The sequence below is a fragment of the Paraliomyxa miuraensis genome (genome assembly GCF_026337845.1).
GTDB classification, from domain to species: domain Bacteria; phylum Myxococcota_A; class Polyangia; order Nannocystales; family Nannocystaceae; genus Paraliomyxa; species Paraliomyxa miuraensis.
Genome location: NZ_JAOVZF010000140.1, coordinates 115,343 through 158,769, shown reverse-complemented (window position 1 = coordinate 158,769; position 43,427 = coordinate 115,343). Strand labels below are relative to the sequence as shown.

At 69.6% G+C, this 43,427-nt stretch carries 35 protein-coding genes, 2 tRNA genes and 1 other RNA gene (1 of these 38 cut by a window edge); 18 read left to right on the top strand and 20 right to left on the bottom strand.

The window, feature by feature from the left end; all coding sequences use genetic code 11:
* The first annotated feature begins 83 nt into the window (after nt 1–83).
* Both OEB96_RS08745 and OEB96_RS08740 read left to right on the top strand, forming a co-directional pair.
* A complete protein-coding gene (locus tag OEB96_RS08745; protein ID WP_266215039.1) occupies nt 84–1,730 on the top strand; it encodes an FG-GAP repeat domain-containing protein in 1,647 nt (548 codons plus the stop codon).
* Nucleotides 1,731–1,863: 133 nt separating this feature from the next.
* Nucleotides 1,864–5,175: a hypothetical protein gene (locus OEB96_RS08740; protein ID WP_266215038.1), complete on the top strand. Its 3,312-nt coding sequence runs from the start codon at nt 1,864–1,866 to the stop codon at nt 5,173–5,175.
* A gap of 3 nt (nt 5,176–5,178) precedes the next feature.
* Here the strand turns inward: OEB96_RS08740 and OEB96_RS08735 are convergent, their stop codons facing one another.
* Nucleotides 5,179–6,579, bottom strand: coding sequence for a hypothetical protein (locus tag OEB96_RS08735; protein ID WP_266215037.1), 1,401 nt, complete (start codon nt 6,577–6,579; stop codon nt 5,179–5,181).
* A 97-nt stretch (nt 6,580–6,676) separates the two neighbouring features.
* Between OEB96_RS08735 and OEB96_RS08730 the strand changes: the two genes are divergently transcribed.
* On the top strand, nt 6,677–7,387 hold the full coding sequence (locus tag OEB96_RS08730) for a glutathione peroxidase (RefSeq protein WP_266215036.1): 711 nt from the start codon (nt 6,677–6,679) through the stop codon (nt 7,385–7,387).
* 216 nt (nt 7,388–7,603) lie between these two features.
* Here OEB96_RS08730 and OEB96_RS08725 read toward each other — a convergent pair whose 3' ends face one another.
* Entirely contained in the window at nt 7,604–7,795 is a 192-nt protein-coding gene (locus tag OEB96_RS08725; RefSeq protein ID WP_266215035.1) for a hypothetical protein, read from the bottom strand.
* Here OEB96_RS08725 and OEB96_RS08720 point away from each other — a divergent pair.
* Complete coding sequence (locus tag OEB96_RS08720) at nt 7,794–8,552, top strand: response regulator (RefSeq protein ID WP_266215034.1); 759 nt, start codon at nt 7,794–7,796, stop codon at nt 8,550–8,552. The genes OEB96_RS08725 and OEB96_RS08720 overlap by 2 nt on opposite strands.
* A 162-nt stretch (nt 8,553–8,714) precedes the next feature.
* Nucleotides 8,715–9,488, top strand: a complete 774-nt coding sequence (locus OEB96_RS08715; RefSeq protein ID WP_266215033.1) for a lysophospholipid acyltransferase family protein — start codon at nt 8,715–8,717, stop codon at nt 9,486–9,488.
* A 99-nt stretch (nt 9,489–9,587) separates the two neighbouring features.
* Here OEB96_RS08715 and OEB96_RS08710 read toward each other — a convergent pair whose 3' ends face one another.
* Nucleotides 9,588–10,568 carry a beta-ketoacyl-ACP synthase III gene (locus OEB96_RS08710; protein ID WP_266215032.1) on the bottom strand — a complete coding sequence of 327 codons (981 nt, stop codon included), beginning with the start codon at nt 10,566–10,568 and terminating at the stop codon, nt 9,588–9,590.
* A 289-nt stretch (nt 10,569–10,857) separates the two neighbouring features.
* Here OEB96_RS08710 and OEB96_RS08705 point away from each other — a divergent pair, with 289 nt between their 5' ends.
* The 3 genes from OEB96_RS08705 (at nt 10,858) to OEB96_RS08695 (ending at nt 13,116) form a co-directional block, all read left to right on the top strand.
* Nucleotides 10,858–11,169, top strand: coding sequence for a hypothetical protein (locus OEB96_RS08705; protein WP_266215031.1), 312 nt, complete (start codon nt 10,858–10,860; stop codon nt 11,167–11,169).
* A complete protein-coding gene (locus tag OEB96_RS08700; RefSeq protein ID WP_266215030.1) occupies nt 11,166–12,749 on the top strand; it encodes a hypothetical protein in 1,584 nt (527 codons plus the stop codon). The genes OEB96_RS08705 and OEB96_RS08700 overlap by 4 nt, the downstream gene beginning before the upstream one ends.
* Nucleotides 12,750–12,864: 115 nt before the next feature.
* Nucleotides 12,865–13,116 carry a hypothetical protein gene (locus tag OEB96_RS08695; protein ID WP_266215029.1) on the top strand — a complete coding sequence of 84 codons (252 nt, stop codon included), beginning with the start codon at nt 12,865–12,867 and terminating at the stop codon, nt 13,114–13,116.
* A 7-nt stretch (nt 13,117–13,123) separates the two neighbouring features.
* Here OEB96_RS08695 and OEB96_RS08690 read toward each other — a convergent pair whose 3' ends face one another.
* Nucleotides 13,124–13,522, bottom strand: a complete 399-nt coding sequence (locus OEB96_RS08690; protein WP_266215028.1) for a VOC family protein — start codon at nt 13,520–13,522, stop codon at nt 13,124–13,126.
* A gap of 138 nt (nt 13,523–13,660) precedes the next feature.
* Here OEB96_RS08690 and OEB96_RS08685 point away from each other — a divergent pair, with 138 nt between their 5' ends.
* Nucleotides 13,661–14,170, top strand: a complete 510-nt coding sequence (locus OEB96_RS08685) for an HAD hydrolase family protein (protein ID WP_266215027.1) — start codon at nt 13,661–13,663, stop codon at nt 14,168–14,170.
* A complete protein-coding gene (locus OEB96_RS08680) occupies nt 14,167–15,297 on the top strand; it encodes an anhydro-N-acetylmuramic acid kinase (protein WP_266215026.1) in 1,131 nt (376 codons plus the stop codon). The genes OEB96_RS08685 and OEB96_RS08680 overlap by 4 nt, the downstream gene beginning before the upstream one ends.
* Here the strand turns inward: OEB96_RS08680 and OEB96_RS08675 are convergent.
* Complete coding sequence (locus tag OEB96_RS08675) at nt 15,294–16,655, bottom strand: hypothetical protein (protein WP_266215025.1); 1,362 nt, start codon at nt 16,653–16,655, stop codon at nt 15,294–15,296. The genes OEB96_RS08680 and OEB96_RS08675 overlap by 4 nt on opposite strands.
* A 123-nt stretch (nt 16,656–16,778) precedes the next feature.
* On the opposite strand from OEB96_RS08675, the gene OEB96_RS08670 reads away from it, so the two are divergent.
* A complete protein-coding gene (locus OEB96_RS08670) occupies nt 16,779–17,543 on the top strand; it encodes a hypothetical protein (protein ID WP_266215024.1) in 765 nt (254 codons plus the stop codon).
* 35 nt (nt 17,544–17,578) lie between these two features.
* On the opposite strand, the gene OEB96_RS08665 is transcribed toward OEB96_RS08670, so the two are convergent.
* Nucleotides 17,579–19,840, bottom strand: coding sequence for a hybrid sensor histidine kinase/response regulator (locus OEB96_RS08665; RefSeq protein WP_266215022.1), 2,262 nt, complete (start codon nt 19,838–19,840; stop codon nt 17,579–17,581).
* Between the two features lie 642 nt (nt 19,841–20,482).
* Here OEB96_RS08665 and OEB96_RS08660 point away from each other — a divergent pair.
* The 3 genes from OEB96_RS08660 to OEB96_RS08650 are packed head-to-tail and all read left to right on the top strand — an operon-like array spanning nt 20,483 to nt 26,997.
* Nucleotides 20,483–20,977, top strand: a complete 495-nt coding sequence (locus OEB96_RS08660) for a hotdog fold domain-containing protein (protein WP_266215021.1) — start codon at nt 20,483–20,485, stop codon at nt 20,975–20,977.
* 20 nt (nt 20,978–20,997) lie between these two features.
* On the top strand, nt 20,998–21,759 hold the full coding sequence (locus tag OEB96_RS08655; protein ID WP_266215020.1) for an inositol monophosphatase family protein: 762 nt from the start codon (nt 20,998–21,000) through the stop codon (nt 21,757–21,759).
* Between the two features lie 54 nt (nt 21,760–21,813).
* Nucleotides 21,814–26,997 carry a protein kinase domain-containing protein gene (locus OEB96_RS08650; protein WP_266215019.1) on the top strand — a complete coding sequence of 1,728 codons (5,184 nt, stop codon included), beginning with the start codon at nt 21,814–21,816 and terminating at the stop codon, nt 26,995–26,997.
* Between the two features lie 50 nt (nt 26,998–27,047).
* Here the strand turns inward: OEB96_RS08650 and OEB96_RS08645 are convergent, their stop codons facing one another.
* The 8 genes from OEB96_RS08645 to OEB96_RS08610 form a co-directional block, all read right to left on the bottom strand.
* Nucleotides 27,048–27,641 carry a hypothetical protein gene (locus OEB96_RS08645; protein ID WP_266215018.1) on the bottom strand — a complete coding sequence of 198 codons (594 nt, stop codon included), beginning with the start codon at nt 27,639–27,641 and terminating at the stop codon, nt 27,048–27,050.
* 128 nt (nt 27,642–27,769) lie between these two features.
* Nucleotides 27,770–28,777, bottom strand: coding sequence for an NAD(P)H-dependent flavin oxidoreductase (locus OEB96_RS08640; RefSeq protein ID WP_266215017.1), 1,008 nt, complete (start codon nt 28,775–28,777; stop codon nt 27,770–27,772).
* Nucleotides 28,774–28,995 carry a hypothetical protein gene (locus tag OEB96_RS08635; RefSeq protein WP_266215016.1) on the bottom strand — a complete coding sequence of 74 codons (222 nt, stop codon included), beginning with the start codon at nt 28,993–28,995 and terminating at the stop codon, nt 28,774–28,776. Before OEB96_RS08635 ends, OEB96_RS08640 begins: the two co-directional genes overlap by 4 nt.
* Before the next feature lie 45 nt (nt 28,996–29,040).
* Nucleotides 29,041–29,475, bottom strand: a complete 435-nt coding sequence (locus tag OEB96_RS08630; RefSeq protein WP_266215015.1) for a hypothetical protein — start codon at nt 29,473–29,475, stop codon at nt 29,041–29,043.
* A 34-nt stretch (nt 29,476–29,509) separates the two neighbouring features.
* Nucleotides 29,510–29,749, bottom strand: coding sequence for a hypothetical protein (locus OEB96_RS08625; protein ID WP_266215014.1), 240 nt, complete (start codon nt 29,747–29,749; stop codon nt 29,510–29,512).
* Nucleotides 29,750–29,890: 141 nt separating this feature from the next.
* Nucleotides 29,891–30,046 carry a hypothetical protein gene (locus OEB96_RS08620; protein WP_266215013.1) on the bottom strand — a complete coding sequence of 52 codons (156 nt, stop codon included), beginning with the start codon at nt 30,044–30,046 and terminating at the stop codon, nt 29,891–29,893.
* Nucleotides 30,031–31,644, bottom strand: a complete 1,614-nt coding sequence (locus tag OEB96_RS08615) for an AIPR family protein (RefSeq protein WP_266215012.1) — start codon at nt 31,642–31,644, stop codon at nt 30,031–30,033. Before OEB96_RS08615 ends, OEB96_RS08620 begins: the two co-directional genes overlap by 16 nt.
* A gap of 61 nt (nt 31,645–31,705) precedes the next feature.
* Nucleotides 31,706–33,670: a RecQ family ATP-dependent DNA helicase gene (locus tag OEB96_RS08610; protein ID WP_266215010.1), complete on the bottom strand. Its 1,965-nt coding sequence runs from the start codon at nt 33,668–33,670 to the stop codon at nt 31,706–31,708.
* 181 nt (nt 33,671–33,851) lie between these two features.
* Here OEB96_RS08610 and OEB96_RS08605 point away from each other — a divergent pair.
* From OEB96_RS08605 to ffs, 3 genes are all read left to right on the top strand, one after another.
* Nucleotides 33,852–33,940, top strand: a tRNA-Ser gene (locus tag OEB96_RS08605).
* A 93-nt stretch (nt 33,941–34,033) separates the two neighbouring features.
* Nucleotides 34,034–34,121, top strand: a tRNA-Ser gene (locus OEB96_RS08600).
* 61 nt (nt 34,122–34,182) lie between these two features.
* An RNA gene (gene ffs / locus OEB96_RS08595) (signal recognition particle sRNA small type) lies at nt 34,183–34,271 on the top strand.
* Nucleotides 34,272–34,279: 8 nt separating this feature from the next.
* Here ffs and OEB96_RS08590 read toward each other — a convergent pair.
* Together OEB96_RS08590 and OEB96_RS08585 are read right to left on the bottom strand one after the other, a co-directional pair.
* The gene (locus tag OEB96_RS08590) at nt 34,280–34,645 is read right to left on the bottom strand and encodes a c-type cytochrome (RefSeq protein ID WP_266215009.1); all 366 of its coding nucleotides are present in this window, start codon (nt 34,643–34,645) and stop codon (nt 34,280–34,282) included.
* A gap of 236 nt (nt 34,646–34,881) precedes the next feature.
* Nucleotides 34,882–35,499 carry an AgmX/PglI C-terminal domain-containing protein gene (locus tag OEB96_RS08585; protein ID WP_266215008.1) on the bottom strand — a complete coding sequence of 206 codons (618 nt, stop codon included), beginning with the start codon at nt 35,497–35,499 and terminating at the stop codon, nt 34,882–34,884.
* Between the two features lie 279 nt (nt 35,500–35,778).
* Here OEB96_RS08585 and OEB96_RS08580 point away from each other — a divergent pair, with 279 nt between their 5' ends.
* Nucleotides 35,779–36,450, top strand: a complete 672-nt coding sequence (locus tag OEB96_RS08580) for a hypothetical protein (protein WP_266215007.1) — start codon at nt 35,779–35,781, stop codon at nt 36,448–36,450.
* Between the two features lie 66 nt (nt 36,451–36,516).
* Here the strand turns inward: OEB96_RS08580 and OEB96_RS08575 are convergent, their stop codons facing one another.
* The 4 genes from OEB96_RS08575 to OEB96_RS08560 all read right to left on the bottom strand — a co-directional run.
* A complete protein-coding gene (locus tag OEB96_RS08575) occupies nt 36,517–38,100 on the bottom strand; it encodes a peptide MFS transporter (protein WP_266215006.1) in 1,584 nt (527 codons plus the stop codon).
* Nucleotides 38,101–38,178: 78 nt separating this feature from the next.
* Nucleotides 38,179–38,646 (bottom strand): hypothetical protein, encoded by a 468-nt coding sequence (locus OEB96_RS08570; RefSeq protein WP_266215005.1) that lies wholly within the window; start codon nt 38,644–38,646, stop codon nt 38,179–38,181.
* Between the two features lie 104 nt (nt 38,647–38,750).
* A complete protein-coding gene (locus tag OEB96_RS08565) occupies nt 38,751–39,689 on the bottom strand; it encodes an SMP-30/gluconolactonase/LRE family protein (protein ID WP_266215004.1) in 939 nt (312 codons plus the stop codon).
* Between the two features lie 577 nt (nt 39,690–40,266).
* Nucleotides 40,267–43,427: the 3' portion of an NAD(P)-binding protein gene (locus tag OEB96_RS08560; RefSeq protein ID WP_266215003.1), read on the bottom strand. The gene runs 79 nt beyond the window's last position; the window shows 3,161 of its 3,240 coding nt (coding positions 80–3,240); its start codon lies beyond the right edge, outside the window; it ends in the stop codon at nt 40,267–40,269.

The following is a 43,427-nucleotide window of genomic DNA, read 5'->3' as shown; positions in this document are numbered from 1 at the left end:
GGGCGACGGGTCGGCGAGGTGGGGGCGGCGGGTGGCGGAGGCGGGGGCGGCGGGTCGTGGAGGTGGGGGCAAGGGGTCGCGAGGTGGGGGCGGGGGTGGTCGGAGCGAGAAAATTCGCTGATGGAGCGGAAATTTGGGCGCTGGGAGGCGAATTGCGGGCGGGCGGAGCGGGAGAGGTGACGGGTAGAGGGGCTGTCCGGCCGGATCGGGGTGGTCCGCGGAAGGTGGATCTTCGAGCGGGAGGTTCGACCTGCGGCAGGACGGTGTACCGAACGGCTTGCTCGGTGACGGTAGGATTTTCGTGCGTGCCGGGTTTGCCATGCTCGATTCGTTGGAAAGAATGGGGATCGATGGACGCGCCGGGCAGCCGCGGAGCTACGATGCGCAGCGAGGTGGCGCTCGCGGCGTTGGTAGTGGCGCTCGCGGCGAGCGCGTGCGGGGCCGATGATGAGGTGGCGCTCGGATCCTCGGTGCTGCCACCGCCCTCGCCGAGCTCGACCTCGGCGAGTGACAGCGAGGATGTGCCACCGGACGTCGGTGAGCCGCTGCCCGAGGGGTGCGGGGATGGGATCGTCGATCCAGAGCAGCTCTGCTACGCGAAGCAGCGTGTGGTGTGGGCCGATCTCGACATCGGGGTGCTGTCGGCATCGAAGATCTTGACGACCGACCTCGATCAAGACGGTCGCGACGAGCTGCTCGCGCTCGCCAATCCGATCGATGAACCGTTTCCCGATATGATGTCGATCGTGTATGAGGACGGGCGCTTCGTGAAGCGCTGGCAGACCGAGCCGGGGGTCGGCAGCTTCGGGGTGGCCAGCACCGATCGGGACCTCGATGGCGATGGCGACCCGGACGTCCTCTTCCAGTACGGCCCTGGGATCGTCTCGTACCACGAGAACCTCGGCGGCACGCTCGCCCCGGTCACGCACCTCGCGAACACGTGGTACGGAGATGACGACTGGCTGGCCAGCGGGCTGCCCGTGCCGATCGATGGCGACGGAGACGGCGAGCTCGAGAAGATCGTGGCGACGATGTGGATGCCCGGAGAGGTCCGCGGCGGGTGGATCTTCGAGCGGGAGGGGGAGACCTGGCAAGGAATCGAGGGGCCGATCGAACTCTCCGGGTGCCAGAGCTTCGGAGAGTCGCTCTTCGGCGACTTCGACGGAGACGGCGTCGACGACTTCGTCGTTCGAGAGTTCGGAGACGTCTGCGACCCGTACGTTGCGGACTACGACCCACAGTGGTGGCGCTTCTACGTGTTCCTGACGCGGCCGAGCCTGCAGACGGTCGAGTACGTGGGCTCGTTCCCGGCCGGAGGGACGCACGCCATTGGCATGTACCGGGTCGACTTCGATGAGGACGGGAACCTCGATCTGATCTTCGACGTCTATCGCGGGGTCTCGTTCATTCGCGGGCGTGGGGACGGTTCGTTCGACGAGCCCGTGGTGTACGAGGCGCCCGATGACACGGGCTATTTTCTGATCGATGTTGCCGATTTCGATGGAGACGGCCGGCCGGACATGCTCATGTGGAATGAACGCTCATGTGTCGTCGCGCCACTCGAGCCCGAGTTGGATTCTGCACGAGTTCGTGTCGTTGCCGAAACGTGTGATGCGGGCACATATGGCATTGGTGACTTCAATGGAGATGGCCTGACGGACATACTGCTGGAAGATCCCGAGAGCGATGCGAAGCCTCGGGATGGGATCGCCTTGCTCTCTGCTCCCTAGATCGTAGATCGCCCACCATGAGGCGGACATGTGCGCGCGTCGTGGTGACGTTCGTGAGGTGATGCGCCCGGAGTGGGAGACTGGAACGATGAAGCGCAGCACGAGAAACGGAGGACGCGTCCGGCCTTTCCTGATGGTCGCGCTCGGAATGGTGTGCGCGTGCAGTGGTGGTGATCCCGGTGCACCGGGCAACCACTCGACCTCGGTGGCCGACGGTGGTGGTTCTACGAGTGTCTTCGAGGATTCGGGCGCGCTCGATGGGACTGCCGACGAAACAGGAGGGTTTCCGCAGGCCGAGACACCGTGCCAGATGGCCGGGATGTACGACGTCTACGACGCTCACTTCGAGGGTGAGAGGTATCAGGTGGACGTGGATCAGGATTGCGGACCGGAAGGTGTATTGTGGCAAGCATTGGTGGGCCCCAAACTCAATGGAGTCATCGACGCCGACGACTTCGACATCGTCGTCCATCACCCCGCGCCGCTGGTCGGCGCCCCGCCCGATGAGTGCAACCCGCAGAACACCCACGACAACCCGCCCGACACGTGGCCTCCGAGCGACGTCGGGTTCCCCAGTGCGTTCCTGGGGCCCGGGAATGGCTTGAATTCCGTCTTTCCGGAGGCCATGCCGCCGCTGTCTCCTGGTCAGCATCTCTATGACGTTCTGGCCGAGGAGCTGGCTCGCCGGGGCATGGTGGTGTTCAGCGTTCAGCCTCCTCCGAACTCGAACTGGAGCTCGGAGAAGCGAGAGAAGGCATTGGCGTGTGCGATGCACTGGGCGCGGAACCCCAACGCGACCAGTCCCTGGTCGGGGGTCGACGATGATCCTCCACGGCTCGCGCACAGCACGTTCGTGGTCGGCCACAGTCGCAGCGGCTCGGGCGCGTACCTGCTGCCCGCGTCGCTCGACACGTACGCGACGTCGATGTCGACCACCATCGGTGAGTACGAGCTGTGCAGCCATGCCGCGATCGCGCAGCGGTACGGCGACGGCATCATGGCTGGCGCTGGCGATCCCACCGACGTCGGGCCCATCACGGACGTGAGATCTCCGCCGTTCCTCGGCCTGCTCGGATCGATCGACGACGACACGCTCGGGGATCAAGTCGCTGCGTACGACAACCGCCTCTCCGACGATGCATTCAGCTCTCCCCAGGATCCCGCGGCCGCAGCGGAGAACGACGCGGTGCTGGCCAACGTGTTCGGCGTCACCCACACCGACTGGGGTGGTGTGGTCCGCACAGTCGGCTCGCACTATGGACGGGCGATCGGCGACGTCCTCGGCCCGTTCTTCGTGGGGCGGTTCGCGGCGTGGACGATCTTCGAGGACGCCACCGCGCGGGAGGAGATCCTCCGCTCCGCCGATCTGCCTCCCGAGGGTGGCAACCCTGCGGATGGATTCCACTGCGCACTGACGGGCGTCGACTGGCAGGGCCACCTCGTCGACTTCCACGACGTCGTGCAGCAACGACCTCTGACGTTCATCGACTATACGCAAGGCCATGCGCCGCCAGGTGCGGACCGGTTCATGATCGACAACCTCCATCGCCCGATCTTCGGGTGCGGCCCCAACCTGGGAGCCTCGACCCTGGGCGGAGCGGTGACCGTGTCCGGCTCGGGGGGCAACGCGTGTACCAACTTCGGCCCTGCGCTCTACGACGATCTCTCGGACAGCAGCTACTTCTCGCACGACACCGCGGCGCTGCGCGTCGACTACGGCGGCAACCCCATGGATGAGCTCGTCGTCGAGTGGTCGCTCGAGGACGACGGCACACCGCTTGCGGGAATCGGCGGCTTCACGCACCTGAGCCTGCGAGCGGGCCGGATCTACGAGAACCTCGACCCGGAGGAGTGCAAGTCCGAACATGCCGCGCTCTCGTTCGAGATCGATCTCGTGGACCAGAGCGGCGTGGCGCAGGCGAGCACGGTGGTCACGGAGCCGATCCTCGAGCCGCACGACGAGCTGACGACCTACCAGGGAAACACCAACTGTCGTGCGCACCACTTCATGCAGACGATCCGCATTCCGTTGACCCGCTTCGCGCCGATCGCCATCGAGGATCTCGGTGCCATCCGCCTGAGGTTCTCGTCGGACCAGGCGCAGCACGTACTGGTCGACACGATCGAATTCACCCGGGATCCCTCGAGCATGGGCCTCGTTGCGCCTGGCTACCAGGACACGGCGTGGAACTGCCCCGCGACGGCCGGGCTCGCTCCCGTCGAGAAGTCGTGCCTGGTCGAGCCCGACAAAGGGAGCTGCGGCTCGACCTCCATCTCTCCCGTCGCGGTGCCCACCGTCCACGGGCCTCCCGGTGATGCGTACGAGGGCTGGGTCGTCCACGCACCCAAGGGCTGGGTGCTCGACCCGAAGCACCCGACCGCCGAAGAGCTCGATCTCATCACGCAGGCCTGTGTCGCAGCATGCGAGATCGAGTGGTCGGACGATCACGACGTGCATGCGAACTGCACCGCACCGGGCGCCTTCGCGACCCCATCCCTACGCCTCACTTCGGCCATCGGTCCAACCCAGCAGATCCCCGACTCGCTGGCCGACGGCCACGGCATCTTCCCCGGCCAAGCGCTCGCATGCGATCTCGAAGGCGACTGCTGCAAGGTCTTCGACGAAGCAGTCTGCGCGGCAAGGGCCAAGCGCACCACCGAAGCGCGCCAACCTCTGCACCGTGGCGAGGAGCACCTGCTCGAGCTCGGCGGAGGCGAAGACGGGAGCCGAGTCGAGTTCATCACGCCCAACGCGATCACCTCGATGAGCCTGAGCGGCGAGCTCGGCTACTCCGTGTGCCCCGACGGCGAGACCGGCACTACCTGTCCGTTCTATATGGGCTCGCTGTTCCTCACGAGCACGAACCCGGCAACGATCGCCGACACGTGCCCGGATGGCTCCCCGCTGTCGCTGGACGTCGGCGACCTCGACATCCAGCTGCTACAGCCCGCGATGGGCATCGCCGACGCGAGTTCCTACACCAAGGCATTCCCGGCGGGCGCACTGCTGCTGCAGGCCGATCTCACCGTCGATGGCGTCCCGTACACCATCCGTGGAGTCAACGAGTATCTCGTCACGCTCACCGCGGGCCACGCCGGCCTGTTCGCCGCCACCATCGACATGGCCGTCCCCATACCCTGCGGCGACGACGTGCTCCCGCTGACGATCCGCTTCGAGCTCGCCACGAAGTCGGTGCTCGGCGAGCCGCCCATCGCCGCGATCACCACCCCTACCTCGGTCCCGTGCCCAACGGTGCTCCCGTTGATCTCGAGCGTGGTCGACCCGGATGGCGACCTCGATCACCTGCGCTGGTACGTCGACGACGTCCTCGTGCACCCGGAAGTCACCGCTCTACCGATGACCCGGGACCACGAGCTGAGGCTGGTCGCCCGCGACGCACGAGGGGCGACCACCACGGTGACCAGGACCATCGCATGTCAATGATCTCTACTCACTACACTTGCGAGCTCGAGCTCGAGCTCGACGCCGGACGAGCGCACCAACCACCACCAACCACCACCCCCCAGCACCGCGCCTCCCTCCCCGCGACGTGCACAGGCACCCGTGCGGCACCAACCCGCCGTCATCGGCCTCGGGCTCGCCCGTGCCCGAGTCGTCGCTGGGCCCCGGGCCCACGTCGGCGCCCGAGTCGAGCGGTGGCGGCGGGCCGCTGGCGCCGGTCGTCATCCCCGGGCCGCCGCTGCTGTCGACGCTCCCGGTGTCCCATTCACCGGTGTCCTCGCCCGTATCCGACCCCGGCGGGGGATCGCCAACGTACACCACGATCGTGGGCGACGTGGCCACGTTGCCGTGGAAGTCGGAGACCTCGAACGTCAGCTCGTAGGTGCCCTCGGGAATCCCGGAGAGCACCAGGCTCCAGTCGCTGTTGGTGGCCTTGAGCGGCGTGCCGTCGTCCCAGCCGGCGTCGCACACGTCGTTGGTGCAGAAGGTGAGGATCCCGTCTGGAAAGTCGAAGTCCTCGAGCACGGGCGAGTAGACGGTCCAGCGCCCCCCCAGCACCGGATCGGCATCGGCGATGTCCACGTCCATCACCAGGTCGTCGCCGAACTCGATCACGGCACCATCGCCCGGCTGCAGGTTGGTCAGCAGCGGCGGATCCTCGTCGATCGTGCGAGGACCATAGTACGCCAGCAGATCCGCGTGGCCGTTCTGTTCGTCGGAGCCGCAGCCATTGTGATCGAGCGACGTACACTCGAACGGCAGCTCGGTCCCCACCCCCATCTCGTCGAAGCTGATCTGCTGCACCCGCGGCGAGCAGCCGTCCACGAAGGTCCCGCTCTGCGTGGCGAAGTTGGGGATGTAGCGCATCGCATCGAGCGGGTCGGCCACGCCCTCGAGCCCCGAGATCCGCCCGAATGCGTAGGTCGAAGCCAGCGGCACGTCGAGCACCGAGCAATTGGGGGTGGGCCCGAAGATCTGCACGATGCCGTTGCGCTTGCGGGCCCCACAGTTGATCCCGCCCCGGCTGCAGGTGACGCTCGTGCTGGCGGGATCGGGCGTCTCGCTGGCCAGCAGCATCGTGTACGCGAGGTACTGCGGCGGTCGCTCGGTGGCGATGTGCACGTCATACGGCGCGAGCGCCAGCTCGAGCGCATCTCGTAGTGCCATCGCCCCCGCGTACGGCGGCACCACCTGCATCATGTCGAGACCCGCGGTGCACCCGGTCGCCGAGTTCACCTGGCTCGTGCACCCGGGGGTGCTCGTGGGGGTGAGCACCACGTCCTCGGTGGGCACGTAGAGCACGGCGGGCTCGGCCCGGGCGGAGGTGGCCGCCAGGCCCACGAGCGTGGCCGCGGCGAGGGAGCATCGCAGTCCGAGCGGGGTCATGGTCCGAGCCTACGACGTGAGCCGGCCATTGGCCGGCACTTTGGGGCGGATCGATCCTACCGCTTGCCCCCCGCGCGCATTCGGGTAACCAAGCGTCATGCGCCCCACCCTGCTCGTGCTCGCCATCGCCCTGCTCGCCTGCTCCCAGGACACCAGCGCCCCCAAGGCCGCGAAGGCCGACGGACCCGCTCCGGGGGCCGCGACCAAGCCCACCCAGGTCGGGGCCGAGGCCAAGGCCAAGACCGAGACCCCAGCCGCGCCAACGGACGAGCCCTCGCCGAAGACCGCCGCCGAGCCGACCGCTCCCGCCGAGCCCTCCGGGCCGATCGTCGAGCACACCGTCAAGCTGATCGACGGAGCCGACAAGAGCCTGGCCGACTACCGCGGCAGGGCGCTGCTGGTGGTCAACACCGCCTCGGAGTGCGGCTACACCCCGCAGTACGCCGACCTGCAGGAGCTCTACGCCAAGTACAAGGAGCGCGGCCTCGAGGTGCTCGCGTTCCCCAGCAACGACTTCGGTGGCCAGGAGCCGGGCACGCCCGATGAGATCCGCCAGTTCGTCGACTCCAAGTACCACGTGGAGTTCGAGATGTTCGACAAGGTCGCCATCAAGGGGTCGGACAAGGCCCCGCTCTACAAGACGCTCACCGAGGAGACGGCCGAGGGCATCCGCGGCGAGGTGGAGTGGAACTTCACCAAGTTCCTCGTCGACCCCGAAGGACGTGTGGTCGGGCGCTTCGAGTCCGGGGTCAGCCCCACGAGCCCCGAGGTGGTCGCGGCGGTCGAGGCCGTGCTTCCCAAGGCCTGACCACGACGAACGCAACCGCCATCGTCCGGCCGGCCACTCGCGACGTACATCGGCGCACACGGCCGGAAGGGCCCTCGTTGGCCAACGACCGCGCTCTCGGGCGCCTTGACCCGTTCGATCCTCTCTTGCCGAGGACGCCATCGCATGGGCTCCTGGGCGCCCGCCTGCCGCCTCGACCACCCGCGTCGTGCAGCAGCGTCGCGAAAAATATGCACATCAGGGATGCTCCTCATCCCACTCATATCGAAACACTTCAGGGGTCACCAGAACGGATGTCACCGTTACACTGGCATCGGCGGGTGGAAGGCACTGCACGATCCCGCCGGAGCGCTCCATGTCCGCCTCATCCGATGTTGCGACCCCCTGCGTGTTGATCGTCGAGGATACTCCCCAGCTGGCTTCGGCCATGGCCCGCACCCTCACGGCCAAGGGGTGCTCGGTATCCACGGCCAAGAGCCATGCCGAGGCGCGCGCCCTCATCGACGACCAGCGGCTGCGCTTCGACGCGGCCGTGCTCGACCACCGGCTGCCCGATGGTGACGCGCGCGAGCTCGTCTCGGCCCTCGCCAATCGCGACCCGAGCTGCAGCTCGCTGGTCCTCACCGCGTTCGACGAGCAGAAGCTCGCGCTCGACTATCGCAGCCGGGGCGCGTTCCACTACGCCACCAAGCCCATCAACGGCTCGCTGCTCGTCGCATTGGTGAACGCGACGATCCACAACTCGCATCACTGGCGACGGATGATCGAAGGAGGCTCGCCCGACGACGAGGCTCCTCCGGTCGTGGTCGTCGACTTCGAGCTGGCCTCCGAGCGCTTGCGCCACGTGGCCGGGCTGTCGTCGATGGAGACCAAAGTCGCCTATTGGATCCTGCAGGGCCTGCGCGACGCCGAGATCGCCACCGAGATCAAACGTACCGAGCGCACGGCCAAGCGCTACGTCAGCCGCGTGCTGACCAAGGTCGGCGTCAAGAACCGGACCAGCCTGTGGCTGGTGCTCAGCCAGGACGGCGACGCTTCCTCGGTCCACGACGACCGGGGTGACGACGACGACTCGGGCGACGAGGCCCCCGACCATGACGACGGTGCCGCGGCGAGCTCCCACGGGGGCGCTGGTCGCGGGAAGACCTGGTCATCCCGAGGCCGCGCCTCGGCCGAGCCTTCGTGAGGAACGCCTCGATTGCGATCACGGACCGGATCCGCCTCACCAAAAGTGCCGAGGCTGACGTCTGACATGTGAGCTGGCCCGGTCCCCCGGGGGCGCTGAACCTTGGCGCGTCGTGATCGGGCGCGAAGACGACCCCCGCGGTGGGCTGTATGCTCCGCGGTCGTGCTGGCTCGCCTGGGAACCACACTCTTCTCCTTGGTCTACTGGCCCCTCGCGTTCGCCCTGATGCTCGTTGGGGCCCTGCTGACGCTGGCGTTGCTCGTGGTGCGCTTCCCCTATCAGCGCGTCCACGTGTGGGTCACCGCGCCATTGTTCGTGGGTTGCGTGCCGCTCTCGTTCACCCGCATGCGGGTGCACTACCACCCCGACTTCGATCCCGAGACCCGCTCGGTCTACATCCAGAACCACATCAACCTGCTCGACGGGATGGTGGCCTCGGCCGTCATTCCGCACGCGTTCTCGGGCCTGATGAACGCGTGGCAGTTCAAGATCCCCATCTACGGCTGGCTGATGTCGATGTCCAAGGGCATCCCCGTGCACCGGGGGCGCCGCGACCTGACGCTCGAGTCGATCAGCAAGGCCGCGCGCGAGCGCAAGCGCATTGGCATGTCGGTGCTGACCTTCCCCGAGGGACACCGCTCTCCCGACGGCAAGGTCCGCCCGTTTCGGCGCGGCGTGTTCATGATGGCACGCAACGCCGAGATGCCGGTCGTGCCGATCACCGTACGCGGGATGCACGAGGTCAATCGCAAGGGCTCGATGCTGTTCCACCCCGGGCGCACGGTCGACGTGTTCGTGGGCCCGCAGCACGATCCGAGCGGCCTGTCCGATCAGGATCTGCTCGGGTTCGCCGAGCGCCTACGCGGCTTCATGTCGCACTGCCTCGAGCACGGGCGGTGGCCCGAGACCAGCGGGCAGAGCCGGGCGGCCGAATAGGGTCCCGCAGGGACCCGGAAGGCCCCGCGGCGCCGTCAGGCGACGCCCCCCAAGGGGCCGCCAAGAACAGTCACCATCGCCGGCATCACCTCGACCCGCTCACCACCGCAGCACGGACGCTCCCCAGGTGAACCCGGTCCCGAACGCCGTCAGCACCAGCGTGCTGCCGTCCTGGACCCGTCCTTCCCGTCGCGCCTCGTGCAGCGCCACGGGGATGGTGGCGGCCGACATGTTGCCGTACTTGTGCAGCACCACCATCATCTTCTCGCGCGGCACGCCCACCCGCTCGCGAGCGACCTCCATGATCCGCATGTTGGCCTGGTGCGGAATGAACAGGTCGACGTCGTCGGCCGTGATCGCGGCCCTCTCCATCGCCGAGATGGCCGCCGTGGACATGGCCACCACCGCGTGCTTGAACACGGTGTTGCCCTCCATGTGCACGGTGTGGGCGTGCTCGTCGATCGTCTGGTGAGTGGCGGGGCGCTTGGTGCCGCCGGCGGGCTGGTAGAGGATCGACGCCAGCGTGCCATCGGCACCCCAGTTGGAGGCGAGCACCCCCGAGCCGCCGACCCCGGCCGTCACCACCGCCGCGCCGGCTCCATCACCGAACAGCACGCAGGTCGACCGATCCTCCCAGTTGACGACCTTGCTCATCACCTCGCCGCCCACCACGCCCACTCGCTGGGCGCTACCGCTCGTGATGAGGGCCCCGGCGAGCTCGAGACCGTAGAGGAAGCCCGAGCAGCCCGCGCTCACGTCGAAGGCGGCGGGCCCGTGCAGGCCGAGCTTGCCCTGGACCCAGCAGGCGGTGGAGGGAAACAGCGTATCGGTGGTCGAGGTGCCGACGATGATCGCATCGAGATCGCCCGGCGACAGGCCCGCGTCGTCGCAGGCGCTTCGCAGCGCGTCGGCGCACAGGTCGGAAGTGGACACGCCCTCGTCGGCGATGCGCCGCTCCTTGATGCCCGTGCGCTCGGTGATCCACCGGTCGGAGGTATCGACCATGCGCTCGAGGTCGGCGTTGGTGAGTACCCGGCTGGGCAGCGATACCCCGGTCCCGACGATCTTTAGGCTCTTCAAGGCAATCGTGCGCCGCTTACGCGACGCCCCTCGACGGCAAGTACCGCACCGATCCTCCCTGGGTCAAGCAGCAGAACGCCGCACGGGCGTGCACGACGGTGCGCGCACGGAAGGCACGAACCGATCCGCCATCGCGGTACGGCGACCCCGTATGCAGATCTCATCGAGATCTGCCATCGCACGAGTCCACGGGAACATTCAGCCAACCTCGGGCGTCCTGTGGGCCGCTGCCGTGGGACACTCCGTTGGTTCATCCATTTCGAACGCCTCGGGCCGTGCCGCCGGGCGCGTGGTCGACAATGCATTCCACGTGCTGGGCTTGACCCCGCGCGCGCGATGGCCCGAGGTGGCGCGCACGGCCGATGCGCTGCTCGCCGCGCTCGAAGCCGGCGACCCGAACGCGGAATTCTACGACACCCCGCTGGGTCCCAAGGAGCGCACGGCGGGGGCGGTGCGGGTGGCTCGGGCCCTGCTGCGCGACCCCGATGCGCGGATCCAGCAGGAGATCTGGTGGGAGGCACCCTCGCGCGGACCGGCGCCCGCGCCCGAGCGCACCGCTCGACCGGATGCTGGCGCGGCCTGGGGATGGAGGGATCGATGACGCTCGCAATGTTGATGGGCCTGTGCGTGCTGGGTTGCTTGGCCGTGGTGGCGGCACCCTTGCCGTCATCGGACATGCTCGACCCCGAGAGCAGCCGAGCGCGCTCGACCCGGCGCGCCGAGGCTCGTCTGGGTGCAACGGTTTTCACACTGGCAGTGCTCGCGTTCGGGATCCTGCATGGCCTCGAGCGCGGCTCGACCGGGCTCGTGCTGCCGCTGGTGGCGATCACCATGGTGGGCCTGGTGGCCCTGCACCCGTGGCTGCTGGTGCGGCTGTGCATCCCCCTGGGTCTGCCGCGGCTGGCGGTGAGCCTCAGCCGCCTCGGAGGTCACCCCTGGGTGCGAGACCCGGAGGGCGGAGCGGTGCTCGCGGGGGCCCTGGCGCAGCTGCGGCGGCCCGTCGATCCCCAGATGCACGCATGGCTGCGGGGCCAGCTGCGCCGCGGGCCGCTGCGGGGCGCGGGTCTGGTGGCGGCGGGGTTGTTGGCCGCCGAGGGCGGCGATCGTGACACCGCCCGCGCGCTGCTCCACAGCCTCGACGACCTCGATCCCGACCTGTGCCCGCCGCTGGCTCGCACGATCGCGCTCGACTGGCTCGTTGCCGATGCCGTGCGCGACGGTGACTGGCCGCGGGTGCTGTCGCTCACCGAGGATCACCCCGGCCCGTCACGCACGCTGCGGCTGATGACGGTGCTCGCACGGCGACACTGCGGGGTGACGAGCGACCAGCCCGAGCGAGCAACGGCGCATGGCACCAGCCGCGCGACGGTATGGCGGGCCTGGTGGCGAGCCCCGCGTCGCCGCCACACGCTGTCGCTGGTGCGCGAGGCCCTGGCTCGACCTGCACACGCCCGCCCGCTGACGCTCGCGCCGGTCGAGCTCGCCGACGATCCCCGCCTGGCGGCCAACGACGGCGGTCCCGTCCCCAGCGAGGCGCTCGCCCTCCACGTCGAGGCGCTGATCGACGGCGACGGCCCCGGGGCGGCGACTCGGCTGGCGCGCCTGTGCGAGGCCTGGGACCAGGCGCTCGACGACTTCGGCTTCCGCGGCCACGTGCGGCGACGGGCCGAGGCGCTGCGCTGTACCACCAGCAGCGAGAAGGTGATGGCCCAGCTCCACCGCGACGTGTGCGAGGACGTCGCGACCATGATGGTCGAAGCCGGGGTCTGGCCCGAGCACGACGGCCTCACCCTTCTCCGCGCCCGCGAACACATGCACGAGCGCAGCCTCGACGAGCTGCGCCACGTGTCCGAGCTCGTCGATGGGCCTCGACCTGCCCTTGCGACGGTGGACCATGTGGTGGAGCAGTGGCTGGCGTGGTTGAAGGTGCGACGTCGCTACGAGGCGGTGGCACGGGTGTCTTCGCCGGCGGGTGCACTGGGGGCCGTGTCCGAGCTGCGCCGCGAGGCCTACGAGATCATCGAGCTCCACCTGCGCCAGCTGATGGCCTGGCTGTGGAACGACCTGGGTGAGCGCGGCCTGGCCAACGCGATCTCCACCTGGCTGCTGCTCGAGGCCGAGCGGGTGCACGACGAGGCCTCGGCCGCCTACCATCGGCACAACGTCGCGCTGGTCATCTAGGCCCGCGAGCAGCGTTTACGAGGCTTTCTTCGCCCGTAGGCCAGCCAACGCCCAGGGGAACCGGAAAAGGTGGTCGCGGTGGTGTCCAATCGATCGCGACGGGTCGACGATGCAGGTGTACGTCCTTACCGCCGCGCAGAGGCGCATGCTGCTCGAGCTGCTGACCAGCGAGCGAGCGGGAGAGGACGCGTTGTTCGTGGGTCACACCATGGGTCGCGACCGCACGGCCAGCGGCCTGTGCCGACTGCGGCTGACCGACTGGGTCGACGAGCAGAACATCATCTTCACCGACTATGGCCGACATGTCGCAGAGGCCATGGTCACGCGCATGGTCGATCGGCAGGCGTACTCCGAGATGGTGTGTTAGCGGCGCCCTACCACTCCCCCACGTTCGGCATCGAGCGCCATGGCTCGCGAGGAGGCAGCGCCTCGCCCGATTGCAGCAGCTCCACCGAGACCAGGTCGGGCGAGCGCACGAACGCCATGCGGCCGTCGCGGGGAGGCCGGTTGATGGTGATGCCCGCCTGCTGCAGGCGCTCGCAGGCGGCATAGATGTCGTCGACCTCGTAGGCGAGGTGGCCGAAGTTGCGGCCGACCGTGTAGGGCTCCTGCTGATCCCAGTTGTGGGTGAGCTCGACCTCGGGCTCGCCGTCGGCGGTGGCCAGGAACACCAGGGTGAAGCGCCCGGCGGGCACGTCGTGACGTCGGTGCTCTCGCAGGCCGAGCACCTCGAAGAACGAGAGGGCGGCGTCGAGATCGCGAACGCGGATCATGGTGTGGAGGTATCTCATCGCTCGCATGATGGCAGGGTCCATCGCCGAGCGGCAGGCGATGACGCACGCCGTCGGTCGTGGGGCCGATGCGGGTGAATTTGGAAGCGCACCGGGCTCGGCAGTACCATCGCGGCGCCGATGGCCACCGCCTCCGTCTCGATTCGCCTGCTGGCCTTCGACATCGATGGCACGCTGACGGACGCCACGACCTGGTGGGGGGGCGAGCCGCGCGGCTGGCTGCAGCGCTACAGCGTGCGCGATGGCGAGGCCCTGCTGCGCATGAAGGCGGCCGGCCTCCACGTGCTGCCGCTGTCGCGCAACCGCACCGCGTCGGCGGCCGAGCGCATGGGGGGCCTCGGCCTCGATGCGCGCTGGTTGGGCGTGCGGGACAAGGGCGCGTCGCTGCGACAGATCCAGGGCGAGTACCAGGTGGATGCCGCAGCGATCGCGTTCGTGGGGGATGGTCCCGACGACGCCGAGGTGTTTGGCAAGGTGGGGCTGGGGATGGCCGTGGCCGACGCCCACCCCGAGGCGCTGGCGGCCGCGCACGTGGTGCTCGCCGCCCGCGGGGGCGAGCGGGTGATCGAGGAGGTCGAGCTGCGTCTGTCGGACCGCTGGCCTCCCGTCGTGAAGGGAGCGCGAGCGTGACCCTGCGTGCGATCGGATTGATGAGCGGTACCTCGTGCGACGGGGTGGATGCGCTGATGCTGGAGCTGCAGCACCCCGACCGCCGCCACGTGCCCCGCGTGCTCGGTCACGTGCACCATGCGTTCGACGACGCACTGCAAGACCGGCTGCGAGCGCCCGAGCGGCTGGGGATCGCCGACGTGTCGGCGCTGGGCTACCTGCTGGCGCAGCGCTACGCCGATGCGGTGCGCGAGCTGCCGCAGTGGGAGTCGGCGCAGGTCGTGGGCATGCATGGCCAGACGGTGTGGCACTGCCCGCCCTCGCGGGCCGGGGGCGGGGTCTCGCACACGCTTCAGCTCGGCAGCAGCGGCGCGCTCGCCCAGGCGCTGCGGCTGCCGGTGGTGGGCGACTTGCGAGCGGCCGACGTCGCGCTGGGTGGCGAGGGAGCTCCGATCGCGCCCATCGCCCACTGGATGTTCACGCCGCCCGATCACGCGGGGCGGCTGGTGATCAACGTGGGGGGGATCGCCAACGTGACCCTGGTGACCGAGTCGTGCGACGACGTGCTGGCGGGCGACGTGGGGCCCGGGATGATGATCACCGACGCGCTGGCTCGCCACGTGACCGGGGGCTCGCACGCCTACGATCGCGACGGCACGCTGAGCACGGGTGGCCAGCCGATCCCGGCGGTGGTCGAGGAGATCCTCGCGCATCCGTTCTTCTCGCGGCCGCTGCCGCGCTCGACGGGGCGCGAGGACTTCGGGGCCGATACCGTGGCGGGCCTGCTGCAGCGCCATGGGCACGAGGCCGGGGCCGATCTGATCGCCAGCAGCCTCGAGGCCACCGCGCGGGCGATCGTGCGGGCCGCGACCGAAGAGCTGCCAGGGGTGACCGAGCTGGTGCTGACCGGGGGCGGGGCGCTGCACCCGGGCCTGCGCGCGCGGGTGCAGGCGATGGCGGCACCGCGCCCGGTGGTCGTGCACCACGACGGCCCGCTCGCGCCGCAGCACCACGAGCCGGCCGCGATGGCGTTGATCGCCGCGCGCACGCTCCATCGCCTGCCCAGCTCGCTGCCCCGGGTCACCGGCGCCCGCGGCCCGGCCGTGCTCGGCCACGTGTGCTGGCCCGGCGGCCAACCCGGGGGCTAACGCACCAAGCCACGCGCCTCGATGGCGGCGGTCGAGGTTGCGTCGGAGGGCTGGGCGGCGGGCTCGTTGGTGACGGCGGAGAGCGTGGCGTGCAGGCGATTGGCCAGCTCGGGGCCGTCGGTCGAAACCGCGTCGACCACCCGGCCGTGGCGCTCCACCCGAAACGCGCGCGGCTCGATGCCCTTGGGGGCGATGGCGGCGGCGAACTGCTCGGCATCGAGCTCGCGATCCCACACGCTGCGCCACAAGACCACGCGCTGCCCGGACTCGTGCTGGTAGATCCGCACGCGGTCGCCGTCCCAGCCGACCGCGGCCAGGAACGCCACCTCGGGCTCGGTGCCGCGCTCGAGCAGCATGCGGTGGATCGTCTGCTCGCCCAGCACGTCCTCGTAGACCAGCGTGGCCTTGCCGATCGGATCGGGCGCCTCGAACTCGTCCTGCGGCCACCCGGGGAGCGCCACGTTGACGGGGAAGTCCTGGTCGACCTTGGACGGGTGCATCAGCTGCTCGGTCGACGGCAGCGGAGTGCGGACCGCCTTGAGCACGGCGGGCCAGCCCCCCTGGCGATGGCGGGCGTAGAGGTGGACCGCACCGGCTCCGCACGGGGTCTCGGTGAGCGTTGCGTGCAGGTGCTGCGGGGCGGGGTCGAGCTCGGCACGCGCCGCGTCGTCGAGACCGAGCGAGCCATGGCGCACGAGCAGCTCGGCCAGGCGCGCGTGGCCCTCGAGCAGGCACTTGCGCACGCGGATCCCATCGAGCAGCCCCTGCGGCTCGTAGAGCAGCTCGGAGAGCCCGCCGGGGGCCTGGTCGTAGAACACGTGCACGAGCTGACCGGCCAGCGCCTGCTCGAGGCTCGCGGCGTCTTGCTGCTGCGCATCCACGAACACCATCGCGCGGCGATTGGCCGCGTAGTACACCCGCACGTCGGGCAGCCGGGCGGCCACCGCTTGCTCGCGCAGGGAATCCACGCTGCGAAACGGAGGGGTGGCCTCGAGGATCGTGCGGAGTTGCAAGAGCACCTCCATGTGCTCCGGTCGCAAGCCCAGCTCGAGCTGGGTGCCGAGATCGGGCACCGTGTCCTCGCGACGCTTGGCCTCCACGGCGATCTGGCTGGCGTCGACTCCGGTCCCGGTCGGACGGAGCGTGCGGTTGACCTCCTGGATCGCGCGCTCCTCATAGGTGTCGGCGTCCGGTTCGTCGGGCGGAGTGGAGGGGGTCGAGCACTCGGCTCCGACCATGGCTCCGACCATGGCCCCGCCGAGCGCCAGGCGGGCCAGGCCCCGTGCGAGGCGCTCGGGCCAGGACGAGCGCCGCGGGTGGTGGGTCGACCAGGCGGGGACGGGTGACGGCGAGCGCATGGGGGCCGTCGGATGGTCGCACACTCGGCCGGTGGGGCTCGGACCCTCGACGTTTACGCCGGGTTTACTCGGCGCCGCTTGGGGCGGAGGGCCTTTCGGGCGACGCTCGCGGCTGGAGCACCCATGAGAGCACTGGCAGTTGCGGCGGCACTCCTCCTCACCGGTGGCGTTGGTTGGTACCTCGTGGCTCGTGACTCGCCCGACGAGGACGAGGCCTCGGCCAAGTCGGGCGACGAGCCTCGCTCTCGACGCGACCGGGCAGCCCGCTCCGGGCCCGATCGCGGGGGCTCGCCGAGCGACGAGCCTCGCCGCGACGGTACGCTCGAGCAGCGCGTGGCCCGGCTCGAGGACGAGGTGGCCATGCTCCGGCGTCAGCTCGCGCTGCGGGGGCGGGTGCCGATGAGCGGCGGGGCCGATGCGCGCGAGCTGGCCGAGGATCCCGTGCTGGGCGAGCAGGTGCGGGAGATCTTCGAGGAGGAGCGTCAGCGCGAGCGCGAGCACGAGGACGAGGTCCGTCGCGAGCGCTTCGAGGAGATGCGCACCGCCGCCCTCGACGAGCTGGTGAGCGTGGCCGGGCTGACCGAGCAGCAGCGCGAGACCATCGACGGGCTGTGGAACGGCGAGGCGGACCGGGTGATGCCGCTGATTCAGTCGGCGCGCTCGGGCGACCGCAGCTTCGGGGAGATCCGCGAGGAGCTCGAGGCCATCCGCAAGGAGACCGACGATGCCGCGAAGGCGGCGATGTCGGAAGATCAGTACGAGCACTACGACGAGCTGCGGCCGCGTGGGCCCGGACGCCGCGGGGGTCGAGGCGATCGAGGCGGCCGGGGCGAGCGCGGTGGTCGTGGTGATCGAGGCGACCGAGGCGGACCGCCCGGGCCCGGATGAGTCGAGCCTCGCGCTCGGAGCCCCGCTCGCACGCTCTACGCGGTCGCCCCCTTCGCCGCGTCCGTGCTCCCGCCCCCTTGCGGGTGATCGCCCGAGGGCCGGTGTCCATCCAGCCCGTGCTCCAGCATCCTCCGTACCGCCACCCGCAGATCATTGGGCGTGAACGGCTTGATCAGCACCGGGTTGGGCACCGACTCGAGGAAGTGCTGGGCGCTCGCCGTGAACGCGCCGCCGGTCATGAAGATCATCCGCGCCGCCAGGTCGGGCGCATGCTCGCGCAGGTGCTCGTAGACCCCCTCGCCGCTGATCGCGGGCATCATCAGGTCGCAGACGATCGCGTCGTAGTCGTTTTGGCTGCACAGCTCGATCGCATGCGCGGGATCCTCGGTGAAGGTCACGTCGTGCTCCTTCAGGGCCCGGCGCAGGCTCTTGCCCAGCAGCGGCTCGTCGTCGATCAGCAGCACCCGTACCCGGGGATCGGCTGGCCCCATGACGGGGGCGGCGGAGGCAATGCTCGCGGTCGGGACCCTGGCGACGAGCGGCTGGGGCACGTCCTCGAGCACGACCCGGCGATCGCTCGCGCTGCTGTCGGAGCCGTCGACCGTCAGCATGCCCACGGAGCCGACGGGTCGCTCCACGCGCTCGGCCACCGGCAGCCGCAGGATGAAGGTGGCCCCCTCGCCCTCGCGGCTCTCCACCTCGATCGTGCCACCCATCCCGGCGATCACGCTGCGGGTGATCGACAGCCCCAGCCCGGTGCCGTCGTCCTTGGACTTGGTGGTGTAGAACGGATCGAAGATGTGCGGCAGCACGCTGGCGGGGATGCCCTTGCCGGTGTCGCGCACGATCACCTCGACCGTGTCGTCGCGCTGGCGAGTGCGCAGGGTGACGCGATGGACCTCGCGCTGCCCCTCGGGGATCGCCTGGACCGCGTTGGTGAGCAGGTTCAGGAACACCTGCCCCAGTCGCCCCGCCGAGCCCCTCACCGAGGGCACGTGGCCGTAGTCTCGCACCAGGCGGGCGCGTGCCTCGATCTGCCGGCTGGCGATGCGGCACGCCAGATCGAGCGCCGCATGTACGTCGGCGACCCCGTGGTCGCCGCCCTCGCGCGACATGGTCTTGAGGTCGCGAACGATCGCCATCACCCGCCGCCCGCCCTGGAGCGCGTCGTCGAGGGTGTGCAGCAGCCCCTCCTGCTCGGGGGTGCGACGGCCCCCCATCGCCCCGCGGCGCAGCTCGTCCTGCGCCATCTGGAGGTTGGTCATCATCCACGACAGCGGGTTGTTGATCTCGTGGGCGATGCCGGCCGACAGCGTGCCCAGGGCCACCGCCCGGTGGGCGATGGACAGCTGGAGGGCGGCCTGGCGGTTGGTGGTGATGTCACGAACGGCGACGTACTCGACGGGCCCGCGCTGGGTGAGCTGGATTCGACTGACCAGCTCCACGTAGAACACCTCGCCGTTGGCACGACGGCCCGAGGCCTCGTGGGTGCCCGCGCGCTGGGGCACGAGCGACAGCGTGCTGCTGCTGGCGCGGCGGTCGGCGACCTCCACGGAGTCCTCGAGGGCGAGCACGGCCGACAGCTCGCGCCCGAGCAGCTCCGACTCGGGGCGGCCCACGATCTCCACGAACCCGGGATTGAGCGCCACGATGCAGCCGTCGCGCAGCTCGACGAGGCCCTCGAACGCGACCTCGAGCAGGCCCTGGAAGCGGGTCTGGCTCTTGGCGAGCGCCTCGAGGCGCTCGCGCTCGGTCGCCTCGCGTACGCCGAGCCCGATGCCGAGCACCAGGCCGAGGGTCGAGTAGGCGCACACGATGAGCAACACATCGGCTCGGGGGAAGCTGGTCCCGCCCCACCACGGAGTGGTGAGGAACCACGCCAGCGCCACGCCCACCAGGAGCAACGCGTCGCGCTTGCGCAGGACCATGGCCCCGAGGGTGATCACCAGGCCCACGAACACGGCGAGGAGGGGCCGTTGCGTCATCTCGATCGATGCGATGCCGATCCCCACCAAGGTCATCAGCCACGCGCCCCACTGCCAGTGGCGGGTTCGGGCCAGCAGGTAGGTGATCGAGTCGGCCACCGGCGCCACCGCCAGCGTCCACCAGGCCACCAGGCCCGACGCGGCGAGGGCCACCGAGAGCAGCGCACTCACGGGAGTGATGGCCAGGGCCAGGGACGCCAGCAACCGAGCGCGCCACTGCGAAGAGGGATCGGTGACCTCGGGTGACGGCTCGGTGAGCGCACGCCAGACATCGACGGCGCGAGCACGCCCTGCTGATCGGCGGGCGACCACCTGGGTATTTCAACACTGCGCGGACGAGGCCGGCAACGGTGAATCAGCCCGCCGAACGCGGATCCGGGCGGATTCAGGCCGGACGCGGTGCGCGAAACCCCGTGGTGCGAAACGCGTTGCTCGCTGTCGCGAGCCCTCGTTCGGATGCGGGAGATCCACAAAAGGCGGACGCACCGACGCGCGCCCCCAAAATTGCGCGCCGGTGCGTCCTGGTACCCCCGCCGGGGGCGAGGGTCTCGATCGAGGGTCGAGGATCATCGACCCCTGCGTGGGTCATCTTCGCTCCATGCTCTCGCGCTCACCCCCGCCGTCTCGCAGACCACCCCCGCAGCCCGCGCTGACGACGGTCGCGACGACACGGTCGCGAATCGATGTCACGATCGGATCCGCGACTGGCTCCCGCCTCCCCAGGCGAGATCATCACATGAACCCGACGTGCTTTCTCCCACACGATTTTCTCTTTACCCGAGAAGTGACTCCACTGCCAACAGGAAAAGCGCCAGGATCTCGAAGGAATCGTGCATGTGTGTGAAAACGCCCGGCTCGCGTGATGGGCGCGGGTACGCGCGCCGGCCTCGGTGGCAGCGGCATGCATGAGGGGCTCGTCGCGGTTTCGTGCCACCCTCTGGGGCCACGATGTCGATGGCCTCCCGATTGGTCCCGTCGCTCGACGGTCCCCGCAACGTGGTGCGCGAGCTCTGGGATCGCCTGGGCCCCCTGCCCGGGGGCAAGCAGGTGTTCAGCCTCCTGGTCGGCCGCATGGCGCCCTACACGGGGAGCATCGACGGTCGGGTGGTCGAGCTGCGGCGAGGCTTTGCCCGGGTGGAGCTCGATGATCGCCGCAAGGTTCGCAACCACCTCCGCTCGGTGCATGCGATCGCGCTGGTGAACTTGGCCGAGCTGTGCGGCAACCTGGCCCTCTCGTACTCGCTGCCCGACGACGCGCGCTTCATCGTGGCGGGGCTGTCGATCGACTACGTCAAGAAGGCCCGCGGCACGATCACCGCCACCAGCGAGTGCCCGGTGCCCGCGAGCAACGAGCGCCACGAGTACGCGGTGCCGGTGGTGATGACCGATCGCCACGGCGAGGCGGTGGCCCGCGCGACGCTGCGCACGCTCGTGGGTCCCAAGCGCTGACCCTCCCAAAGGACGACTCCATGCCCCACGACTGGCTCCCCTTGCTCCACGAGCTCGCCGATCGAGCGGACGAGATCAGCACTCGGTACTTTCGCAGCAGCGAGCTCCCGGTCGAGCGCAAGCCCGATCGCAGCCTGGTGACCAAGGCGGACCTCGAGGTCGAGTCGGCGGTGCGTGACCTGCTGGCCAAGCGCCACCCCGAGCTGGGGGTGTTCGGAGAGGAGCACGGCGAGCACCAGGGCCAGAGCGGCACGCGGCTCATCGTCGATCCCATCGACGCCACCGCCAATTTCGCCCGGGGGCTGCCGATCTACGCCACGCTGCTCGCGATCGAAGAGGACGGCGAGATCGTCGCCGGTCTGGTCGCGGCGCCGGCCCTGCACCAGCGCTGGCATGCGGCGCGAGGCGAGGGGGCGTTTTGCGGCACGCGGCGGCTGCGGGTCTCGAGGGTCACGGCGATCGAGGACGCACAGGTGTTCCACGGCAGCCTGGCCGGGACCGAGGCGGTGCCGGCCACCGCGCGCATTCCCGGCCTGCTGGCCCAGAGCTGGCGCCAGCGAGGCGTGGGTGACTTCTATCAGCACATGCTGGTGGCCGAGGGCTGCGGCGAGCTCGGGGTCGACCCGATCGTCCAGCCGTGGGACATCGCGCCGCTCTTGGTGATCGTGGAGGAAGCCGGCGGCCTGGCGACCACGGTGGAGGGTGAACGCTCGATCTACGGCGGGAGCTTGCTGACGAGCAACGGGGCCCTGCACGCGGCGGGCTTGTCCGTGTTTGCCTGAGTGTCCCGCTTTCGATCCTTGGGTCGAACATCGGATCCGATACCATCCCGCGCGGTGGGTGAGCCCTACTCCATCGTCGAGGTCCTGCACCGGGGGGCGGTCCACGTCCTGCTGCGGGCTCGCGATCCGCGGGAGCGTCCGGTGGTGCTCAAGCGCCTCGAGGCCGAGCGGCGCACGCCGACGGCGGAGGCTCGGCTTCGTCGCGAGCACGCGACCCTTCGTGCCCTCGAGGGCACGGGAGTCGCGCGCGTGGTCGGGCTCGAGGAGCGCGATGGTGCGCTGACCCTGGTGCTCGAGGACATCGGCGGCTCGACCCTGGCCGAGGTGCTCGCGAAGCGACGCCTGGCCCCGGCCGAGGTCGTACGGCTCGGCCGTCGGCTGGTGACCACGCTCGCGGCGATCCACGACGCGGGCGTGATCCACAAGGACATCAACCCACGCAACATCGTCGTCGACGCCGATGGGCACCCGCGGCTCATCGATTTCGGGCTCGCATCACGGATTCGCCGCCAGTACGTCGATGCTCGTCCCACGCTCGAAGGAACGCTCGCGTATCTCGCCCCCGAGCAGAGCGGCAGGATCAGTCGACCGGTCGATGCGCGTGCCGATCTCTATGCGCTGGGGGTGACCCTCTACGAGATGCTGTGCGGGCGTCCGCCCTTCGTCGCCGGTGATCCGATGGAGCTGGTGCACGCGCACATCGCCCGCGAGCCACCGCCGCCATCCGAGCTCGTCCCCGATGTGCCAGCGTCGCTGTCACGGCTGCTGCTCGTGCTGCTGGCCAAGGACCCCAACGATCGCTACCAGAGCGCGCTGGGCCTGAGCGCGGATCTCGAGCGCATCGCGGCGGCGATCGAGGCCGGGCGCGCCGACGAAGCGCTCGAGCTGCGCATCGACGACGTTCCCCTTCACTTTCGCCCGCCGAGCCGCCTTTATGGCCGCGACCACGAGCTGGACGCGCTGCGGCAGGCCCATGCCCGTGTTGCCGGCGGTGGCGTCGAGCTGGTCACGATCCGCGGCGACGCCGGGATCGGCAAGTCGTCGGTGGTCCACGAGCTGCGCTCCAGCCTCGGGCGCGGCGCTCGCTTCGTGAGCGGCAAATTCGAGGCGCTCGGGCGTGACCAGCCCTACTTCGCGCTGCGGCAGGCCCTCGACGGGCTCGCGCGCGAGCTGCTGACCACCTCCGAGGAGGAGCTCGCCGGGCTCCGCGCGACCATCCGCGGCTCCGTGGGCGACCAGCTGCCGCTGTTGCTCGAGCTGGTGCCAACGCTGGCGGGTGCATTCGATGCCGAGGCACCGGCCGCGGTGTCCGTGCTCAACGCCGTGGCGACGCGCATGCGCATGCGGCGGGCGGTCGCGGGGCTGCTGCGCGCGGTGGCGAGGCCGCAGGCGCCGCTCGTGTTGTTCCTCGACGACCTGCAGTGGGGCGACGGTGCGTCGCTCGAGCTGCTCGGCGCAATCATGGCCGAGCGCGACCTCGAGGGCCTGCTGATGGTCGGCTCGTACCGCGGCGACGAGGTCGGTGTCGGCCACCCGCTCGTCGCCGCGATCGCCAGCGCGAAGCGAGGAGGGTGCCCGGTCACCGAGCTCGACGTGGGGCCGATCGGCCCCGCCGACGTGGCGTCGCTGGTGCGCGACACCTTCGTGGGGGCCGAGGACGACGAGGTGACGGCGCTCGCCGAGCTGGTGCACGCCCGAACCGAGGGCAATCCCCTGTTCGTGGGAGAGCTGCTGCGCGAGCTTTGCACCCACGGGCTGATCCACTACGACCGGCAGGGACGGCGCTGGCGGTGGGCGCTCGAGGACGTCCGTGCGGCCGCCCTGGGCGACGACGTCATCGGGCTGATGGCCGCGCGCGTGGGCAACGTGTCGGCAGGCGCCCGGCGCTTCCTCGAGGCGGCCGCATGTGCGGGAAACCGCTTCGATCTGGAGCTGCTCGCGGCGGTCCTGGGCGAGGACGCCGACGTGGTCGAGGAAGGCCTGCGCGAGGCGGCCGAGGTCGGCCTCGTCATCCGCGTGGGCGAGGGCTACCGCTTCTTCCACGACCGGGTCCTGCAGGCGGTGCATCAGGCGATCGACGCGGCCGAGCAGCGTCGCCTGCACCGCGAGCTCGGGCGCGTGCTCCTGGCCCGGGATGCGGTCGAGGACGAGCGCATCTTCTCCGTCGTGGAGCACCTGGTCGCCGCTGGCGACGAGGCGGCCGACGGCATCGACGAGCGCATGCGCGTGGCCGAGATCGCCCTGCGGGCGGCCCGTCGTGCGCGAGAGACCGCAGCCTTCGGAGCCAGCGCCCGCTATGCGGCGTTCGGGGTGGAGCAGCTGGGCGAGGAGGGCTGGGCACGCGAGCGTCCGCTGGCCTATGCGCTGCATCGCATCGCCGCCGAGGCGGCGATGATCACCGGCGAGCTCGAGCTCGCCGAGCGTCGCTTCGAGGTGCTGCTGCGCCGCTCCGAGACCGCGCTCGAGCGCGTCGAGGTGTTCCAGCTGCGGGTCACGCTGCTCAACAACCGCGACCAGCTGCGAGAGGCGATCGCGGTCGCGCGCGAGGGGCTCGCATGCCTCGGGGTGAGCGTGCCCGAGCGTCCGGGGCTCGCCAGGATGCTGCTCGAGTTCGTGCGCACGCGCATGGTCATCGGCCGTCGAGAGCCCGAGGCGCTGCTCGAGCTGCCCGTCCTCGACGACGAGCACGCCAAGGCCGAGATGACGCTGATGGCCGCCATGAGCACGGCCGCGTTCCAGGTCGACTCGCAGCTGATGACGGTGCTGGCGATGCGGCTGACCCGGCTGTCGCTGCGCCGCGGGATCTCGCCGCTCTTCGCCGTCCAGGTCATCAGCTACGGGCTCATGGTGGGCGCGGTCACCCGCGACCAGCCGCTGATGGACCGGTACGGACGACTGGCGCTCGACGTCCTCGAGCGCCACCCCGATCGCGAGGTCGAGGGCATCGTTCGCTTCCTCTACGCCGCCCTCATCCAGGGATGGTGTCACCCGCTGCGCGACACCTTCGCCCATCTCAAGATCGGCCACGAGTGCGCGGTCGAGACCGGCCAGCTCCTGTTCGGTGCGATCACGCTCGCGAGCCTGGCGAGCCAGATGTGGCAGAGCGGATGCCCGCTCGACCAGGTGCAGGAGGTCGCGATGCGGGCGCTGCGGTTCAGCCGAGACGCCAAGCTCGGGGCGACCTCCGGGACCGGGGGGCTGGCGCTGTCCCGGACGGTGGCGGCCATGACCGGCGAGGTGGCCGACGTCGATGAGACCGAGGCGTCGCCTCCCGACGACATGACGCCGGAGGCGAAGACGCAGCGGGAGGCCCTCGAGCGCTTCTACGAGCTCGATCGAGCGATGATCCTCGGCGACATCGCAGCGGCACGCCGCCTCGCAGCGCTCCCCGCTGCGAGCGTCGAGCAGGCGCTCGCATTCTCACCGATGCTGGTGATCCATCAGGCCCACGTGGCCCTCGCCTTCACGGTCTCGGCCCCACAGCGACGGCCAAGCCGCCGCGAGCGGCGACGGATCGCGCGTTCCGAGCGGTGCCTTCGCGGGTGGGCCGCGCAGAACCCCGCGAGCTTTCGCCACCTCCACCAGCTGGTCGCGGCCGAGCGCGCGCGCATCGAGGGCGACGGGGTCGCGGCCATCCGCGGCTACGAGGCCGCGCTCGGGGCGGCCGAGGCCGGCGGCTTCCTCCAGCACGAGGGCCTCGCCGCAGAGCTCGCCGCGCGCTTCTACGACGCCGCCGGAGCCTCGGCGATCGCTCGGCAGCAGCTCGCCCGTGCGCGCCGTGCCTACGCCCGCTGGGGCGCGAAGGTCAAGCTCGCGGCCCTCGACGCCGCCAACCCCGGGCTCGAGCGGGTCTCGGTCGCGTCGGGGCCCATGTCGACGACCGTGCTCGAGACCACCGGCTCCGGCTCCGGCTCGCTGCGCCCGAGCATCGTTCTCGACGCGTCCAGCCTGGTCAAGGCCACGCAGGCGTTCTCCGCCGAGCACGACCTCGAGCGCCTGCTCGATCGCATCATGCACGTCGTCGTCGAGAACGCCGGGGCCCAGCGCGGGGTGCTCTTGCTCGACCGCAACGGCCGGCTCGCCGCGGTGCGGGCCTTCGAGGTCGCGGGCGATCGTCACCAGCGGCTCGACGACGTCCCGGTCGATCGATGCGAGCTCGTTCCGGCCCGGCTGATCAACCTCGCCCATCGCAGCGGCGAGGCGATCGCCGTCGACGATCTCTCGCTCGACGAGCGCTACGCCGACGACGAATTCGTGCGCGCACGACGGCCTCGGGCCGCGCTCGTGGTCGCGATTCGTCAGGGCAGCGAGCGCCTCGGCGTGCTCTACCTCGAGAACAACCTCGTGGCGGCCGCGTTCACCCCCGAGCGGGTCGAGACCGCGCGCTTGCTCGGGGTCCAGGCCGCGATCGCGGTCGAGCATGCGATGTACTTCGCGCGCCTCGAGCGAGCGCGACGGGAGGCCGAGGCCGCGAGCCTCGCCAAGAGCCGCTTCCTGGCCAACATGAGCCACGAGCTACGGACCCCGCTCAACGGGATCATGGGGTTTGCCGAGCTGCTCGCCAGCGACGCCGCCGAGCAGGGGCTCGACCAGTTCACCGAGGGCCTCGACCAGATTCGACAGAGCGGCGAGCAACTCGTGGGCATCATCGGCGACATCCTCGAGCTGACGAGCCTCGAGTCCGAGCGCTTCGATGCGACCCCGGAGACGATCGAGCTGCCCGCGCTCGTCGGCGAGCTCGGGCAGCGCGCGGGGCCGTCGCTCCGAGCCCGGGCCAATCGCCTCGTGCTCGAGCTGGCCCCCGACCTCGGGGCGATCGTCAGCGATCGTCGGCGCTTGCGTCAGATCCTCGGGGCGATCGTCGACAACGCGATCAAGTTCACCGAGGGCGGAGTGGTGACGGTGACGGGAAGGCGCCTGCCTCGGGGAGTCGAGCTCGAGGTTCGAGACACCGGCATCGGGATCCCGGCCGACGTGCTCTCCTCGGTGCTCGAGCCGTTCGTGCAGGCCGACGCCTCCAGCACTCGCGCCCACGGTGGCGCCGGGCTCGGGCTGACGATCGCGCGGCTCGTGTGCGAGCGACTCGGCGGCTCGCTGTCGGTCCGCAGCGAGCTCGGGAAGGGGACGACGGTGACGATCCGACTGCCCCCCACGCTCCCCGGGTCCGGGCTCGGGCCCGGGCACGGACTCGAGATGGTCGAGCCCGACGACGAGCGGGCGTCACCTCGCTCGCCGTAGCCGGCGCTCGACCCCGGCGGGACGCTGGGCCGGCTCGCCAGGATGGTCGGTCACGCCGTGCAGTGCTCGATGCACTCCACCCAGGCCTTGGCGCACGCCGCCTCGTCGCCGTCGTGGCCGATGTCGTGGCACATCATGCCGACCGCGTCGGCCACGTCGTGGCAGGTGGAGGCCAGCTCGTCGCAGTTGGCCTGGCTCGAGTCGTCGGCCCCCGTCGAGGAGCCGTGCGAGGTCGAGCCGTGCGAGTCGGTTCCGTGCGAGTCGGTTCCGTGCGAGGTCGAGCCATCGGCGCCCGTGGTGCCGTGATCGCCCGAGCCGTGGTCGCCCGAGCCGTGATCGCCCGTGCCGTGGTCGCCCGAGTCGTGATCGCCCGAGTCGTGATCGCCCGTGCCCACGTCGGGCGCCGCGTTGCAGACGTCGAGGCACATCTGGAGGTCGTTGGTGCAGGCCTCGTCGTTGCCGTCGTGCGCGCTGGAGTGGCAGCCGTTGATCACGGGATCGCTGCCGTCGTCCTTGGCGTGGCACGCGTCGGTGATCATCCCGCATGCATCGGGGTTCACCTCGGGATCGTTGGTGCACGCGTTGCCGGCCATGCCGAGCAGGAGGCCAAGGCCGAGACTGAAGAGCAGCGAAGGGCGAGCCATGGCGGAACGGTAGTCTCGGGCGCTGACGCCGACAATGCGAATGCGAGGCACGGGCGTGGAGCGGTCGCAGGATCCACGACCGCTCCACGGGCCCAGACCGCTCCAAAGGGGCGGCTGCGGGCCGAAATTCACGCGTCGGCGGACCGAGCGCTGGGCCGCAGAGCTGCGGCAAAGCGTCGCACCACCTCGCCCGCCGGGAGGACCTCGTCGATCCCCTCGACGCTCTGGCCGGCCTGGAAGTAGTCGCGATAGTTCATGCCCTGTAGCGAGGCGCGCTTGAGCTGCCACAGCGACTGCACCGAGTAGAACATGCGCGCGTAGTGCTTGAGCTTGGGGTGTCGAAGCATGCGGCGCATCACGGGGCCGGCCTTGGTGCCCACCTTGCGGATGTGCTCGGTCTCGATCACCGCCACCGGCACCCCGGAGATCTTCTCGGTGAGCACGATGTCCTCGGCCTTGGCCCGCACGATCGCCGCCTTGTAGTCGGGGTGGGCCTTGCACTCGGTGGTGGCAATGAAGCGGGTGCCCAGCTGCACCCCCGCGTAGCCCATGCGCAGGGCCTCGACGAACGCGCTCGGATCGCCGATGCCACCGGCGCAGACCAGCGGCACGCCGAGGTCGCGCAGCTCGTCGTGGAGCGCTCGGGGCTCGGTGGTGCCCGCGTGTCCGCCTGCGCGGCGGTTGACGCAGATGAGCCCGTCGACTCCGCCATCGAGCGCCTTTTGGGCGTGGGTGCGGGTGGTGACGTCGTGGTAGACGATCCCGCCGACTGCATGCACGCGCTCCACCACCCAGCGCGGATTGCCCAGCGCGGTGATGAAGAAGCGCACCCCTTCCTCGAGCGCCACGTCGATCCACCCGCGCATGCGATCGAGGTAGAGCTTGGCCGACTGCTCGACGATCGCGTTGAAGCCGATCGGCTTGGGGGTGATCCCGCGGATCAACCGGATGCCCTCGCGCAGGTCGTGGCCATGCACGTAGGTCATGGAGATCGGCTGGATGATCCCCATGCCGCCCGCGTCCGAGGCCGCGGCGACCAGCTCGGGGTTGCTGCACGGGTACATCGCGCCGCACAGGAGCGGCACCTCGATGCCCGCGTCGCGGGTGAGCGCGGTGTCGGCCAGCCCCTCGCTCACTTCCACTCCGCCGTCTCGGACTCCGCCGGCTTGGTGGCCGTGCGCCCGGCCAGTCCGATCACGATGAGCCCCAGGCCGCCGAACGACAGGTAGCGCGGCATCTCGGGCGGCAGGTTGGCGTTGGCGATCGCAGGGTGGTCGCTGACCCGGGGGTAGACGAACCCGGAGATCCCCGCCACGACCCCGAGGTACAGCAGGAGCTTGAAGAATGCGTACATGGCGTGCGCCGATGCTGGCACGGCGAGCAACGACGGGACAAGGGGTCAGGTTCCGTCGCTCGTCTCGAGCAGCCGAACATCCACGAGGTCCTTGTCTCGACCCGATGCGCGCTTGTTCACGAGCAGCGGGCCACGCCCGATGATGGGGATCTCGAGGTCACCAACCCTCGTCACGATCCGAGAGGCCCAAGCATCCTCGAAGCCCACACCGCTGATTCGTGTGAGGAGATCGATCCGGTTGGGCGGAAGTCCGAGTTGATATACGGTGCCTGGGTGCTCGAAGTCCTCGGTGGTCACGTCATGGGTGTTGAGCGGCGCTCCAAAGGCACGTAGGGCTGCAATCACCCGCGGTGCGTTCTCGGCCGACGCTCGTACGTAGATGTCGAGGTCCACGGTGGCTCGGGCGACGCCGTGAGCGGCCATTGCGTGGGCACCCACGATGAGGAATTCGGCACCGGACTCGACCAGAGCGCGGAGCATGTGATGTAGTCGTCGGTCCGGCCGGCCGGGGTGGTCACGAGGCCTCGCTGGCCGGAGGTCGGATGATGCGGCCCGGCATCTCGGAGCGGGCGTAGCGCGGGATCTCGCGACCCGCCAGCGTCCACGCGCGCACGGCCAGCGGCCACATCATCGCAAGGCGTTGCTCCACCGTCGTCGTCGCGCTGAGATCGTCGCTGGGCTCGGCGCCCAGCTCGAACCTGCGAATGGGCCAGCTGCTTCGCGCCCTGCGGCGTGCCTCCGCATCGTCGTCCATCGGGTGGAGATTATAGTACTCGGCGCCTCTCACACCATCTCGGCGAGGGTCCATCGGGGATCCGTGTCAGGCGTGGGCAACGCGGCCACGCCTGGATCAGGTCCTCATGCCGCGGCTAGGTCGTGGTGGCCCGGCGTCTCGCTAGGCTCGGGAGTCGGGAGCGCGCTGCGCGAGCCGCTCCCGAATGGACTGGAGAATGGCATCGAGAAGGTCGGCTCGTCGGAACTGCGCGGCCACGCGCTGGAGGCTCGAAGACTCGCCGACTCCGAGCTTGGCCAGGGTCAGCTCGACGAGCACGATCGTACTTCCGACCAGGAGCGCCTTCTGGCTCGACCCGCCTCGAGCAACGACGGAAGGCTGCGATGATCGATGATGTCCGGGTTCTCCGCGAGCGGGTTTCCCGTGTGCCCCATGAGCAGCTGGACGCCGCAGGCCATCGCCACGTAGTGAGTTGCGTAGGGCACGAATGGCTTGGGCTCGGACGACCTCTCGAGCATCTGCTCCACGTCGGCGAAGATCCTCGTTGCGAGCACTACCTGCGCTCCGTTGAGCTTCTTGGTGAAGATCCGCGGGTAGTAGTGATCGAACAGCCGGCTCTCGGCGAAGCGCGCCAGATGGGGCTGGCGCCGCCAGATCGTCAGCACGGCGATGGCTGCCTGCTTGGACGTGATCGTCGTCTCGCTGGCCGGGTGGTTGTCGCGCTTGGTCTTGTAGGTGTAGCCGAGCTCGGCGAGATCGAGGGCCAGGCGCTGCTGGAGCTCGTCGTTGGCGCGGAGATCCTGGAGCTCGACGGGAGTTTGGTTGTTCGTGGCGTAGGTGATCGCGTGCCCGAGGTGCCCATCGTCCTCGCCGAGCTGGTAGAGGCGCACCATCACGAACGTGTCGTCGAAAGACACCCGATTGGGCGCCTCGCTCGGCTCCTGCTGGGTGGGCTCGCCCAGCACCTGCTGGATCGTCTTGCAAGTCTGCCCGCCGTTGATGATCTGTAGGCCCTCGACCTTGACCTGGTAGTTGTTCTGACGAAGCGAGCTGAACGAGAGCCGGCGGCAGATCATCGTCAGCCCGTTGTTGTAGAAATAGAAGTTCTGGCGCTCCTCCGGCGATCGCAGCGTCTGGGCGATGCGGGAGTTGACCCGGTTGGACGGGCCCAGGAAGCGGCGAATGTTGCGATCGAGGAGCAGGTCTCCGTGCGTGCTCATCAGCTCGGCGATGGTGGTGACCGGGACCTTGCCGACGAACACCCGCCGGAAGCTGAGGTCCTCGTGATGGGCGGCGCCGTGGAAGTCGAGGATCGCATCGATCGACTTCTGCGAGCGAAAGAGCGAGACCAGCCGGCGGTGGTCCAGGTGCAGCCACTGCACCTCGTCCACCGGAAAACCGGCGGCCTCGATGCGCGCGTCTCCATCGGGCCCCCAGCGGGGACCGTTGTTGCACAGCACCACGCGAATGGTCGGGATTGCCCCTTCGCGCATGCGCGAGCGGATCTCCTCCACCACCGCCTCGATGTCCTTCATCTTCGACAGTGGCTTGTCGGGATCGAAGATCGTGCGGATCGTCTCGATGAGCTTGGGGATTTCCGCCGCCGGAAAGCCGCTGCGGCCCGCGAGCGTCTTCTGCTCGTACTTGGCCTGGAACAGGGTCACCAGCGGTTGGTCGTCGCGCAGGCTCGCAACGTGGATCGCATCCACGCCGCCGTCCTCACCACCATCGGTCAGCGTGGCGACCGCCTCGTCGAGCTCGAGGTCGAGCAGGGTTGCCACGCACAGCGCACAGAACGCGTTGGACGCCCGGCGCGCCGGATCGTCCTTGCCGCGCTGCGCCAGCCGGGCTCCGTAGGTCTCCACGAGCCCGCGCACCCGCTGGTCGATGATCCCGGCATCGAGGTCGGTGGCCATCGACCGCATGCTAGCGCGGATCCGCGGGTCACGCGAAAGCGGCGCTGTGGGCTCCTCGGTCTCACCCCGCCTTCGCGACCACGTCGAGCAGTGCCTCGCCGTAGCGCTCGAGCTTGGTCGGCCCGATCCCATGCGCCTGCGCGAGCTCATCGAGGCTGTGCGGCCGAAGGATCGCGATCTCTCGCAAGGTCCGATCGCTCGCCACCACATAGGGCGGCACGCCGTCGGCTCGCGCTCGCTCCATTCGGTAGGCCCGCAGCGCGGCGAAGATCGTCTCGCCCTCGTCGTCGAGCTCGATCACCACCGCGTTGGCGCCGGCGTTGGCGGCCTTGCCCTCGCTCGGGCGGCCGGTATTGGCCGCTCGCGACGAGCCCGAGCGCCCGCCGGATCGCGCCCGCTCGTCGTCCGGCAGCAAGATCTTCGCCGCCTGCTGCCCCGTCATCACCGCGTGCCCCTGCGAGGTCAGCAGCAGCACCGGGTGCTCCTGCCCGTGGAAGTCCACCCACCCCGCGGTCACGCAGCGCCGCACCAGCCGGGTCACCCAGTCCTCGCTGCGATCGCTCAAGATCCCGAAGGTTCGCGTGCTCGAGAGCCCCGAGCGGGCAAGCCGTGGATCGTCGACGCCCCGCAGCAGCTTGACCGCCGCGTGCAGCCCAAAGCGCCGGTGCACCCGCGCCACCCCCGAGAGAGCCTTGCGCACCAGCATGCTCACCTCCTCGGGGTCGGGCGCCTCGTCGTCCCCGAGCGAGCGACACACGTCGCAGTGGCCGCAGCCGGTCAGCTCGGCGTCGTCGTCCCCGAAGTAGCGCAAGATGGTGTCGTGGCGGCAGCTTCCGCCCTCGGCCCAGCGCATCAGCTCGAGGAACAGGCCCCACTTGTGCTCGACCACGGCCGGATCGGGGAACACCCCGTCCACGTCGCGCTCGAGCAAGCGGCGGCGCAGCGCGATGTCCTGGGTGGCCAACATCATCACGCCCACCGCGGGCTGGCCGTCGCGACCGGCACGGCCGACCTCTTGGTAGTAGGCCTCGATCGAGCCGGGAGGCGCGAGGTGGATCACGGCGCGGACGTCGGCGCGATCGATGCCCATGCCGAACGCGTTGGTGGCGACCACCACGTCGAGCCGATCGCTCATGAAGGCGCGCTGGGCCTTGTCGCGCTGCGGGCCGGTGAGACCCGCGTGGTAGGCCGCGGCGCGCCAGCCCTGGCTCCCCAAGCGCTCGGCCTCGGCCTCGCAGGTCTTGCGGGTGGGCGCGTAGACGATCGCGGTGCCACCCCGGGTCGCGGCCCCATCGGAAGCGCTCCGAGCCGCCGAGGGCTTGCCCAGCACCTCGGCCAGCGCCTGGTCGACGTGGAGCGCCCGCTCGCGAGGGCGGCCGATCTCGATCACCCGCAGGGCGAGGTTGGGGCGGGCAAAGCCCCGCACCAGCTGCGGGGTGTCGGCGGGCAGGCCCAGGCGGTCGAGGATCTCGTCGCGCACCACCGGGGTGGCGGTGGCGGTGCAGGCCATCACCCGCGGCGGCCGGAGCTCGCGCAGCAGCTCGCCGATCTGCAGGTACTCGGGGCGAAAGTCGTGGCCCCACTCGCTGATGCAGTGCGCCTCGTCGACCGCGACCAGCGACAGCGGGAGCTGCGAGATCAGGCCCCGAAAGCCCGGGAAGGCCAGGCGCTCGGGCGAGACGTAGACCAGGTCGTGGGCCCCCTCGGCCACCTGGGCCATGCGCTTGCGCAGCTCGTCGCCGCCCAGGGTCGCGGCCAGATAGGTGGCCCGAACCCCGCGCTCGCCCAGGCTCTGCACCTGATCGGCCATCAGCGCGATGAGCGGGGAGACCACCAGGGCCACCCCCGGCAGCAAGGTGGCCGGGAGCTGGTAGGTGAGGCTCTTGCCGCCTCCGGTGGGCGCAACGAGCAACAGGCGACCCACGTCGAGGACGGCCCGCACGGCGTCGCGCTGGCCGGGACGGAACTGCTCGTAGCCCAGACGCCGCAGGCCGGCATCGAGGTCGACGGGGAGGGAGGGGGGCACGTTGGAGAGGAACACTACCCGACTCACTCGGCCACTCGTGCCCTTCCGTTGCAGACAATCGTCATCTGCGCGTTGGGCGCTGGCCTAGGGTCGGGGGATCCTCTCGCCGGTCGGCCCACGGCTGGACATAGACCTTGCCTGCCCCCGCGATCCTGGTATGGTCCGCAGCCCCAAGCACCACGGAGAGGTGTCCGAGTGGTCGATGGTGCCAGACTCGAAATCTGGTGAGGTTAATAGCCTCCGTGGGTTCGAATCCCACCCTCTCCGCCAACTCTGCTCGCGGGCCAAGAGCGCCCGTCCCGTTTCCCCCGATTCAGGAGTCGGTCACCCCGCACGACGCGTTCCCGCATCCCACGACCGCACGGAGAGGTGTCCGAGTGGCTGAAGGTGCAGCATTGGAAATGCTGTGTAGGGAAACCTACCGCGGGTTCGAATCCCGCCCTCTCCGCCACGTGTGGTGTGAAGCCAAAGACGTCGCGCCAGCGTGATTGCCCCCTCTCGAGGAGGGCCCTCATGCCCCGAGCGACGGTTCCTTCGTGAACCCCGTCAGGACCGGAAGGTAGCAGCGGTAGCGGAGGCACCGGGTGCTCGGGGCACTTTTCGTTCCGGCTACCTGAAGCCGCGGATCTTCTTGACCAGCTCGGCGACGACCTCGGGCTTGTCGGCCAGCTCGGGATTGGGCGCCATCCCCTCCGACAGGCCCACCGACTTGCCCCCTTCCACGATCACCTTGGCGATGCGCTCGTCCTTGGTCTGCATCTGCCAACGGGGATCCTTGAAGGTGCGTGGCTTGGGGTTCAGCGCGGCCGCTCCGGGTCCATCACCCATGCCTCGATCGCCGTGACAGGTCACGCACTTCTCCTTCCAGACCTTCTCCGCCTCGGCAACGACGGCGGGATCGGCCTTGCTCTCGTCTCCGCCACCGCACGCGAGCACCAGCAGGGACATGGTCGAGAAGAACACGAGCTTGTTCATGATGCGGTACTCCCGTCCCGGGATCGGAAACCGTCGACGTCCTGCCCGGGGCAACGCTGTTCTACTGCACCTTCAGCCGAAGAACAGGGTGCGGTTTGCGCATTCCTTGCACGACGACGGTCGGCCACCCATCTCGGCGATGCCCGCGTCGGCGTGCCCCTCACGCGCCAACCCCCGAGCGACGCGAGGGGCGTCGTCGGGGGTCGGCAAGCGGGTCGTGTGTGGCGGTCGGGGGATCAGCCCGGCTCGAGCACGAACGGGTAGGTGATCACCACGTCCTCGCCGTCGGCCGGGCGGGGGAACATCCATCGACCGACCGCCTCGGCCATGCAGCTGGAGACGGCCTCGTCGTCGAGGCTGTCCTCGGACACATGGGACGAGGTGACCTTGCCCTCCTTGCCCACCGTGAACTGGATCGCCACCCGGCCGGCCAGGTCTTCGTTGCGCTGCAAGCCCTCGTTGTAGCAGTAGCGGATCTCGTTGATGTGCGCGCGGACGATCCGCCGAATGATGTCCTTGTCGAGCGCGCCCTCGACCGAAGCCGAGGGCGTGACGGTGTGCTGCCCTCGCTTGGGCGTGGTGACGCGCTGCTCTTGCTCGGGGGCCTCCTCGGGCGTCAGCTCCTCGGGCGTCAGCTCCTCGGGCGTCGCCGGGGCCGGAGCTTCGCAGGCCGGCGCCTCCGCGGGCGCGGGCGCTTGCACGACGGGGGCCGGGGTCTGGCAGGCGCAGGCCACCTCGACCGGCTCGGAGGCATCGGCCTTCACCATCGCGGTCGCGGCCAGGGTGGAGACGGTGGTGGCCATCGCCGTGGCCGCCATGAACAACCAAACGGGGGACTTCTGTGAATTCGACATCGCTTCCAGCTCCTCTTTCGTGCCCCTCGCGGGCGGCGACGGCTTGGAAACGGGGCCGGAGCAAAAGGTTCGCAACGGGGGCAATCTCGGCCGCGAGCCTGGCGCGAGGGTGCGCCGCCATCCCTGGCGCGCATGGTCGAATTCGCACGAAATCACGGTAGCCACGGGCGCCGTTGCGGTGGCGAGGGCATCGGGGAGCCTGACATACTGCGAGCCATGCACGCCCTTGGGCTCGGTCGTTGGGCGCTCGCGGTCGCGAGCCGTACTGCCCTCGTGGGAATGGCCGTCGTCCTCGCGTGTGCCGGGGGAGGCAGCCCCGGAGGCAGCCAGGGCTCTGCGTTCGATCCCACCCATGGGGACGGCACCGAGACCGACGATCCCCCGGCCACCAGCACCACCACGAGCGACGATGGGGTGAGCAGCGTGGCCTCGGCCGAGGGGACCGGGACTGCGCCCCCCGATGCCAGCTGCTGTCAGGTCGCACCCACCCCGGGCTGCGGCAACCCCCAAACCGAGAGCTGCGTGTGCGCGATCCAGACCTCGTGCTGCCAGAGCGTGTGGAACCAGGACTGCGTGGATCTGGCGATGACGTGCAACGATCCCGCGTGCCCGGGTGGCCCCACCACGGGCGATCCCACGGGCGAGCCCGGCGACAGCAGCGGCGACCCACCGCCGCCCATGCTCACCTGCGATCAGCTCGCCGCCCAGGAGGGCTGGATGTACTGGCGCTGCCAGAGCGGCGGCGGCTCGCAGTGCAACGGCATGGGCACCCCCACCACCGATTGCACGTTCTGCTGCGAGTTCTGCGGGCAGGCGGGCGACGTGTCGTGTGGCGACTACGCCAACGGCCAGGGCTGGGGCGCGGCCAACTGCGAGTGGAACGGCAACGGGGCCTGCGGCGGCATGGGCACGCCCACCTGCGATTGCAACTTCTGCTGCCAGGTCGGGTAGACGGCGCCCAATCGGGGCCCAGTCGAGGTCCAGTCGAGGCCCAGTCGGATGGACGGGCCGCGCGGCTCAGCGTCGCACCAGTCGATCGAGCCACCGCGACGCGAGCAGCAGCAGCACGCCCGAGCCCAGCCCGATCCACATCAGCTGCCCGAATACCCCGTCGTAGACCAAGAGCGCCTTCGCGGCGTCGATCGTCCCGTCGGGTCCGGGTGCGATCGCGGCCCACGTGCCAAAGCGTCCCGCGATCATCTCGCCGAACGCCGAGAACAAGAACCACGCGCCCATCATCAGCCCCACCACGCGCGGGACCGACAAGGTGGTGACGGCCGAGAGCCCGATGGGCGACAGCACCATCTCGCCCATCACCATCACGGCGTAGGCGGCGATCATCCACCAAAGGCTCACCAGACCCGAGGCATCGGTGCTGCGGGTCGACAGCATCAGGATCCCCATCGCCAGCCCCACGAACACCAGGCCCCAGCCGAACTTGGCGGGCAGGCTGGGGTTCCTGCCGATCGCGTCCAATCGCGGCCACAGCCACGCGAACACGGGGCTGAAGGCGATCACGAAGATCGCCCCGATCGAGGTGGTCTGCCCCGCCGTCCACTCCATGCCGAAGGTGGTGCGGTCCATGACGCGCTCGGCGAACGCCACCCAGGTGCCGTAGCTCTGCTCGTAGAGCCCCCAGAACAGCGCGCTGGTGCCGATGAGCAGCATCAGCACGATCATCCGCCCGCGCTCGGCCGCCGTGATGCCCGAGGCCAGGAAGCGCATGAACCAGATCATCAGCACGATGCCCATCACCACCGCCACCACCTCGGTGAGCGTGACCTCGTGGCCGTCGAACATCGCGCCCAGGAACGAGAAGTCGAGCTTGGTCTGCAGCACCCACCAGACCACGACCGTGGTGACCAGGGCCCCGAGCTGAATCAACCGCTCGCGCGAGAGCCCGGCCACCACGGGTGCGCGCAGGGCCTGCGGATCGGGCGGCTCGGCGTGGCCTTGCAGGTGCCTCTGCCCCCACAGGAACTGCAGCAGGCCCAGCGCCATCATCACGCCCGAGAGGCCGAAGCCGTAGCCCCAGCCGATCCGCTCGCCCACGTAGGCCACCACCAGCGACGAGAGCGCCGCGCCCACGTTGATGCCCATGTAGAACAGCGTGAAGCCCGACTCGCGCCGCGGGTCGCCCTCGGGGTAGAGCCGCCCCACGATGGTGGAGATGTTCGGCTTGAGCAGGCCCACCCCCACCGCGATGAGGGCCAGCGACGCATACATCACCTGCAGCGCCAGCGCGTCCTGGCTGGCGCTGCCCTGGATGCCCGAGGCGGGCGTGCCCGTGTAGGCCATGCCGAGCTGCCCGAACACGAGCAGCAGGCCCCCGAGCACCACCGCCTTGCGCATGCCGAGGTGGCGATCGGCCAGCGTGCCGCCGAGCAGCGGCAGCGCATAGGCCAGGCCCGCGTAGGTGCCCAGCAGGAGGTAGCCGTCGTCGTCGGCGTAGAGGTGGTGCTTGGTCAGGTAGAGAAAGAGCAGCGCCTTCATCCCGTAGAACGAGAAGCGCTCCCACATCTCGGTCAGGAAGCAGACGAACAGGCCCTTGGGGTGGCCGAGGAAGTCGCGGGAGGGATCGGGACCGGTTGCGGTGGCCAAGCGCCCGACAGAGTAGCGCCATTGGGCCGGGGAGTGTCGGCCGACCAAAGCGGCCACGAGCGGGCGCCCCTCGGCCGCTCAGAGCACGCAGGCGCCAACGTTCTCGAAGCACATCGCGGAGGCCTCGAAGAACGGGTAGCACATGGTGCCGTCCGTACACTCTGGATCGGTCATGTCGCAGATGGCCACGCAGCACCCGCTGCCACCGACGCACCCGGGCACGGCCACCTGCAGACATACGAGGCCCGCGTCACACGTCTGGGAGCCCACCTCGCACGCATCGTGGAGGCCGCGGCGGATGCCGTCGATCGTCCCCTGCACGGTCGCGCAGCCAAAGCCGAGCTGGTCGGGCAGGCACGCCCTCCCGGGCCCGCAATCTTGCTCGAGCGGATTGCATCCCTCGATGCAGGTCTCGGCCGGCTGGCCTTCGTCCATGCCCTCGCTCTCCTGCTCGCCCGAAGGGTCGTCACCGTCGTCATCGGCGCAGGCCGGCGTCACCAACAAGAACGCCACGAGGCGATGGGTCGAGAGCCAGCACGGGGCCATGCCCCCCTCAACGGGGGCGAGCGAGGCGGCTTACGCCGGCACCGCGGCGCCGCGCGGAATCGTGGTCGCGAGCGGCGGTCACCAGCCCCGACCACCCGCGAGCATCAACGGAAGGGGTACCCCGGAACCTCGAGCTCGACCGCGATCACGCTCGGGCTGCCATTGTTGGGGTAGAACGGGAACGAGGCGTTGTTGATGTAGAGCGTGTGGCTGTCCCACAAGCGGCCGAAGGCCATCGACGACGGCCCGTCGAGGAACTCGTCGCCGGAGAGCACCACCTCGGCCTCGCCGTCGGGATGGACGACGACGATGGAGTTCACCAGGTTGGGACCGCAGTAGAGCGTCCCGTAGAGATCGAACGCAAAGTCGTCGCACGACGTCTCGAGCGTGGCGTGCACGCGAGAGGCCCCGGCACTCTGGTTGGGCGCGACCTCGAACGCGACGATCTGCCCGGTCGACGAATTCGAGACGTACAACTCGTCGTCGTAGAACTGCACCCCGTTGGGCCCGATGGGAGCAATGGGATTGGGAACCGGATCGAGCAGGGGATCGTCCACCCACACCGAGACCGACCCACCCCACACCGGCGTCCGCAGGATTCGGCCGGAGAACGAGTCGGCCACGTAGAGGAAGCCGAAGCGATGGGCGATGCCATTGGCGAACACCTCGGGAGGCAGGCTGGCGATCTTGGCGACACTGCCGGTCCATGGCGAGACCCACCAGATGCCGCGGTCCTGCAGATCGCAGGAGTTGACGTTCACGTAGAGACCCCAGGGGGTGTACGTGATGCCCGTCTGGCCCGCGATGAAGTCGAAACAAGGCTCGAGCGGGATGTCGATGGGCAGCTCCGTAATGGTATCGACGTCACCCGAGGGGTCGATGCGGCGAACCTCGCCGGTCAGCGCGAGGCTGATGTAGAGATTGCCGAAGTAGTCGGTGGCGATGCTCTCGGGAACCTCGAGCGAGGCGGGATCGAAGGTCGCCACGACCTCGGGCGTGAGCTCGTCGGCCCAGGCGGTGGACGACCACGAGCTCGCGGCCATCAGCAGAAGCGTGGGAAGGAATGAGGGGCGAAATGAGAGACGGCACACTTGGACCATGCTGTTCCTTGCGTTGGTCACTGGACGCACGCCGTGCTCACCTCGTGCGAGACCGGAACACGCGCATCCAACTCTTATGGAGATCCTCGAGCGCTCGTGACCGTCGATGTCTCGAGCATTCGAAGGCAAACCATGAGGGATCGAGCCAACACGCTCGAGCCGAAGGATTCCTTGACGAAGACCGGCGAGGGGGCAGTTTCGCTCGGCGGGTACTCGTTCAAGCTAGCGCCTGGGGGACCGGCCTCAAGCATGAATTTCGAGAAAAGAGCTGGCACGAAGCGCGAGAGTGTGGTCGTGCGGGTGGGTTCCGGCCGCCGTCGCACATCGAGCACTACGCATCGCCGCTTCGAAGGTAGGGATGACTACTCACTCCTCGAAATACACGAAGATCCGCCGAGCACCGGTCGATGGAGTGCATCGCCTCGCGCCGCTACGGGCGCCGAAGTATGCACACGGTGTCAGTACAATCCCGGACCATGGGTAACGAATTGGACCGGTGGAATGAAGGCGGTCGATCCGCTCAGAACCCCGGGTGCCACACGAACACCGGGTGTCCGCTGAGCGCTCGCGCCACCAGCATGCCCGACTGCGTGGCCGCCTCCACGCACCCGCAGCTCAGATCGGTCCGGGTCCAGTCACCGCACAGGTAGAGATCGGCCACCCCCGAGTCCATCTGCCCCATGCGCGCCTTCATGCCCTTGGGCTGGCTGAGCACGTAGTGGTCCGAGGGCAAGGCGCCGGAGTTGAAGTACTGCACGTCGAGACGATCGGCGTTGGGGCTGCTCTCGCTCGGCCGCGACAGGCACGCGAGGAACGCCGGCCAGCTGCGCGGAGCCCGGTCGTAGAACCCCGCGTGGTGGTGCTCGAGCCACGTGCGAGCCTCGGCTCGCCACCATGCGTCGCGCCGGGCGGGGTACTCGTGGTCGTCGTACGGAGGGAAGCCGAACGCGCTGACCGCCTCGTACGAGCCGGTGTGGTAGGCGAGGAACTTGGGCAGGCGGTCCTTGGGCCAGCCCTCGTAGGGAATCAGGTGGGTCTCGTCCCCCATGCTGGGCTCGGGATTGACGTAGCCGGTCAATAGGCCCCGCCCCTCGCCGGTGTAGCCGTCGACGTCGGCCCCCACCGTGTAGAGCTCGGACTCGGGCACGTCGAACCAAAGCTGCATGGAGAGGGTCTGGATGACGGCCATGTCCTCGAGCATCCGCGTCCAGCGCGGGTCGTGCGAGGACGAGTCGGGGCTCCACAGCGCGCGGGTGATCGGCGGCAGCGCCCCGATGGGGATGCCCAGGATGCACACGTCGAAGTCCTCGCCCGAGCGCAGCTCCACCTCGCCGACCCCGGGCCAGGGGTCGTAGGGGCTCTCGAGGTCGACCTTCTGCTCGCGCAGCGCCTCGCCCTCGACGAGCTGATCGTAGTTGGGCTCGATCGGCCAGGGCGGCTGATCGGCGGGATTGCTCGCGGGCGGGTCGGGCAGGAATGGATCGTAGGCATCGGAGCCCGCCGCGACGGTGGCCTGGCGCTGGAGCTTGACGGACACCAGCCGACGCTCTGGTCCCGTGCCCTCGACCACGAGCTCGGTGACCCGGTGGAAGAAGTGGACCTTGGCCCCGAGCGCCTCGGTGAGCGCCCGGTAGTAGGGCGTCATCAGCGTCTGGGGCGCGGAGTAGCGGAAGAAGTAGGCGGGATGGCCGGCGTAGCCGAGCGCGGTGAGGAACATCCAGCGCAGCGCCACTCCGGTCGCCATCTCGCGGGGAGCGGCGCGATCCTTGCTGTGGGCAAAGAGGGTCTCGTAGACGCCCGCGAGCGCGGGGGAGCCATTGGGCTGACCGCCCGGCACGGATCGATCCGCGGGATCTCGCAGCTCCTCGGGCAGCAGGCGCGGGTCGAGGCCATGCCGCTTCATCCAGTGCCAGGCGTCCTCGCCATCGAGCTGCGACAGGTGCGTGACCCGGTCCTCGATGATCCCCGCGATCGCGGTGAGGATGGTGCTGAGGTTCATCCAGCGGTACCAGACCTCGTCGTCCCCGGGGTGCTTGGCCACGTTGCGATCGAGGATGGACACGACCAGCCGACAAAACCGCAGCACCGTGCTCAGGGGGCCATCGCGGCCCTCGGCCAGCCACTCGCCGATCTCCACCTCGGCGCGGTCCTCGAGGTAGCGGCCGATGAACTGCAGCAGCTCGGGTGGCTCCCTGGTCACGGCATCGGAGATGCTCTCGCCGACCTCGACGACCTTGTCCTTGATGCGATCGATCAAGCGACGCACCACGCCCTCGTTCTCGGGCGCGCGCACCTCCCTGGCGAGCCGACGGCTGGCCTCGGCGTTGCGCTCGTGCATCAAGTGGGTCTGGCGCGCCGCATGGGCAAACGCGGCCACCATCAGCTCGCCCATGCCGGCCATGGTGGGCTGGGCCGCGACCGACAGGTCCTGGTCGTCGTCGGCTCGGGCGTCCTCGGGCACGCGGCCGGGCACGCGGTCGTTGGTCTTGAGCGGGGTGCGGAAGTACTTCCACTGGCCGTCGAGCTCGATCATCAGGCCGTTCTGGTTGGAGCCGATGAACGCCCCGCCAAACGGCTCACCATCGCGCTCGAGCGGGATCCCGGCGGTCTGATACACGCTTCGCATGGTGCGAAAGGCGTTCTCGTAGTGGCCCAGGAACGCATGCAGGCCGTGCTCCTCGATGCGCATGTTGGCCCGGGGGTTGCGGCCGGCGGCACACTTGCCGCCCAGGCGAAAGCCCTGGGTGTACAGGTGCACCTCGTAGCGCTCCTTTTGCCGGGCCAGCCAGTAGGCGGCCGCGCAGGCGGCCGGGCCCCCGCCGAGCACCAGCACCCGCTGACGCCGGGATGGCTTGGGCACGGGGTAGCGCAGCGTGGCGGGAGAGGTGGGCAGGGCCACGCCCAGCCGCACGCGCACGCGGAATGCTCCCAGCGTGGTCGCGAGCAGCGACGAGGCGTGGTGCTCCCCGGCCAGGCCCGCGGGCGTGAACGAGGGATGGATCCGCAGCTTCACGCCGACCGGCTGGAGCTGCGCGTCGGGAGCATCGAAGTGGTAGACCAGATTGCTGGCCAGGAATGCGCTGAGGGTCTTGGAGCGCGCCGCATCGGGATCCCAGATCCGCCGCGACTGCGAGATGAGCGGCATCTCGAACAGCTGACGCACCTTGGCGAAGGCGGGCACCGAGCTCGGCGCGGCCATGGGGCCCTCGGGGGTGATCGTGGCCTCGCACAGCGGCGCGCCCCCGGGGGCGCGCACGCGGTAGTGGCCGGTGCCCGCGGTGGCTCCGAGCTCGGGGAGCTCGCGGTCGATGACGGCCTCGAGCTTCTCGTAGCCGTAGAGGTACACCCCCAGCCGCCGCGGGAGCTCGGCGTTCAGGTACAGCCGGGGCATGTAGACGAACGGCCCCCGCCGTGGGGCATCGAACGTGGAGAGCTGCACGTAGGGCACGCCCAGCATCGTCTCGTCGTAGTCCATGTCGCCGAAGGAGAAGCGATCGTGCGAGAGCTGGACGAACACGGGGTGCGCGTCGGGGGGCGACAGCGGGTTGGGAGCCAGCTCCAGCCCCAGCGGCAGCATCGCCTGCACCCGCGACCTGGGGAGCAAGAGCACCATCACCACCGCATCGAGCTCGCCTTCGCCTCGACCAAAGCCGGAGACGTCGAGCCCCACGGCCGACGAGA

Excerpts from the sequence above, each read along its gene's own strand:
- OEB96_RS08740 (WP_266215038.1), top strand. The coding sequence starts at position 1,864 with ATGGTCGCGCTCGGAATGGTGTGCGCGTGCAGTGGTGGTGATCCCGGT.
- OEB96_RS08735 (WP_266215037.1), bottom strand. The coding sequence starts at position 6,579 with ATGACCCCGCTCGGACTGCGATGCTCCCTCGCCGCGGCCACGCTCGTG.
- OEB96_RS08730 (WP_266215036.1), top strand. The coding sequence starts at position 6,677 with ATGCGCCCCACCCTGCTCGTGCTCGCCATCGCCCTGCTCGCCTGCTCC.
- OEB96_RS08720 (WP_266215034.1), top strand. The coding sequence starts at position 7,794 with ATGGCCCGCACCCTCACGGCCAAGGGGTGCTCGGTATCCACGGCCAAG.
- OEB96_RS08725 (WP_266215035.1), bottom strand. The coding sequence starts at position 7,795 with ATGGCCGAAGCCAGCTGGGGAGTATCCTCGACGATCAACACGCAGGGG.
- OEB96_RS08700 (WP_266215030.1), top strand. The coding sequence starts at position 11,166 with ATGACGCTCGCAATGTTGATGGGCCTGTGCGTGCTGGGTTGCTTGGCC.
- OEB96_RS08690 (WP_266215028.1), bottom strand. The coding sequence starts at position 13,522 with ATGATCCGCGTTCGCGATCTCGACGCCGCCCTCTCGTTCTTCGAGGTG.
- OEB96_RS08685 (WP_266215027.1), top strand. The coding sequence starts at position 13,661 with ATGGCCACCGCCTCCGTCTCGATTCGCCTGCTGGCCTTCGACATCGAT.
- OEB96_RS08675 (WP_266215025.1), bottom strand. The coding sequence starts at position 16,655 with ATGCGCTCGCCGTCACCCGTCCCCGCCTGGTCGACCCACCACCCGCGG.
- OEB96_RS08670 (WP_266215024.1), top strand. The coding sequence starts at position 16,779 with ATGAGAGCACTGGCAGTTGCGGCGGCACTCCTCCTCACCGGTGGCGTT.
- OEB96_RS08660 (WP_266215021.1), top strand. The coding sequence starts at position 20,483 with ATGGCCTCCCGATTGGTCCCGTCGCTCGACGGTCCCCGCAACGTGGTG.
- OEB96_RS08655 (WP_266215020.1), top strand. The coding sequence starts at position 20,998 with ATGCCCCACGACTGGCTCCCCTTGCTCCACGAGCTCGCCGATCGAGCG.
- OEB96_RS08645 (WP_266215018.1), bottom strand. The coding sequence starts at position 27,641 with ATGGCTCGCCCTTCGCTGCTCTTCAGTCTCGGCCTTGGCCTCCTGCTC.
- OEB96_RS08635 (WP_266215016.1), bottom strand. The coding sequence starts at position 28,995 with ATGTACGCATTCTTCAAGCTCCTGCTGTACCTCGGGGTCGTGGCGGGG.
- OEB96_RS08630 (WP_266215015.1), bottom strand. The coding sequence starts at position 29,475 with ATGCTCCGCGCTCTGGTCGAGTCCGGTGCCGAATTCCTCATCGTGGGT.
- OEB96_RS08625 (WP_266215014.1), bottom strand. The coding sequence starts at position 29,749 with ATGGACGACGATGCGGAGGCACGCCGCAGGGCGCGAAGCAGCTGGCCC.
- OEB96_RS08615 (WP_266215012.1), bottom strand. The coding sequence starts at position 31,644 with ATGGCCACCGACCTCGATGCCGGGATCATCGACCAGCGGGTGCGCGGG.
- OEB96_RS08590 (WP_266215009.1), bottom strand. The coding sequence starts at position 34,645 with ATGAACAAGCTCGTGTTCTTCTCGACCATGTCCCTGCTGGTGCTCGCG.
- OEB96_RS08585 (WP_266215008.1), bottom strand. The coding sequence starts at position 35,499 with ATGTCGAATTCACAGAAGTCCCCCGTTTGGTTGTTCATGGCGGCCACG.
- OEB96_RS08580 (WP_266215007.1), top strand. The coding sequence starts at position 35,779 with ATGGCCGTCGTCCTCGCGTGTGCCGGGGGAGGCAGCCCCGGAGGCAGC.
- OEB96_RS08570 (WP_266215005.1), bottom strand. The coding sequence starts at position 38,646 with ATGGCCCCGTGCTGGCTCTCGACCCATCGCCTCGTGGCGTTCTTGTTG.
- OEB96_RS08565 (WP_266215004.1), bottom strand. The coding sequence starts at position 39,689 with ATGGCCGCGAGCTCGTGGTCGTCCACCGCCTGGGCCGACGAGCTCACG.